General features: G+C 68.0%; 51 protein-coding genes, 1 other RNA gene, 1 pseudogene and 1 riboswitch (1 of these 54 running past the window's edge). Of the genes and pseudogenes, 31 read left to right on the top strand and 22 right to left on the bottom strand.

The annotated features are described in order from the left end of the window. Window positions 1-337: the beginning of a lysylphosphatidylglycerol synthase domain-containing protein gene (locus tag ACERNI_RS11520; RefSeq protein WP_448833434.1), read on the bottom strand. Its footprint begins 755 nt before the window's first position; the window shows 337 of its 1,092 coding nt (coding positions 1-337); it begins with the start codon at window positions 335-337; the stop codon falls past the left edge of the window. A 438-nt stretch (window positions 338-775) separates the two neighbouring features. Here ACERNI_RS11520 and ACERNI_RS11515 point away from each other — a divergent pair, with 438 nt between their 5' ends. The 3 genes from ACERNI_RS11515 (at window position 776) to ACERNI_RS11505 (ending at window position 2,884) form a co-directional block, all read left to right on the top strand. Continuing rightward, window positions 776-1,750 (top strand): NAD-dependent epimerase/dehydratase family protein, encoded by a 975-nt coding sequence (locus ACERNI_RS11515; protein ID WP_448833433.1) that lies wholly within the window; start codon window positions 776-778, stop codon window positions 1,748-1,750. Window positions 1,751-1,969: 219 nt separating this feature from the next. Then, window positions 1,970-2,398 (top strand): Hsp20 family protein, encoded by a 429-nt coding sequence (locus tag ACERNI_RS11510; RefSeq protein WP_448833432.1) that lies wholly within the window; start codon window positions 1,970-1,972, stop codon window positions 2,396-2,398. Between the two features lie 219 nt (window positions 2,399-2,617). Then, complete coding sequence (locus ACERNI_RS11505; protein ID WP_448833431.1) at window positions 2,618-2,884, top strand: BQ00720 family protein; 267 nt, start codon at window positions 2,618-2,620, stop codon at window positions 2,882-2,884. A gap of 110 nt (window positions 2,885-2,994) precedes the next feature. On the opposite strand, the gene ACERNI_RS11500 is transcribed toward ACERNI_RS11505, so the two are convergent. Then, a complete protein-coding gene (locus ACERNI_RS11500) occupies window positions 2,995-3,771 on the bottom strand; it encodes an alpha/beta hydrolase (protein ID WP_448833430.1) in 777 nt (258 codons plus the stop codon). Window positions 3,772-4,198: 427 nt separating this feature from the next. On the opposite strand from ACERNI_RS11500, the gene ACERNI_RS11495 reads away from it, so the two are divergent. From ACERNI_RS11495 to ACERNI_RS11465, 7 genes are all read left to right on the top strand, one after another. Then, window positions 4,199-5,401 carry a glycosyltransferase family 4 protein gene (locus ACERNI_RS11495; RefSeq protein WP_448833429.1) on the top strand — a complete coding sequence of 401 codons (1,203 nt, stop codon included), beginning with the start codon at window positions 4,199-4,201 and terminating at the stop codon, window positions 5,399-5,401. 238 nt (window positions 5,402-5,639) lie between these two features. Continuing rightward, window positions 5,640-6,164, top strand: a complete 525-nt coding sequence (gene infC, locus ACERNI_RS11490) for a translation initiation factor IF-3 (protein WP_448833559.1) — start codon at window positions 5,640-5,642, stop codon at window positions 6,162-6,164. A 341-nt stretch (window positions 6,165-6,505) separates the two neighbouring features. After that, a complete protein-coding gene (gene rpmI / locus ACERNI_RS11485) occupies window positions 6,506-6,706 on the top strand; it encodes a 50S ribosomal protein L35 (RefSeq protein WP_448833428.1) in 201 nt (66 codons plus the stop codon). A gap of 43 nt (window positions 6,707-6,749) precedes the next feature. Next, window positions 6,750-7,112, top strand: coding sequence for a 50S ribosomal protein L20 (gene rplT / locus ACERNI_RS11480; RefSeq protein WP_191319739.1), 363 nt, complete (start codon window positions 6,750-6,752; stop codon window positions 7,110-7,112). Window positions 7,113-7,411: 299 nt separating this feature from the next. Further along, on the top strand, window positions 7,412-8,530 hold the full coding sequence (gene pheS, locus ACERNI_RS11475; protein WP_448833427.1) for a phenylalanine--tRNA ligase subunit alpha: 1,119 nt from the start codon (window positions 7,412-7,414) through the stop codon (window positions 8,528-8,530). Between the two features lie 19 nt (window positions 8,531-8,549). Beyond that, window positions 8,550-10,964, top strand: a complete 2,415-nt coding sequence (pheT, locus tag ACERNI_RS11470) for a phenylalanine--tRNA ligase subunit beta (RefSeq protein WP_448833426.1) — start codon at window positions 8,550-8,552, stop codon at window positions 10,962-10,964. A gap of 319 nt (window positions 10,965-11,283) precedes the next feature. Further along, window positions 11,284-11,715: a hypothetical protein gene (locus ACERNI_RS11465; RefSeq protein ID WP_448833425.1), complete on the top strand. Its 432-nt coding sequence runs from the start codon at window positions 11,284-11,286 to the stop codon at window positions 11,713-11,715. Here ACERNI_RS11465 and ACERNI_RS11460 read toward each other — a convergent pair. Further along, the gene (locus ACERNI_RS11460; RefSeq protein WP_448833424.1) at window positions 11,698-12,483 is read right to left on the bottom strand and encodes a HesA/MoeB/ThiF family protein; all 786 of its coding nucleotides are present in this window, start codon (window positions 12,481-12,483) and stop codon (window positions 11,698-11,700) included. The two genes, ACERNI_RS11465 and ACERNI_RS11460, sit on opposite strands and share 18 nt — an antisense overlap. A 333-nt stretch (window positions 12,484-12,816) precedes the next feature. Between ACERNI_RS11460 and ACERNI_RS11455 the strand changes: the two genes are divergently transcribed. Beyond that, on the top strand, window positions 12,817-13,875 hold the full coding sequence (locus ACERNI_RS11455) for a BMP family lipoprotein (RefSeq protein WP_448833423.1): 1,059 nt from the start codon (window positions 12,817-12,819) through the stop codon (window positions 13,873-13,875). 167 nt (window positions 13,876-14,042) lie between these two features. On the opposite strand, the gene ACERNI_RS11450 is transcribed toward ACERNI_RS11455, so the two are convergent. The 4 genes from ACERNI_RS11450 to ACERNI_RS11435 all read right to left on the bottom strand — a co-directional run bounded on the left by ACERNI_RS11450 (window position 14,043) and on the right by ACERNI_RS11435 (window position 17,488). Further along, the gene (locus ACERNI_RS11450; RefSeq protein ID WP_448833422.1) at window positions 14,043-14,966 is read right to left on the bottom strand and encodes a C40 family peptidase; all 924 of its coding nucleotides are present in this window, start codon (window positions 14,964-14,966) and stop codon (window positions 14,043-14,045) included. 13 nt (window positions 14,967-14,979) lie between these two features. Then, window positions 14,980-16,374: a leucyl aminopeptidase family protein gene (locus ACERNI_RS11445; protein WP_448833421.1), complete on the bottom strand. Its 1,395-nt coding sequence runs from the start codon at window positions 16,372-16,374 to the stop codon at window positions 14,980-14,982. A 262-nt stretch (window positions 16,375-16,636) separates the two neighbouring features. Further along, window positions 16,637-16,816 carry a hypothetical protein gene (locus tag ACERNI_RS11440; RefSeq protein ID WP_448833420.1) on the bottom strand — a complete coding sequence of 60 codons (180 nt, stop codon included), beginning with the start codon at window positions 16,814-16,816 and terminating at the stop codon, window positions 16,637-16,639. A gap of 249 nt (window positions 16,817-17,065) precedes the next feature. Beyond that, window positions 17,066-17,488 carry a MerR family transcriptional regulator gene (locus ACERNI_RS11435; RefSeq protein ID WP_448833419.1) on the bottom strand — a complete coding sequence of 141 codons (423 nt, stop codon included), beginning with the start codon at window positions 17,486-17,488 and terminating at the stop codon, window positions 17,066-17,068. Window positions 17,489-17,565: 77 nt separating this feature from the next. Between ACERNI_RS11435 and ACERNI_RS11430 the strand changes: the two genes are divergently transcribed. Beyond that, window positions 17,566-19,872 (top strand): heavy metal translocating P-type ATPase, encoded by a 2,307-nt coding sequence (locus tag ACERNI_RS11430; RefSeq protein ID WP_448833418.1) that lies wholly within the window; start codon window positions 17,566-17,568, stop codon window positions 19,870-19,872. 44 nt (window positions 19,873-19,916) lie between these two features. Here the strand turns inward: ACERNI_RS11430 and ACERNI_RS11425 are convergent, their stop codons facing one another. The 5 genes from ACERNI_RS11425 to ACERNI_RS11405 all read right to left on the bottom strand — a co-directional run bounded on the left by ACERNI_RS11425 (window position 19,917) and on the right by ACERNI_RS11405 (window position 26,867). Beyond that, window positions 19,917-21,575 carry an ABC transporter ATP-binding protein gene (locus ACERNI_RS11425; protein ID WP_448833417.1) on the bottom strand — a complete coding sequence of 553 codons (1,659 nt, stop codon included), beginning with the start codon at window positions 21,573-21,575 and terminating at the stop codon, window positions 19,917-19,919. Beyond that, a complete protein-coding gene (locus ACERNI_RS11420) occupies window positions 21,572-22,747 on the bottom strand; it encodes an ABC transporter permease (RefSeq protein WP_448833416.1) in 1,176 nt (391 codons plus the stop codon). Before ACERNI_RS11420 ends, ACERNI_RS11425 begins: the two co-directional genes overlap by 4 nt. A gap of 2 nt (window positions 22,748-22,749) precedes the next feature. Next, the gene (locus ACERNI_RS11415) at window positions 22,750-23,838 is read right to left on the bottom strand and encodes a microcin C ABC transporter permease YejB (RefSeq protein ID WP_448833415.1); all 1,089 of its coding nucleotides are present in this window, start codon (window positions 23,836-23,838) and stop codon (window positions 22,750-22,752) included. A 40-nt stretch (window positions 23,839-23,878) separates the two neighbouring features. After that, a complete protein-coding gene (locus ACERNI_RS11410) occupies window positions 23,879-25,831 on the bottom strand; it encodes an extracellular solute-binding protein (RefSeq protein WP_448833558.1) in 1,953 nt (650 codons plus the stop codon). Window positions 25,832-26,243: 412 nt separating this feature from the next. Continuing rightward, entirely contained in the window at window positions 26,244-26,867 is a 624-nt protein-coding gene (locus tag ACERNI_RS11405; RefSeq protein ID WP_448833414.1) for a c-type cytochrome, read from the bottom strand. A 146-nt stretch (window positions 26,868-27,013) separates the two neighbouring features. Between ACERNI_RS11405 and ACERNI_RS11400 the strand changes: the two genes are divergently transcribed. The 3 genes and pseudogenes from ACERNI_RS11400 to ACERNI_RS11390 form a co-directional block, all read left to right on the top strand. Beyond that, window positions 27,014-27,754 carry a 3-deoxy-manno-octulosonate cytidylyltransferase gene (locus tag ACERNI_RS11400; protein WP_448833413.1) on the top strand — a complete coding sequence of 247 codons (741 nt, stop codon included), beginning with the start codon at window positions 27,014-27,016 and terminating at the stop codon, window positions 27,752-27,754. 63 nt (window positions 27,755-27,817) lie between these two features. After that, on the top strand, window positions 27,818-28,744 hold the full coding sequence (locus ACERNI_RS11395) for a prephenate dehydratase (RefSeq protein WP_448833412.1): 927 nt from the start codon (window positions 27,818-27,820) through the stop codon (window positions 28,742-28,744). A 130-nt stretch (window positions 28,745-28,874) separates the two neighbouring features. Next, window positions 28,875-29,684, top strand: a pseudogene (locus ACERNI_RS11390) (N-acetyltransferase family protein); the annotation flags it as partial. Between the two features lie 100 nt (window positions 29,685-29,784). On the opposite strand, the gene nudC reads toward ACERNI_RS11390, so the two are convergent. After that, window positions 29,785-30,756, bottom strand: a complete 972-nt coding sequence (gene nudC, locus ACERNI_RS11385) for an NAD(+) diphosphatase (protein ID WP_448833411.1) — start codon at window positions 30,754-30,756, stop codon at window positions 29,785-29,787. A 280-nt stretch (window positions 30,757-31,036) separates the two neighbouring features. Further along, window positions 31,037-31,489: an HIT domain-containing protein gene (locus tag ACERNI_RS11380; protein WP_448833410.1), complete on the bottom strand. Its 453-nt coding sequence runs from the start codon at window positions 31,487-31,489 to the stop codon at window positions 31,037-31,039. Between the two features lie 293 nt (window positions 31,490-31,782). Between ACERNI_RS11380 and ffs the strand changes: the two genes are divergently transcribed. The 7 genes from ffs to ACERNI_RS11345 all read left to right on the top strand — a co-directional run bounded on the left by ffs (window position 31,783) and on the right by ACERNI_RS11345 (window position 38,574). Beyond that, window positions 31,783-31,880, top strand: an RNA gene (ffs, locus tag ACERNI_RS11375) — signal recognition particle sRNA small type. A 447-nt stretch (window positions 31,881-32,327) separates the two neighbouring features. Then, window positions 32,328-34,298 carry a DNA polymerase III subunit gamma/tau gene (locus ACERNI_RS11370; protein WP_448833557.1) on the top strand — a complete coding sequence of 657 codons (1,971 nt, stop codon included), beginning with the start codon at window positions 32,328-32,330 and terminating at the stop codon, window positions 34,296-34,298. Window positions 34,299-34,337: 39 nt separating this feature from the next. After that, the gene (locus tag ACERNI_RS11365; RefSeq protein ID WP_448833409.1) at window positions 34,338-34,658 is read left to right on the top strand and encodes a YbaB/EbfC family nucleoid-associated protein; all 321 of its coding nucleotides are present in this window, start codon (window positions 34,338-34,340) and stop codon (window positions 34,656-34,658) included. A gap of 11 nt (window positions 34,659-34,669) precedes the next feature. Beyond that, complete coding sequence (locus ACERNI_RS11360) at window positions 34,670-35,323, top strand: hypothetical protein (RefSeq protein ID WP_448833408.1); 654 nt, start codon at window positions 34,670-34,672, stop codon at window positions 35,321-35,323. A gap of 303 nt (window positions 35,324-35,626) precedes the next feature. Continuing rightward, window positions 35,627-36,229: a recombination mediator RecR gene (gene recR, locus ACERNI_RS11355; RefSeq protein ID WP_448833407.1), complete on the top strand. Its 603-nt coding sequence runs from the start codon at window positions 35,627-35,629 to the stop codon at window positions 36,227-36,229. A gap of 246 nt (window positions 36,230-36,475) precedes the next feature. After that, window positions 36,476-37,429: a hypothetical protein gene (locus ACERNI_RS11350; RefSeq protein ID WP_448833406.1), complete on the top strand. Its 954-nt coding sequence runs from the start codon at window positions 36,476-36,478 to the stop codon at window positions 37,427-37,429. 155 nt (window positions 37,430-37,584) lie between these two features. Further along, window positions 37,585-38,574, top strand: coding sequence for a hypothetical protein (locus ACERNI_RS11345; RefSeq protein ID WP_448833405.1), 990 nt, complete (start codon window positions 37,585-37,587; stop codon window positions 38,572-38,574). Between the two features lie 28 nt (window positions 38,575-38,602). Here the strand turns inward: ACERNI_RS11345 and ACERNI_RS11340 are convergent, their stop codons facing one another. Further along, entirely contained in the window at window positions 38,603-39,748 is a 1,146-nt protein-coding gene (locus ACERNI_RS11340) for a DNA recombination protein RmuC (RefSeq protein ID WP_448833404.1), read from the bottom strand. A 90-nt stretch (window positions 39,749-39,838) separates the two neighbouring features. On the opposite strand from ACERNI_RS11340, the gene def reads away from it, so the two are divergent. From def to truA, 3 genes are read left to right on the top strand one after another with little or no spacing between them, the layout of a single operon-like run. Next, window positions 39,839-40,360, top strand: coding sequence for a peptide deformylase (def, locus tag ACERNI_RS11335; RefSeq protein WP_448833403.1), 522 nt, complete (start codon window positions 39,839-39,841; stop codon window positions 40,358-40,360). A gap of 19 nt (window positions 40,361-40,379) precedes the next feature. Continuing rightward, window positions 40,380-41,309, top strand: coding sequence for a methionyl-tRNA formyltransferase (fmt, locus tag ACERNI_RS11330; protein ID WP_448833556.1), 930 nt, complete (start codon window positions 40,380-40,382; stop codon window positions 41,307-41,309). Window positions 41,310-41,365: 56 nt separating this feature from the next. Continuing rightward, window positions 41,366-42,133: a tRNA pseudouridine(38-40) synthase TruA gene (gene truA, locus ACERNI_RS11325; protein WP_448833402.1), complete on the top strand. Its 768-nt coding sequence runs from the start codon at window positions 41,366-41,368 to the stop codon at window positions 42,131-42,133. On the opposite strand, the gene dapE is transcribed toward truA, so the two are convergent. Further along, window positions 42,103-43,317, bottom strand: coding sequence for a succinyl-diaminopimelate desuccinylase (gene dapE, locus ACERNI_RS11320; RefSeq protein ID WP_448833401.1), 1,215 nt, complete (start codon window positions 43,315-43,317; stop codon window positions 42,103-42,105). The two genes, truA and dapE, sit on opposite strands and share 31 nt — an antisense overlap. 86 nt (window positions 43,318-43,403) lie before the next feature. Beyond that, a complete protein-coding gene (gene dapD / locus ACERNI_RS11315; protein WP_448833400.1) occupies window positions 43,404-44,264 on the bottom strand; it encodes a 2,3,4,5-tetrahydropyridine-2,6-dicarboxylate N-succinyltransferase in 861 nt (286 codons plus the stop codon). Window positions 44,265-44,501: 237 nt separating this feature from the next. Between dapD and ACERNI_RS11310 the strand changes: the two genes are divergently transcribed. The 3 genes from ACERNI_RS11310 to ACERNI_RS11300 all read left to right on the top strand — a co-directional run bounded on the left by ACERNI_RS11310 (window position 44,502) and on the right by ACERNI_RS11300 (window position 46,533). Beyond that, window positions 44,502-44,975 (top strand): MliC family protein, encoded by a 474-nt coding sequence (locus tag ACERNI_RS11310; RefSeq protein ID WP_448833399.1) that lies wholly within the window; start codon window positions 44,502-44,504, stop codon window positions 44,973-44,975. Window positions 44,976-45,253: 278 nt separating this feature from the next. Beyond that, complete coding sequence (locus ACERNI_RS11305; protein WP_448833398.1) at window positions 45,254-46,147, top strand: alpha/beta fold hydrolase; 894 nt, start codon at window positions 45,254-45,256, stop codon at window positions 46,145-46,147. 59 nt (window positions 46,148-46,206) lie between these two features. Next, window positions 46,207-46,533 (top strand): twin-arginine translocation signal domain-containing protein, encoded by a 327-nt coding sequence (locus tag ACERNI_RS11300; RefSeq protein WP_448833397.1) that lies wholly within the window; start codon window positions 46,207-46,209, stop codon window positions 46,531-46,533. Between the two features lie 53 nt (window positions 46,534-46,586). Here the strand turns inward: ACERNI_RS11300 and ACERNI_RS11295 are convergent, their stop codons facing one another. Together ACERNI_RS11295 and thiC are read right to left on the bottom strand one after the other, a co-directional pair. After that, window positions 46,587-47,264 (bottom strand): YoaK family protein, encoded by a 678-nt coding sequence (locus ACERNI_RS11295; protein WP_448833396.1) that lies wholly within the window; start codon window positions 47,262-47,264, stop codon window positions 46,587-46,589. Window positions 47,265-47,368: 104 nt separating this feature from the next. Beyond that, window positions 47,369-49,246 carry a phosphomethylpyrimidine synthase ThiC gene (thiC, locus tag ACERNI_RS11290; RefSeq protein WP_448833395.1) on the bottom strand — a complete coding sequence of 626 codons (1,878 nt, stop codon included), beginning with the start codon at window positions 49,244-49,246 and terminating at the stop codon, window positions 47,369-47,371. Window positions 49,247-49,449: 203 nt separating this feature from the next. Beyond that, window positions 49,450-49,602: riboswitch (TPP riboswitch) on the bottom strand. Between the two features lie 161 nt (window positions 49,603-49,763). Between thiC and ACERNI_RS11285 the strand changes: the two genes are divergently transcribed. Beyond that, entirely contained in the window at window positions 49,764-50,540 is a 777-nt protein-coding gene (locus ACERNI_RS11285; protein WP_448833394.1) for an SDR family oxidoreductase, read from the top strand. 86 nt (window positions 50,541-50,626) lie between these two features. Continuing rightward, window positions 50,627-51,691, top strand: coding sequence for a hypothetical protein (locus ACERNI_RS11280; protein ID WP_448833393.1), 1,065 nt, complete (start codon window positions 50,627-50,629; stop codon window positions 51,689-51,691). Window positions 51,692-51,814: 123 nt separating this feature from the next. Here the strand turns inward: ACERNI_RS11280 and ACERNI_RS11275 are convergent, their stop codons facing one another. The 3 genes from ACERNI_RS11275 to ACERNI_RS11265 form a co-directional block, all read right to left on the bottom strand. Beyond that, on the bottom strand, window positions 51,815-52,669 hold the full coding sequence (locus ACERNI_RS11275) for a class I SAM-dependent methyltransferase (protein WP_448833392.1): 855 nt from the start codon (window positions 52,667-52,669) through the stop codon (window positions 51,815-51,817). Between the two features lie 16 nt (window positions 52,670-52,685). Further along, window positions 52,686-53,423: a pyrimidine 5'-nucleotidase gene (locus tag ACERNI_RS11270; RefSeq protein WP_448833555.1), complete on the bottom strand. Its 738-nt coding sequence runs from the start codon at window positions 53,421-53,423 to the stop codon at window positions 52,686-52,688. Window positions 53,424-53,794: 371 nt separating this feature from the next. Continuing rightward, window positions 53,795-54,715, bottom strand: coding sequence for a crotonase/enoyl-CoA hydratase family protein (locus ACERNI_RS11265; protein ID WP_448833391.1), 921 nt, complete (start codon window positions 54,713-54,715; stop codon window positions 53,795-53,797). A gap of 198 nt (window positions 54,716-54,913) precedes the next feature. On the opposite strand from ACERNI_RS11265, the gene ACERNI_RS11260 reads away from it, so the two are divergent. Next, a complete protein-coding gene (locus ACERNI_RS11260) occupies window positions 54,914-55,699 on the top strand; it encodes an SDR family NAD(P)-dependent oxidoreductase (RefSeq protein ID WP_448833390.1) in 786 nt (261 codons plus the stop codon). Window positions 55,700-55,856: the final 157 nt, after the last annotated feature.

The raw sequence follows: 55,856 nt of genomic DNA, 5'->3' as shown, positions 1-55,856 counted from the left end.
GGTAGGGGACCTTGATGCGCATCTGGCGCAGGGCAAGAAAATCATAGCCGGTCAGCAGCAGGTAGCTGACCGCTGTCAGCAGCATGGCCAACCCGAGCTGACCCGCCGAAACGCGGGCCAGGGCGGCAAGCACATCGGCGGCGCTGATGGTGTGCGCCGTCCGCCACAGCACAAAGGCGGAGGCGACGAAAATCGCCACGCTGGCGCCAATGCCGATCCACGACCAGCGACTTTTGCGGGTGGATGGCTCCCCGAAAGCGACGTCAGGCGGCCCGACTTCCGCAACCAGCGCGTCGGCGCCGTCGGCCTCGGAACTGCGCTTCGTGCTGCCTGACATCAGAACCCTTCAATCCCGTTGACCATCGGAAGCGACCACCGGAAGCTCCATCGCCGCGGCCGCAACCGCCAGACCACAGGCCGCATCCGGCGCGAAACCGCCGCTCCATGCAACCAGGCGACAGCCACAGGAGCCGGACGCAGCCCATTCTTTCTGCTCCTGGCATATTTCAGCCCTGCGTCAGAATTTCAACCGCCCCACATGGATGAGGCAAAGCCGGAGCCACAGGATTTCCGCGCCCGCGCCACGCGCCGGGCGGTTGATTTCCGGCGCCACGCGCCCCATGCCTTGATGATGAACGCCGACACCCCCACCCCAGGCCCTGCCCGAAGTCCTGCCCGGAGTCTTGCCCGGAGTCTTGCCCGAAGCCCTGCTCAAGGCTCCGCGCCAGGTCCTGCCGCAAGCCAGGCTGCGACCCGCCCGGCGCGCGTCGTCGCTTTGACTGGCGCCAGCGGCTTTATCGGCCGCTTCTGCGCGCCGGCCCTTGCCGGGGAAGGCCGCGCGCTTGTGCTGTTGCAAAGAACCGCGACGCCCGGCCAGACCGCCGCCATCGCTGGAGCGCGCCTCGTTGAGACCGGAGATCTGTCGCTGATTGCCAGGGAGTCAGGCAAGGAGCCTGGCGAAAACCTGATCGAGGCCCTGCGCGGCTGCGACGCCCTGGTGCATCTGGCCGGCCGGGCCCACCGGGCCATCGGCGATGAAGCGGAGGCGCTGGCCCTGTACCGGGCCCACAACACGGCGCCGACCCTTGCCCTGGCCCAGGCCGCGGCTGCGGCCGGGGTCCGCCACATGGTCTTCGCCAGCACGTCATATGTGCATGGCCATGTGACGCGGCCCGGCCAGCCGTTCAGCAGCGACTCGCCGCTCGCCCCATCCGGCGCCTATGCGCTCAGCAAGGCGGAAGCGGAGACGGGGCTGCGCCGCCTGGCGCCGGAGCTGGGCCTCGCCGTCAGCATCGTGCGGCCAGCGGTGGTGCATGGCCCCCACCCCACGGCCAACATCCGGGCGCTGCTGGGGGCGGTCCGGCGGGGCCTGCCGTTGCCTTTCGCCTCCATCGACAACCGGCGCTCGTTCCTGGGGCTGGAAAACCTGACCGCATTCATCGCCCACGCCCTCGACAATCCGCCGCCGGCGGGCGCCGTCGCGGCCTGGACGCTGGCGGACGCGCAAACCCCGTCCACGCCGGATTTCGTCCGCCTGCTCGGCGCCGCAACGGGCCGGCGGCCGCGCCTCGTCCCCTTTCCGCCCGCACTGCTGCGGCGGGCGTTGACCCTGGCCGGACGCGGCGGCATGGCCGAAAGCCTGATCGATTCCTTCGAGATCGACATGGGGCCAGTGCTGGCGCGCAGCGGCTGGACCCCGCCGCTCACCCTGGCGGAAGGGCTGCGGCGGATGGCGACGGCAGACGCCTGAGCGGCTTTGGCCCCAACCTTCTGGCCAGGGAGCTCCTGCATGAGAGCTCCCGCATGAGCGCTATGATCTCAGCGCTCTGACCCCAGCGCTCCGGTCCCGGCTCCCAGGCGTTGCCCGCAGGGCGCACTGCTTGAAACCGGCGGGGCCACTCCCCAAGTCTGCCCTGACGCCGCAGCAAGCGGGTCGATCCACGAGGCGCCTTCGAAAGGGCTTCGCTACATGACGCGAGCATCACCATTCTCCCATCCGTTCCTGCTGGGGTTCGACGAAATCGAGCAGGCGCTGGACCGGGCCGCCAAGGCTGCGACGGACGGCTATCCGCCGTACAATATTGAGCGCCTCCAGCGCGGCGACGTCGATCCCGAACGTCTGCGCATCACGCTTGCGGTCGCCGGCTTCACCCGCGACCAGCTTGAAATCACCCTGGAAGAGAACCAACTGGTAATCAGGGGGCGGCAGCTTGATGACAAGTCGCGGGTATTCCTGCACCGGGGCATCGCGGCGCGGCAATTCCAGCGGTCGTTCCTGCTGGCTGACGGCATGGAAGTGCTGGGAGCCGATCTTTCCAACGGGCTTCTTTCCGTCGATGTGGCGCGCCCCGACGCCCAGCGCGTTGTCCGCCGGATCGATATAGCGGCGCGGGACTGACACACCGGACGGTTTCCGACGCCGCGCCCCTTCATGCGCTGGGGCGGGCGCTTTGACCCGGGCTCTTTTGCCGAAAGCATCTGACGCCCGGGAAGGCGCCGCGCGCAGCACATGTACAGGCCGGGCCAATTGTGGCCGGCCGACCATGACCACAGCGACAATGGCGCCTGCGGTCATGCACCAGCGTCGCCCAGCACGGGGGCGCACAGGAGGACAGCCATGACCAGACACGAATTTGACAACAGCCCCGAAAACGCCAGCCCGGAAAATCTGGGCCTGGCGGCCGCCAATGGCCTCGCATATGTGCGCGCCATCCGCTCGGAAGACGTGAAGCGCCTGTTTCCGCAGGCCCCGGCCCTGCAGCCCGGCATGGAGCTGTTCGCGCTGCTGGCAGGCGACGGCACGCCGATCCTCGTCACCGATACGCGCGACGCCGCCCTCGCCAACGCCTGGGCCAACGATCTGACGCCGGTGAGCCTGCACTGAAGCGCCGCCCGGCGGAGCGGTCAGCGCTTTGCACGACGCAAACGCATCAGACCTGAATGCGCGCCCGGGCCCACGGCCCGGGCGACGCCTTTTGCAACGGCTGCTCCGCCTCAGGCCCGGGCGCGCATGGCGTCGACCACCCGCGTCAGCAGGGCAATGTCCTCGGGCCGCGACAGGCGGTGATCGCCATCCTTGATGAAGGTCATGTTGACGCTGACGCTGGGCAACGCCTCAAACACATGCCTGGCGTGCCGCCACGGCACGTCGGGGTCCTCCATGCCTTGCAGGATGTGCACGGGGCAGCCTGGATCAATCAGCGCTTCGAGCATGCTGTGCCGGGCGCCATCCTCGATCAGCCTGCGGGTAATCGGATAGGGCGCATCGGAATATTCCGATGGCCGTAGCCAGACGCCGTCGCGCATCACCGCCTGGCGCGCGTCCTCGGGCATCGACGGCCACATGAGCTTCTCGGTGAAATCGACCGCCGGCGCGATCAGCACCATGGCGCCGGGCGCGTTGCCCTGGCGCGCCATTTCGCGAGCGACCAGCAGGGCGATCCAGCCGCCCATGGACGACCCCACCAGCACCGGCCGCTCGCCGCCGAACCGGCTGATGACCGCCTGGGCGTCTTCGAGCCAGGTGGAGATGCACAGATCCTCGAAGCGGCCGCCGGATTCCCCGTGGCCGCCGTAATCAAACCGCAGGAAGGCGCTGCCGGCGGCTTCGGCGGCGGCGTCAAGGGCGCTGGCCTTGGTTGCCAGCATGTCCGAGCGGAATCCGCCAAGCCAGATCACCGTGGGGCCAGAGCCGGCGCGCCGCCGGAAGGCGATGCGGCGGGCGGCGTCGCCCTGGCCTACCTCGAGAAATTCAGGGGCTTCTGCGGTCATTGCCATCCTCTCTTTGCGTGAGCCCAAGGGGTTTGCGGGATTCTGAAGCAAAAGGCGATTGCGTGGAAACCAAACTTTTTCGCCGGCGCCGGATTCGCACGGATGTTCGCGCAGCCATGCGCCTGGAGGCCGCGTTCGCCTTGCCGGAAAGCCGCGAGGCCTCCCGGGGCCGCATGCGCCAGCCTCCATGAGAATATGGCCGGGAGAATATGGCCGGAATTATATCCCCGCGCCGGAACCAGAAGGGGCATTCATTTTCAGAAGGCGAATCGGGAAGAGTCGGAAAGTTGTCCGATTTCCGGATGATAGTCGGACAACTTCCGATCGGTTAACATTTCTGCGGCATCATGGCGCGTGCAATCCGCCTGTCCTGACGCAGGTCCATCGCGCCATATCCGATTTTTCACGTCACGACGCCGGTCCGTTAATGAATCATTTCCCCACCACCGCGCACGCCCTCGCAGGCCGCACCATTCTCCAGATCGTTCCTGAGCTGGATGCTGGCGGAGCCGAGCGCACGGCGGTGGACATCGCCGCCGGTCTGGCGCGCTGCGGCGCCCGCGCTCTGGTGGCGACGGAGGGCGGCCGGCTTGTCGGCGAACTCCAGGCCGAGGGCGGCATCTGGATCCCCTTCCCCGCCCGCACCAAGAACCCGGTGGCCATGGCGCTGAACGCGCGCAAGCTGATGCGCATCTGCCTCGACGAAGGCGTCTCGCTGGTGCACGCCCGCTCCCGGGCCCCGGCCTGGGTGGCGCTGGCGGCGACCCGGGCGCTTGGCCTGCCATTCGTCACCACCTACCACGGCAGCTACTCCGGCAAGTCGCCGGTCAAGGTTCAGTACAATTCCGTGATGGCGCGCGGCGACGTGGTGATCGCCAACTCACATTATACCGCCGATCTGATCTGCTCGGCCTATCCGCAGGCCCGGCCGCGCATCCGCGTCATCCACCGCGGCACCAATCTCAAAGCCTTCTCGGCCCGCTCCGTTCCCTCCGAGCGGGTGGAGGCGCTGCGCAAGGCGTGGAAGCTGCCGCCGCATGAGCGCATTGTGCTGCTGGCCGCCCGGCTGACCAACTGGAAGGGGCAGAAAATCCTCATCGAAGCGGCGAAAAAGCTGGTCGATGGGGGCCTGCGCGACGTCGCCTTCGTGCTGGCTGGCGACCCCCAGGGGCGCGAATCCTACGTGCGCGAGCTGGACGGCATGATCAACAGGCTTGGCCTGCAGGACGTGGTGCATCGCGTTGGCCATTGCACCGACATGCCGGCGGCGCTGCTGGCGGCGGCGGTGGTGACCGTCCCCTCGACCGAGCCGGAGGCCTTCGGCCGCGTCGCCGTCGAGGCGCAGGCCCTCGGGACGCCGGTGATTGTCTCTGATCTCGGCGCCGTGCCGGAAACCGTGCTCTACCCGCCACGGGTGCCGGCGGGCGAGCGCACCGGCTGGGTCACGCCGCCTGGCGACGCCAACGCCCTGGCCGATGCGGTGGGCGCCGCCCTGACCATGGGCGCCAGCGCGCTGGAAGGCATGACCCGCCGCGCCCGCATGCATGTGGAGCAGCATTTTTCACTGGAAGCCATGGTCAACGCCACCCTGGACGCCTATGCGGCCGCCCTGGCGGGCAAGCGGGCCTGAGCTTGCAGGCGATGCTGATCTGTTGAAACGCTGCGCGGCGCGAAACTCTGGCGAACAGCGCCCCGACGCCCCTGGCGGCGGCCGGATCGCGCTGGCGCCTTGACTTGCCGGCGCATTCTGCGAATGTCCCGGCTTCAGGTTATATTTGCGCGCAGGCGAACGCCGCCGTCCGGCGAGGCTCGCACATTCCGGCGCGCAGTTAGAGGAGAAGACCGCCATTCGTCGCCCAATGCGATCCATGCAGGCCCCACAGAAGGAAGGGCCCCGCGCCAACCGCGACATTCGCGGCGTCCGCGAAGTCCAGCTCATTGATGACACCGGGCAGAACCGCGGCGTCGTGTCGTTTTTTGACGCGCTCAATATCGCCGAGGAAGCCGGTCTTGATCTGGTAGAGATCGCGCCCAACTCCGCGCCGCCGGTGTGCAAGATCCTTGATCTCGGCCGCTTCAAGTTCCTCGAGCAGAAGAAGCAGGCCGAGGCGCGCAAGAAGCAGAAGACCGTCGAAGTCAAGGAAGTGAAGCTGCGTCCGGGCATCGACGAACACGACTACGAAACCAAGATGAAGGCGGTGCGCCGCTTCTTCGAGGAAGGCGACAAGGTCAAGGTGACCCTGCGTTTCCGTGGCCGTGAAATGGCCCACCAGGACATCGGCTACCGCCTTCTGGTGCGCGTGAAGACGGAAATGGCTGAACTTGCCAAGGTGGAAAGCGAGCCGATGCTCGAAGGCCGCCAGATGATCATGATTCTGGCGCCGCGCAACTGACGCGCCCGCCAGGCAGGTCCTGCGCATGTTTCCGGCCAGACCACCCGGTCTGGCCGGTTTTCTTTTGCGCGCGGCGTGACGCCGGGTGGGCTGATCCGCGCCTGACGACGAAACTGACCCGGCAACGAAACTGTTTTGGCAACCAGGTTGCCCTGGCGTTGTGGGCAAGGACGTTTCGACGCGCCCCCCGGCCTTGTCGCCGGGCCCCGTTTCTGCCATAAGCCACGCTTCATTCGGACCGACCGGCTTGTAAAGGGCTGCCGTGGCGGTTCGTGAAAGCTCATGAAAATCCCATGAGTTCAGGGGCGGTTCGCCGCCTCTCTCGCGTTGAGGAGAGCCAAATGCCCAAGCTGAAGACCAAGTCGGGCGCAAAAAAGCGCTTCAAGATCACCGGCACCGGCAAGGTGCTGGCCGCCCAGGCCGGCAAGCGCCACGGAATGATCAAGCGGACCAACAAGCAGATCCGCAACCAGCGCGGCACCACCGTGCTGTTCGAGGGCGACGCGAAGAACATCAAGAAGTTCTTCCTCCCCAACCACTGATCCATTCCGCCAGCATCTTTGACAGGTTCCCAGGAGATCCAACATGGCCCGCGTCAAGCGCGGCGTGACAGCCCACGCCAAGCATAAAAAAGTTCTCAAGGCAGCCAAGGGCTTCTACGGCCGCCGCAAAAATACCATTCGCACCGCCAAGGCGGCTGTCGACCGTTCGATGCAGTACGCGTATCGCGACCGCAAGAACAAGAAGCGCACGTTCCGCGCGCTCTGGATCCAGCGCCTGAACGCCGCCGTGCGTGAACATGGCCTGACCTACAGCCGCTTTATCGACGGCCTCGGCAAGGCCGGCGTTGAGATCGACCGCAAGGTGCTGTCCGATCTGGCCATCCGCGAGCCGGCCGCTTTCAAGGCCATCGTGGACCAGGCCAAGGCCGCGCTTCCCGCGGCCTGATCGGCGGAGGCGCTCACAACGGGCGCCCTCTCCCCAGCTTTACCGAGGCAGCAGCGCCGGACGGTCGCAAGACCGTCGCGGCGCTGTCGCATGTCAGGGCCCCGCGCGTCGCCATCCGCGCCGCGCGGCCTGGCTGTTCCGGAGCAAAGCCCGTTCACGCTACAACGGCGCTTTGCCCTGTCTTCCTGGCCCTGTCTTTCTGGTTTGACGCGCTTTCCTGACGCGATAATCCGCTCCGGCAGATCACGGCCCGCCATCGCGATGGGCGGCCTGGCTGGCCCGGAGCCTGCGAGGCCGCAATGACCGATCCCAACGCCAGTTCTCCAACCGATCTTGCTTCCGATCTCGCCGCGCTTGAACAGAGCCTGACGGCGGACGTCGCCGGCGCGGCGGACGAGGCCGCCATCGAGGCCATCCGCGTCGCGGCGCTGGGCAAGAAGGGGCGCATCTCCGAGTTGCTCAAGACCCTCGGCGCCATGTCCGCTGACGAGCGCAAGGAAAAGGGGCCGCTGATCAACGGCCTGCGCGACCGCGTGCAGGGCGCCCTGACCGCCCGCAAGGAAGAACTCGCCGCCGCCGCCCTCACCGCCCGCCTCGAGGCCGAGCGGGTCGACGTCACCCTGCCGCTGCGCGAGACGCCCCAGAGCCGCGGTCGCCTGCACCCGATCAGCCAGGTGGTGGACGAACTGACCGCCATCTTCGCCGACATGGGCTTCGCTGTCGCCGAAGGGCCGGATATCGAAACCGACTTCTACAATTTCACCGCGCTGAACTTCCCGGAAGGTCACCCGGCGCGTGAAATGCACGACACCTTCTTCCTGCCGGAGGGCGCCGACGGCAAGCGCAAGCTGCTGCGCACCCACACCTCGCCGGTGCAGATCCGCACCATGCAGAGCGTGAAGCCGCCGATCCGCGTCATCTGCCCGGGCCGCACCTACCGCACCGATTCCGACCAGACCCACACGCCGATGTTCCACCAGGTGGAAGGCCTGGTCATCGACAAGGTCGCCAACATGGGCCACCTGAAATGGGTGCTGGAGGAGTTCTGCAAGGCGTTCTTTGAGGTGGACAGCGTCAAGATGCGCTTCCGTCCGTCGTTCTTCCCCTTCACTGAACCTTCGGCCGAAGTCGACATCCAGTGCTCGCGCAAGGGCGGCGAAATCCGCTTTGGCGAGGGCGACGACTGGCTGGAGATTCTGGGCTGCGGCATGGTGCATCCCAACGTGCTGCGCAATTGCGGCATCGATCCCGATGAGTACCAGGGGTTCGCCTGGGGCATGGGCATCGATCGCATCGCCATGCTGAAGTACGGCATGCCGGACCTGCGCCCCTTCTTCGAGGCCGACGTGCGCTGGCTGGAGCACTACGGCTTCCGCCCCCTCGATCTGCCGTCGCTGGCCGGCGGCCTGTCCTCCTGAGCGTCACCGGAGACTGACGATGAAATTCCCCCTTTCCTGGCTCAGGGATCACCTCGACACCAACGCCTCCACCGATCGCATCGCGGAAGCGCTCACCCAGGTTGGCCTTGAAGTGGAAGGCGTGCGCGACCGCGCCGCCGAGCTGGCGCCATACAGGATCGCCCACATCATTTCGGCCGAGAAGCACCCCAACGCCGACAAGCTGCGCGTGTGCATGGTCGATGACGGCTCCGGCGCGCCCCTGCAGGTGGTGTGCGGCGCGCCCAACGCCCGCGCCGGCCTGAAGTCGGTGTTCGCCCCGCCCGGCGCCTATGTTCCGGCCAAGGACATCACCCTTGCCGTCGGCGTCATTCGCGGCGTCGAAAGCCGGGGCATGCTGTGCTCGGCTTTCGAGCTGGAACTGTCGGAAGACCATGACGGCATCATGGAATTGCCGGAAGACGCGCCGGTGGGCGAAGCCTTCGCCCCATGGGCGGGCCTCGACGACGCCATCATCGAAGTCTCGGTGACGCCGAACCGCGCCGACGCGCTGGGTCTCGCCGGCATCGCCCGCGATCTCGCCGCCGCCGGCCTTGGCAAGGTGAAGACGCCAGCCGTCGACCCGGTGGCCGGCGCCGGCGCCAATCCGGTTGGCGTGCGCATCGAACTGGACGACCCGGCCCTGTGCCCGGCTTTTGCCCTGCGGCTGGTGCGCGGCGTGAAGAACGGCCCCTCGCCCGCGTGGTTGCAGGCGCGCCTGCGTGAAATCGGCCTGCGTCCCATCAACGCGCTGGTCGATATCACCAATTACATGACCTTCGACCGTAACCGGCCGCTGCACGTGTTCGACGCCGGCAAGGTGAAGGGCGACCTGGTCATCCGCCGCGCCCGGGACGGCGAGGAGTTGCTGGCGCTCGACGGCAAGACCTACAAACTCGACGCCGACATGGTGGTGATCGCCGACGACAACGGCGTTGAGTCGCTGGCCGGCGTCATGGGCGGCGAGCACTCGGGCGTCTCAGACGCCACCACCGACGTGCTGATCGAATCCGCTTTGTGGGACACGCTGAACATCGCCCGCACCGGCCGCAAGCTCGGGCTGATTTCCGACGCCCGCTTCCGTTTTGAGCGCGGCGTCGACCCGGCCTTCACCCTGCCCGGCATGGAGATGGCCACCCGTCTGGTGCAGGAATTGTGCGGCGGCGAGGCCAGCGACGTCACGCTGGCCGGCGCCATTCCGGATACGGCGCGGGTCATCGACTTCCCGTTCAGCGAGGTGGAGCGTCTCACCGGGCTGGCGCTCGATCAGGCCGAGATGCGCGCCATCCTGGTCGCCCTCGGCTTCACCGTCGCCGGCGCGGGCGACGTCATCCAGGTCACGCCGCCGTCATGGCGCGCCGACGTGGAAGGCAAGGCCGACCTGGTGGAGGAGATCGTTCGCATCGCCGGCATCGACCGGGTGGAATCGACGCCGCTGCCGCGCCCCGGCGGGCTGACCATCGGCGTGCTGACGCCGTTGCAGCGCCGCACCCGCACCGCCCGCCGCCTGCTGGCGTCGCGCGGTCTGGTGGAAGCGGTGACCTACTCCTTCATCTCCGAAAAGGAAGCCGTGGCCTTTGGCGGCGGCAAGCCGGAGCTGAAGCTGGCCAACCCGATCGCCGCCGACATGTCCGACATGCGCCCGAGCCTGATTCCAGGCCTGCTGGCGGCGGCGCAGCGCAACGCCGACCGGGGCTTCCCGGATGTGGCGCTGTTCGAAGCCGGCCAGACCTTCGCGTCCGATGCGCCGGAGGGCCAGTCGATGGTCGCCGCCGGCGTGCGGCGCGGAACCGCCGGCATCGCCGGCGCTGGCCGCAGTTGGGAGGGCGATGCGAAGCCGGTGAGCGTGTTCGACGTCAAGGCCGACGTGTTCGCGCTGCTGACGGCGCTCGGCGTTTCCACCGCCGGCGCGCAGATCGTTGCCGGTGGCCCCGCGTGGCTGCACCCGGGCCGCTCCGCCACCTTGCAGTTTGGCCCGAAGGCGGTGATCGGCTGGTTCGGCGAGCTGCACCCGGCGACCCTGAAGGCCCTGGACATCAAGGGGCCGCTGGCGGCGTTCGAGATCAATCTCAGCGCCCTGCCCCCAGCCAAGGCAAAGGCCACCCGCGCCCGGCCGAAGCTGGCGCTGGCCGATCTCCAGCCGCTGAGCCGCGACTTCGCCTTCGTGGTCGACGCGGGCGTCGCCGCCGGCGACCTGGTGAAGGCGGTGGCGGGCGCCGAGCGCAACCTGATCGTCGATGTCAGCGTGTTCGACATCTATGAGGGCGAGCGCGTTGGCCCGGGCAAGAAGTCGGTGGCCCTGTCGGTGACCCTGCAGCCGAAGGACCGGACGCTGACCGACGCGGACATCGAGGACGTGTCGGCAAAGATCGTCGCCGCGGCGGCGAAGCGCGCCGGCGCCATCCTGCGGACATAACTGGCTGGCTCTCTGTCTGCCGGCGTCAGGGCGCTTTCCGGTCAGCCGGCATCGGCTGATCGATCCGGATGCGCTCAAAACAGGGGGCGCTGGAGCAGTTTGCGATCCGGATTGATCGAAAACTGCTCTGGCGGAGTTTCCCGGCGCCGGTGGCCAGAGCCGGCCGTTCCGGCGGGCCGACTTCAGGGACAAGTCGACTTGAGGCCCGGACCTGAGCCGCGGACTTGAAGCACAGACTTGAAGCACAGACTTGAAGCACAGACTTGCCGGACAAGCGGCGGCGGCACAGAATGTCGCCTCATCTGCGGAGATACGGCCCGTGCGGAGAACTGAATTCTGGACGATGGGCATGGCGGCGCTGCTTGCGGCCGCCATGACAGTTTTCCTCACAGGCTTCGCGGGTCAGGCTGCGGCCAGCCCCCGGACAAAACCGGCCAGCGCGCCCAAATCCATTGATGATTGCGAGCGCTTCAAGGAAGCCCTCGCCTACAACGCCTGTCTCGCCAGCTTCGGCCCCGAACGCCGCCACGGCGCGCCCATGGTGTCGCAGGAGGTTTCCAGCGACGGCGACGGGAAAGCGGAAACCGCCGGCAAGGCCGCCGAAAACCGTTACAGCAGGCGCGGCAACCGCTATGGGCGCAGCTATCGCAGCAGTCGCGGCGGATACGGACGCCACAGATACGGCCGCGCCTCCGCGACCTTCTCGGTGCCCGAGTCGATCATCAGCGGCAAATCATTGCGCGGTCGGTGAAACGCTGCCTGACAACGGATTTTCCGGGTCCCAGCCATAAGCCAGATCGCGGAAGCGCATGCGCGCGGCGTCAAAAGTCAGCAGGCGGCCCACGAGGCTGTCGCCGAAGCCGGTGATGGCGCGGATCACTTCCACCGCCATCAGCGAGCCAACCACCCCGGTCACCGCTCCCAGCACCCCGGCCTGGGCGCAGGTGGGAACCAGATCCGACGGCGGCTGTTGCGGAAACAGACAGCGCCAGGTGGGGTTGGGACGACCATCTGCCGTGACCTCATGGGCGCGTATTGTCGTCACCGATCCATCGAACATGCCAAGCGCGCCCATGACCACCGGCTTCTTCTCATGAAAGCAGGCGTCGGAGACGGCGTACCGCGCATCAAAATTGTCAGAGCCTTCCGCCACCACATCCCAGGCGCGCACCATCTCGCGGGCGTTGGCGACGTCGAGGCGCTGCTGCAGGGGGATGACCGTGACATGCGGGTTCAGCCGCCCCGCCGCGTCCACCGCCGCCGCCACCTTGGGGCGGCCCACATCCGCCGTGGCGAACAGCACCTGACGTTGCAGGTTTGACAGCGACACCACGTCGTCATCGACGACGCCGATGGTCCCGACGCCGGAAGCCGCCAGATATTGCACCAGCGGCGCGCCAAGGCCGCCAGCCCCCACCACCAGCACCCGGGCCTGCTTCAGCCGCGCCTGACCTGGGCCACCGATATCGCGCAGCACCAGATGGCGGGCGTAGCGCTCAACCTCGTCGGCGTCGAACATGATCTCTCCTGCTTCCGGCGTGGAACTGGCGGCGCATGCGGCGCATCAAGACGCCCAGGCGCCCACCGCCGGCGATGGCTGATATATCCCCCGACGCTTCCATACAGGAAATGCTGTTGCGCCGCCCGGCGCCCGCGAGCACCTGCGCATCCGCTCCACTGTTCTGGCGACGCGCATCCGTCTGACAACAGTCTGGCGCCCTCCGGCTGGAGCGTTAAGATGCGCACGATGACCAGGCATGACAACAGCGCGTCGAAGGCGCCGCATCACCACTCCATGGCGACATCCGGCGCGCGCCGGCATGCAGAACCGTTCCGCCGTGGAGCGGCGGCCATGCTCCGGACCAGCGCCCTTGCGCTGGCCGCGACCATGGCGCTGGCCCACGCCCAGCCAGCGATGGCCCAGCAGGCCGCCCCACCCGCGGCGCCCCCGCCCTCACCGTCGGCGCCTGTGCCGCCGTCGCCCGCTGGAATTCTGGTGGTCGACGACGGCGTCAATGGCGCGGAGCCGCTGGCTGGCGTACAGGAAGCCATGCGGCTTTACGGGGTCAACGGCCGCAAGGCCGACCTGGCGGCCGCGACGGTCCCGAAGGCCGCCGAGGCGATGCGCAGCCTGGCCCAGGGACACCGGACGGTTGTTGTTCTCGGCGCCAATGTGGGCGCCGCCCTGGAGCAGGTGGCGAAAGAGTTCCCCGACAATCGCTTCACCCTCATCGGCGGCGTAGCCAGCGGCGCCAACATCCGCGCGATTACCTTCCGTGACAATGAAACCGGCTGGCTGGCAGCCTGGCTGGCCGGGCGGCTGGCTGGCGACGGGCATGTGGGCTTTGTCGGCGGCCCCGCCCTCCAGGAGCGCCGGCCCACCCTGTGCGCGACCGCCCAGGGGCTGGTGACCGCCAACCCCAGGGCCCTGCTGTTCCCGGATCTGGAGAGCGCCGATGTGGAGCCAAAGCTGGAGGCGCGGCGCGGCGCGGAGCTGGCGCGTGGGCAGATCGATCGCGGCGCCAGCATCATCATCACCCCCGCAGGCGCGGCTGGCGCCGGCGCCATGGAGGCCGTGCGCGATCTCGGCGCCCTCGGCGTCGTCCGCAACAGCAACGCCCTCAAACTGTTTCCGCGCAATGTCCTGGCCGTGCAGGCCCGGCGCTATGACGCCATTGTGCTGTCAGCCCTGGAAGCCAGCGCCGGCAACGGCTGGACCGCGGGCGCCGTCAGCGTTGGCCTGAAGGAAGGGGGCGTCGCGCTGCGCCTGAACGACGCCGTCACGCCGGCGACCCCGCCGGAGGTGCGCGCGGCCTTGCAGGACAATGTCACCGCCATCATCACCGGCGCGCTGGTGGTTACAGGGCTGACCGCCGAAGGTCGCTGCCCGACGCCTGCGCGCCCGCTGTGAACCGGCCCGTCCGGATTGCGGCAGGCCGGTTCGCATCAAGATAGCGGCGCATCAATTCAGCGACGCATCATTGCGCCATGGAAGGGGGCTGGCCGGTTGATGGCCCATGCGCGCGTCCTGCATGGCCGGCCTGGCGCGGGCGCTGCGTTGCGGCTGCCGCGATCCCGTCACCGGACGGCGCGCAGGGCCGTCACCCCGCCGCCGCCCGCGTCGGCGATGCGGCTCATGGCGGCGGCCAGCGGCTCGACGGCCACCTGCATGTGATGCCCGTTGGCGTGAACCAGCTTGCGCTGGTCCAGCATCATGCCGACATGCCCGCGCCAGAACACCAGGTCGCCACGGGTCAACGCTTCCAGAGCGTCAACTGGCAACGCCGCGCCCACCCCGGTCGCCTGCATGTCGCTGTCGCGCGGGCAGGCGCGCCCCACCGCCAGCAACGAAAGCTGGACGAGCGCCGAACAGTCCAGCCCCAACGAGCTACGCCCGCCCCACAGATAAGGCGCGCCAACCAGTCGCTCCGCCACGGCGGCGTGATCACCGCCGGTTTGCGCGGTCTGGTCCGCCAGATGGGCGGCGAAGACGTAGCCGCCTCCTTGATAGCCGCCCCCCTGGGCAAGCCGCGTGAAGCGCGCCGCTGCCGCCCCGGCGGCGGCGGACTTCGCCGTCGCCTCCGCGCCCGCCGTTGTGGCGGCGGCTGTCACCGACGCCGCCAGCGGCAGGGCGCCAAGCGGCGGCGCCTTGATGTCGGGAACCGGATAAATGAAGGTGCGGGGCGCGATGACGCGGTGGGTCGGCGCCGGCCCCGCGTCCATCAGATCGTCGGCCGGCAGGTAGCCGACATAGCCATCGGCGCGCAATTGCCCCCAGGCCCAGCCCTCGTCGTCCATTTCGTAAATGTCGACGGCCTCGCCGTGCAGCGCTTCGGTATCCAGCGGCGCATCGCGGCGCGGGGCGCGGCGGACGCTGCTCGTATATGCCCGCACCACCATGCGGCGCGGCGCGGCGTATCGCGGCGCGGAAACCTCACCGCGCAGGGATTCCGCCGCCAGATCGGCGCGCGCCGGGGTCAGGCGCGGATCACGCTCGCTCATGCCGTTCTCCCCGTCAGGCGCCGCGCCCGTAGCGGGCGCGCACCAGGGCGTAGGTCAGGCGCGCCGCCTGGGCCTCGCCGCCCTCCGGGCGTCCCGGCCGCGCCGACGGCGTCCAGCCATAAATGTCAAAATGCGCCCACGCGCCGGCCTGCGAGACGAACCGGCCAAGGAACAGCGCCGCCGTGATCGACCCGGCGAACGGTCCGCTGGAGACGTGATTGACGTCGGCGATTTTCGAATCCAGCAACCGCTCATAGGCCCCCCACAACGGCAGGCGCCACACCGGATCGTTCACCGCCTCGCCCGTGCTGGCGATGCTGGCGGCGAGGGTCTCGTCGCGGGTGTAGAACGGCGGCAGATCGGGGCCGGTGGCGACGCGGGCCGCGCCGGTGAGCGTGGCGTAATCGAACAGCAGTTCGGGCGCCTCGTCATCAGCCAGCGCCAGGGCGTCGGCGAGAATCAGCCGCCCCTCCGCGTCCGTATTGCCGATCTCCACGGTGAGGCCCTTGCGGCTGGGCAGAACGTCGCCGGGACGGAAGGCGTCGGCGGAAATGGAATTTTCCACCGCCGGAACGATGACGCGCAGCCGCACGGGCAGATTGGCGGCCATGATCATCTGCGCCGCCGCCAGCGCCGCCGCCGCGCCGCCCATGTCCTTCTTCATCAGCAGCATCGCCGATGAGGGCTTGATGTCGAGACCGCCGGTATCGAAGCTGACGCCCTTGCCGACCAGCGTCACCTTCGGCGCGCCGACCTCGCCCCAGACCATGTCGATGATGCGCGGCGCGGTGGCCGAAGCGCGGCCGACAGCGTGGACCAGCGGATAATTTTCAACGAGCAGATCGTCGCCGGCAACGACGGAAACGCTGGCGCCAAAACGCGCCGCCAGGTTGCGCACGGCCCGCTCCATGTCAGCGGGTGTCAGATCGTTGGCCGGGGTGTTGATGAGGTCGCGCGCCAGGAAGACGCCATCGACGATGCGGCCAATTTCAGCCGCGTCGACGCCGTCGGGAACCACCAGCGCCAGTTCCTTGACCTTCGCCGCAGCCTTGTAGCGATTGAAGGCGTAACCGGCGAGCGCCATGGCCAGCACCGCCAGTTGCGGATCGCGCGGCGCGTTGGCGAACCGCCATGTCCCGCCGGGCAGCAGGCCGAACAGGGAGCCGGCAAGGAAGGGATCGACGTGACGGGCGCCGTCATCCTCCACGCCGAAAACGGCGGCGCAGATCGCCCCGTCCGCTCCCGGCAGCAGCAACCCCTTGCCGGCGGCGCCGGTGAAGTCCTGCGCCGCAGCGAACGTCCGGGCGCTGGCCGGCAGCCCGGCGGCGATGTCCGCCCAGGTGGCGGCGGTGACGAACCAGATGGGAAGCGCCGCGGCTTCCGGCGCAAGCAACAGTTGAAGTGGCACGCAAACGATCCCTGGCTGTCGTGGCCCAAAACCATCCCGGCAAAAGCATCCGGCTTTTGTCAGCGGAATGGCGTCAAATCAGAGGTCTGGGGCGCTGCCGCGACCGGGGTCCAGGAACGCGCCCGTTCCGGCCCATCTTATGCCCCGCGCGCGCGACCGCACAATCGTTCTGCCCCAGGCAATGTCCCAAGAACTTTCACGCGAATTTTCACAAGAATGAATGTGCCAATTCAAAGAGATGCAGCTCCGGTCCCGCGTGGTTTCAGCGGCTGGCGTAGCTCTCGCTGACGCCCTGGATCGACAGGGGCAGGCTGTTGCGGATGGTGCCGACGGCGGTGACGATCGCCACGGCGATCAGGGTGGCGATCAGCAACTGCTCGATGACCGAGGCAGTGAGGCGTGACGGCGGCTGGGAGCTGGAGCGGCTACCGCGCAAAATCATGTGGTTCCCCCGAAAACGCTGGCCATCGCCAGACTTGCGGGAACGCTAGCCACGCCGCATTGCGCGCTGATTAAGGATCGTCCTGAATCAAATCTTACCGCGCGGCGCCCCGAAAAACCCCAGCGGGCGGCGGCGATATTTTGCTTTTCCCATCAGTTGCCTGGCAGAAATGCAACGCCCGCCGGCCGGTTCACAAAACCGCCCGATGCGTTGCGGCGGATGGTAAACGCCGCGTTGCCGCAATCCGGCTCACGCCTCATGCGGCGACAGGGCTTCGATAATCCGGCACTGGGAGATGGCGCCGGCGTGGGCGTGCGACAGCAGGGCGTCCAGCTCGGCGCGCAACGCGGTGAGGTCGGCGATCTTGCGGTCGATCTCGTCACGATGGGCGCGGGCAATGTCATGCACGCCGGCGCAGGGCTGGCTGACCTGGCCAGCCAGCTCCAGCAGCGCCCGCACCTGCTCCAGCGAAAACCCCAGCCGCCGGGCGCGCATCACAAAGCTGAGCCGGCGCAGATGCGCATCGCTGTAGACCCGATAGTTGGCGGCGCTGCGCGCCGGCGGCGGCATCACGCCGATGCGCTCATAATAACGCACCGTCTCCACATTGCTGCCAACGCGCTTCGCCAGTTCGCCGATCGACCACGCCCCGTTTTCAACCTGCGCATGCATTGTCGCCGCCTCTTGACCCTGTAGTGACTACAGACCCTATTTGATGTCGGCAGTGGAAAATTACCAGCTGGTGAAGCATGAACGCGCCCGCCATCACCCAGCGTTATCGCGTTGAAGGCATGGATTGCGCCGCCTGTGCGCTGAAGATCGAGACAGCGGTGCAACGCCTGCCCGGCGTGACCGGCGTCGCCGTCAACGTGACCCTGCGACGCCTGACCATCCAGGCCGCCCCACAGCCAGGCGCCGCCGATGTGACGGCGCTGCTGAAACGGCTGGGTTACGCGGCGCGGCCAGAGCTGGCAGGCGCCGCGGCGGATGCAATGGCGCGCGCACACGCCCCATGCTGTGACGGCGGCGATCATGCCCATGACCACGCGCATGACCATTCTCACGATCACCCGCGCGACGGGCAAAAGCATGGGCATGGGCATGGGCATGATGACCATGACGATGCGGATGGGCATGACCATTTCGGCCACAGCCATGCGCCAGACGCGGCGCCCGCCTGGTTTTCGGCGCGCCTGCCGGCGTGGATGCCGGCTGGAAGCTGGCAAACCCTGCTCGCCGTCGCGATCGTCGCCGTGGCGTTCGTCGTCGCCTGGATCATGCCCGACTGGTCGCGCATCATCTGGAGCGGCGCGACCCTGATTGCCGTGGCCCCCATCGCCCGCCGGGCGTGGGCGGCGGCGCTGACCGGCTCGCCGTTCACCATAGAGACGCTGCTGGTGGTCGCCGCCGTCGGCGCGCTGGCCATTGGCGAATCCGTCGAGGCGGCAGCCGTGGTGGTGCTGTTCAATATCGGCGAGATGCTTGAGGGCATCGCCGCCGGGCGGGCGCGGGCCGGCGTCACCGCGCTGCTGGATGTCGCGCCGCGCACGGCGCTGCGGGACCGCAACGGCGTTCTGGAAACCGTCAGCGTCGATGTTCTGGCTGTCGGCGATACGGTCGTGGTGCGGCCCGGCGACCGGGCGCCGTCGGATGGTGAAATCCTCAGCGGCGCCTCCGACATGAACGAGGCGCCCGTCACCGGCGAGTCGACGCCCGTCGCCCGCAAGACCGGCGACAGGATCTATGCCGGCGCCATCAACCTCACCGGCGAATTGCGGGTGCGCATCACCAGCGCCGCCGCCGACAACACCATCGCCCGCATCATCGCCATGGTGGAGGAGGCGCAGGAGAAGAAGGCGCCGATCGAGCGCTTCATCAACCGCTTCAGCCGCTGGTACACCCCGGCCGCCATGGCCTTCGCCGCGCTGGTCATCATTCTGCCGCCGCTGCTCGCCGGCCAGCCGTGGGAAACCTGGATCTATCGCGGCCTCGCCGTGCTGCTGATCGCCTGCCCCTGCGCCCTGGTGATCTCCACCCCCGCCGCCATCGCCGCCGCCATCGCCAACGGGGCCCGGCGCGGCCTGCTGGCCAAGGGCGGCGCGACGCTGGAGACGCTGGCCCACGTCAAAACCATCGCCTTCGACAAGACCGGCACGCTGACGCGCGGCGAGCCCCGGGTGACCGACATCGTCGCGCTGGCGGGGACGGCCGATGCGGCCCTGGCGAAGGCGGCCGCCGTGGAAATGGGCTCAAGCCACCCGCTTGGCCTCGCCATCATCGCCGATGCGGAAGCGCGCGGCCTCGCCATTCCGCGCACCCTTGACGGCAGCGCGGCGATCGCCGGCAAGGGCGTCGCCGGCCGCCTGGACAGCGGCCTCGTCACCGTGGGCTCGCCCCGCCAGGCGCGCGAGGCCGGCGCCCTGCCCGCCAGCGCCGACGCCGCAGCGACGCAACTGGAGAGCGACGGCAAGACCGTTGTGGTGGTCAGCGAGGACGGCGTGGCGCTGGCGCTGGTCGCCCTGCGGGACGAACCGCGCGAGGATGCCGCCGCCGGCGTGGCGGAACTGAAGGCGCTGGGCGTCACGCCAGTGATGCTGACCGGCGACAACGCCCGCACCGCCGCCGCCATTGGCGCGAAGCTGGGCCTCGCCGTGCAGGCGGAGTTGCTGCCAGGCGACAAGCTCGCCGCCATCGACAAGCTGCAACAGTCCGGCCCGGTGGCGATGGTTGGCGACGGCATCAACGACGCCCCGGCGCTGGCCGCTGCTTCCGTTGGCATTGCCATGGGCGGCGGCACGGACGTGGCGCTGGAAACGGCGGACGCAGCGCTGCTGCGCAACCGCATCGGCGACGTCGCCAGCCTGATCCGCCTCGCCCGCGCCGGCATGGGCAATATCCGCCAGAACCTGGTGATCGCCCTGGGACTGAAGGCGGCGTTTCTGCTCACCACCCTGCTCGGCGAAACCCCGCTGTGGATGGCCATCCTCGCCGACACCGGCGCCACCGTGCTGGTCACCGCCAATGCGCTGCGGCTGTTGCGGCTGCGGCAGGCGTGAGGGGAGCGCGGACCTGACCCCGGCGGATGGGCGCTGCGCTTCCCCTATGCCGCCCCGGCGTCGGCCACATCCGTCGCCGGCGCGGCGTCGATGTTGAACGCCGCCGCGAACAGCGCCCGCGTGTAGTCGGTCTTTGGGGCCGCGAAGATATCGCTTGCCAGCCCCTGCTCCACCACCACGCCGTTCTGCATCACCATGATGGTGTTGGCCAAAGCCTTCACCACCTTCAGGTCGTGGCTGATGAAGATGTAGGACAGGTTCTTGCGCCGTTGCAGATCGCGCAGCAGGTCGACAATCTGCGCCTGCACCGACATGTCGAGGGCTGAGGTCGGCTCGTCGAGAATGACGAAGGACGGCTCCAGCGCCATGGCGCGGGCGATGGCGATGCGCTGGCGCTGGCCGCCGGAGAACTCGTGCGGGTAGCGGTCCATGGTCGCCGGGTCGAGACCGACCTCGTGCAGCGCCTCCGCCACCTTCTGGCGTTGCGCCGCCAGCGGCATGCCCGGCTGCTGCACCAGCAGGCCCTCGGCGATGATTTCCGCCACCGACATGCGCGGCGACAGGGAGCCGTAAGGGTCCTGGAACACCACCTGCATGCGCTGGCGCAGCGGGCGAAGCTGGCGCGCGCCAACGCCGTCGATGCGCTGGCCGAGCACGACAATCGGCCCTTCCGACTGGATGAGACGCAACAGCGCCAGGCCAAGCGTGGTCTTGCCGGACCCGGATTCGCCCACCACGCCGAGGGTCTCGCCCTGGCGCAGGCTGATCGACACCCCGTCCACCGCCTTGATGTGACCGGTGACGCGCCGCAGGAAGCCCTCGCGGATCGGAAACCACACCTTGACCGGCCCCGCCTGCACCACCACCGGCGCATCGGCGGCGACCGGCGCCGCCTCGCCCCTCGGTTCGGCCTGCAGCAGCTTGCGGGTGTAGGGGTGTTGCGGCGCGGCAAACACCTCCGCGACCGGGCCGCGCTCGACGATCTGGCCGCCGGTCATCACGCAGACATTGTCGGCGATGCGCCGGACGATGCCGAGATCATGGGTGATGAACAGCATGGCCATGCCCAGCCGCTGCTTCAGATCGGCGAGCAGCGCCAGGATTTGCGCCTGAACGGTGACGTCGAGGGCGGTCGTCGGCTCGTCGGCGATCAGCAGATCCGGCTCATTGGCCAGGGCCATGGCGATCATGACGCGCTGGCGCTGGCCGCCGGACAACTGGTGCGGATAAGCGGAGAGGCGCTCGGCCGGCTGGCGGATGCCAACCAGCTCCAGCAGTTCAATGATGCGGGCGCGGGCGGCCTTGCCGCGCAGGCCTTTGTGCAGCGCCAGGATTTCACCAACCTGCTTTTCAATCGTATGCAGCGGGTTGAGCGATGTCATCGGCTCCTGAAACACCATGGTGATATCGTTGCCGCGCACGGCGCGCAGCTCCGCGTCGCTGGCCGTCAGCAAATTCCTGCCGCGAAACAGCACCTCGCCGCCCGGGTGGCTGGCCGCCGGATAGGGCAGCAACCGCAGGATCGACATGGCGGTGACGGATTTGCCGGAGCCGGACTCGCCCACCAGCGCCAGGGTTTCGCCCCGCGCCAGATCAAAGGAAACGCCATCGACCGCCATGCTGGTCTGGCCATCCTGCGAGAATGCGGTTTTCAGGCCGCGCACCTGGAGCAGCGGCGCCAGGGATGTGTCAGGCGCGCTCATGCCGGAGCCTTTCGCGGATCGAAAGCGTCGCGCACCGCCTCGCCAACAAAAATCAGCAGCGACAGCATCAGCGCGATGACGAAGAAGCCGGAAAGGCCGAGCCACGGCGCCTCGGGATTGCCCTTGCCCTGGGCCAGCATTTCGCCAAGTGACGGCGAGCCAGGCGGAAGCCCAAAGCCAAGAAAGTCCAGCGATGTCAATGTGGTGATGGCCCCGTTGAGGATGAAGGGCAGGAAGGTCAGCGTCGCCACCATGGCGTTGGGCAGCATGTGGCGGAACATGATGCGACCGTTGCCGAGGCCAAGCGCCTTCGCGGCGCGGACGTATTCCAGGTTGCGGGCGCGCAGGAATTCCGCCCGCACCACGCCCACCAGCGCCACCCAGGAGAACAGCAGCAATATACCTAGCAACACGAAGAAGCTGGGGGTGATGACCGCCGAGAGGATGATCAGCAGATAGAGCGAGGGGATCGCCGTCCAGATCTCGATAAAGCGCTGGAAAATCAGATCGGTCCAGCCGCCAAAGAAGCCCTGCACGGCGCCTGCGGCGACGCCGATCACCGACGACAGAGCCGCCAGCGACAGGCCAAACAGCACCGAGATGCGGAAGCCATAGATCAGCCGCGCCAGCACGTCGCGCCCCTGATCGTCCGTGCCCAGCCAGTTCCATTCAAGGCTGCGGCACGAGGTTCCCCCTACCTTTTCCGCCGCCGCCTTGCACTGCGCCTCACTGAGCAGCCAGGTGGGCGGCGACGGCGCCGGCGTCGGCAAATTGAGGTTCTGGGTGTTGTAGGAAAAGCGGATCGGCGGCCAGACCATCCAGCCATGGGCCCTGATTTCATCGGCGATGGCCGGGTCGCGATAATCAGTGACCGCGAGGAAGCCGCCGAACTTCTCCTCCGGATAATGCACGAAGGCGGGAAACAGCAGCTCGCCCTTGTAGGAGGCGACGATCGGCCGGTCGTTGGCGATCAGTTCGGCGCACAGGGTGAGCACGAACAACGCCAGGAAAATCCACAGCGACCACCAGCCGCGCCGGTTGGCGCGGAAGTTGCGCAGGCGCCGGCGATTGAGCGGCGACAGGCTGACGAAACGGCCGCGCGGCAGCGATGGCGCGACAATGGCGGGAGCGGCGGCGGGCGCGGCGATGACGGCGGTTTCGACGCTGGCCATGCTCAGGCCTCCCGCGCGGCGAAATCGATGCGCGGATCGATCCAGGCGTAGGTCAGATCGGAAATCAGGTTCACCACCAGGCCGAGCAGCGAGAAGATGTAGAGCGAGGCGAACACCGTCGGATAATCGCGGTTGATGATCGATTCAAACGACAGCAGGCCGAGACCATCGAGGGAGAAAATGGTCTCGATAAGCAGCGAGCCAGCGAAGAAGGCGCCAATGAACGCCCCCGGCAGGCCAGCGATGACGATCAGCATGGCGTTGCGAAACACGTGGCCATAGAGCACGCGCCGCTCGGTCAGCCCCTTCATCCGCGCCGTGAGCACGTATTGCTTGCGGATTTCATCAAGGAAGGAATTGCGGGTCAGCAGCGTCGAGGTGGCGAAGGCGCCCAGCGCCATGGAGGTGATCGGCAGCACGAGGTGCCAGAAATAATCGGCGACCTTCCCGGCCAGACTGAGCTGCGCCCAATTGTCGGAGGTGAGGCCGCGCAATGGAAAAATCTGGAAGAATGAACCGCCGGCGAACAGCACGATCAGGAGGATGGCGAACAGGAAGCCGGGAATGGCGTAGCCGACGATGACCACCACCGAGGTCCAGGTGTCGAAACGCGTGCCGTCGCGCACCGCCTTGGCGACGCCGAGCGGGATCGACACGGCGTAGGACAGCAGCAGCATCCACAGGCCGAGCGAGATCGACACCGGCAGCTTCTCGCGGATCAGGTCAACCACCGGCGTATCGCGAAAATAGCTCTTGCCGAAATCGAAGCGGGCGTAGTCCCAGATCATCTTGAGGAAGCGCTCATGCGCCGGCTTGTCGAAGCCGAACTGCGCCTCCAGTTGCTTGATGAATTCCGGATCGAGCCCCTGGGCGCCGCGATAGCTGCTGTCCGCCGACGCCGACGACGCGAAATCGCCGCCCCCGCCGCCGGAGATGCGCGAGGTGGCGCCCGCGTCGGTGCCCTGCAATTGCGCGATCACCCGCTCCACCGGCCCGCCCGGCGCGAACTGCACCAGCACGAATGAAATCAGCATGATGCCCAGAATGGTGGGGATCATCAGCAGCAGACGCCGCAGGATATAGCCGATCATCGTCGCCCTCCCGCGCGCCTGTCAGCGGCCCCGGCCACCATCAGCGCCGCCCGCCGGTCTGCGCCGCCAGCGCCGCGTCCCACCACCAGATGGTCGGGAAGGCCGCCGCGCCATATTCCGGCATGGTCTGCGGGCGGCCAAAGCGGTTCCAGCGCGCCGTGCGCTGGAAATTGTAGGTCCACTGCGGCACGACGTAGTTGTGGTGCAGCAACGTCCGGTCGAGCGCCCGGGTCGCGGCGACCAGCTCCTCGCGGGTGCGGGCGTAGACCACCTTGCCAATCAGCGCGTCGACGCCCGGATCGCTGATGCCGGCGACGTTCATGGAGCCGGGACGCTTCGCCGCCTCCGAGCCCCAGAAATTCCACTGCTCATTGCCCGGCGACAGGGATTCCGGCCACAGGAAGGTGACGGCGTCATAGTCGAAGGCGCGCAGGCGGTTCTGATATTGGGTGGCGTCGACAACCCGGAGATTGATGTTCATGCCCAGGCGCTTCAGGGCGTTCTGATATGGCAGGACGTAGCGCTCGAACGACGGGTCGAAGCTGAGGAACTCGATGACGAAGGCCGCGCCGGTCTTGCTGTTGACCAGATTGCGCCCCTTCAGCTCCCAGCCCGCTTCGCCGAGCAGCCGGTGCGCCTCGCGCAGATTGGCGCGGAACGCCTCCTGCGATCCGGCGACGGGGTTTTTGTAAACCTCGGTGAAGACGCTGGCCGGAACCTTGTCGCGCACGCTCTCCAGAATCTCCTTCTCCAGGCCCTGCGGCAGGCCGGACGAGGCCAGCTCGGTGCCGGAGAAATAGGAATCAATCCGCTTGTACTGGCCAAAGAACAGGGTGCGGTTCACTTCCTCGAAGTCAAAGGCGTAGTTCAGGGCGCGGCGCACGCGCTCATCCTGGAACTGCGGCCGGCGCATGTTGAAAACGAACGCCTGCATGACGCCGCTGCTGCGCTGCTGGAACTCCTCCAGGATAACCCGCTTCTCGCGCACCGCCGGAAAGTCGTAGCCCGTGGCCCAGTTCTTGGCGACATTCTCGGTGCGGAAATCGAACTGGTCGGCCTTGAACGCCTCGAACAGTACGGTGATGTCGCGGTAATAATCGACGCGCACCACATCGAAATTATGCATGCCGACGCGCACGGGCAGTTTCTCGCCCCAATAATCCTTCACCCGCTCATATTCGCACCAGCGGCCGGCATCGAAAGCCTTGATGCGATAGGGCCCGGAGCCCAGCGGCGGCTCCAGGGTGGTGGCGGCGATGTCGCGTTTGCGGCCGCTGGCGTCAGTCCCTTCCCACCAGTGCTTCGGCAACACCGGAAGCTGGCCGACGATCTGCGGCAGCTCGCGGTTGCCCTTCGTGGCAAAACGGAAGGTTGCCTCGCGCGCGCCGGTTTTTTCAACGGCGGCGACATCGCGCCAGTAAGCGGCGTATTGCGGGCTCAGCTTCTTGAGATTCTCGAAGCTGAAAATCACATCCTCGACAGTGACCGGCCGCCCGTCATGCCAGCGCGCCTCGGGGCGCAGACGATAGCTCGCCCAGGAATAGTCCTCCGGGTAACGCGCGGCGGCGGCGATCAGGCCGTATTCGGTGTTCACCTCGTCCAGCGAGGCTTCCATGAGCTGGTCATAGATCAGCGAGAGCCGGCTCTCGACCTCGCCCTTCACGCCGGCGACCGCCAGGTTGAAGCTGTCAAAACCGCCCTGGGAGCCGAAGCGGACGACGCCGGCTTTCGGCGCCGCCGGATTGACGTAATCAAAATGCCGGAAGTCCACGCCATATCTGGGCTGCCCCATCATGGAGAGCGCGTGGCGCCACTGTGGCCCGGCGGATGCGGAAGACTGCGCCTCTCCTGCAGCCGACTTGCCCGCAGCCTCGCCCACGGCCTCCCCCGCAGCGTGCGCCGCGCCGGCGCGCCAGAACCCGCCAGCCAGGGCTGCCGAAGCCACCCCGAGCAGGGCGGCGCGCCGGGTAACCCGCCCCGGGCCTGACGCCATCTCCGGCGTAACGGGCGGCGCGGACGGCGGAGCTTCTGGCTTCCTGGCGGGCTTGGTTTCAGGCACTGGGCTCTCCGGCGTTGGCGGCGTGCGCTGGCTGCGGACGTTGACTGCGGACGTTAACTGCGGACGTTAACTGCGGACCTGGCGGCGACAGCTGGGCCCTGCCCAAAGGGCGGCGTCAGACAACGCTTCAGGCGCGCTGCCTGCAGAATCGGCGCAACTGCCCGGGAGAGATTCTAATACCCTGGCAACCGATCCGACAAACAGGCCCACAGAATTTGGCCGGAAAGCGGCCCGTGGCGTTGCACACATGAACCTGCCGCGTTGCGCACATGAAAAAGCCGGGCGTAAAGCCCGGCTTGATCGTTTCTGGCTGGCGTTGGCCTGCGATGGCTGCAACCGCGACGGCTCAGTGCTTCGCAGGTTCCTTGGCGGGAGCAGCCGGAGCAGCCGGAGCAGCCGCAGGAGCAGCGCCGCCGGCGGGCGCCGCATCGGCCTTCGGCAGCGGCAGCGGGCTGTCAGAGAGCGTATTCAGGAACGCCATAATGTCGGCGCGCTCTTCTTCCTTGGTGACGCCGGCGAAGTTCATCAGCGTGCCAGGCACGGCCTTCTTCGGGTTGGCCAGGAATTCGTTGAGGTTCTCGAAGTTCCACGAACCGCCGTGATCCTTCATGCCCTTCGAATAGGCGAAGCCTTCGTGATGCGCCACCTGGCGGCCGAGCACGCCGAACAGATCGGGGCCGATCTTGTTGGGGCCGCCCTTCTCGAAGCTGTGGCAGGTCTTGCACTTGGCGATGGCCTTCTCGCCCTTGGCGGCGTCGGCCTTGGCCAGCAGCACCGGCAGCGGCGTCGCGGCCTTTGCCTCGGGGGCTGCGGCGCCGGCCGAAGCCTCGGCGGCCTGCGGCAGGTCATACCCCGGAACCTTCGGCGCATGGTTCTCAAACAGTCTCTCGGCGACGATATTCAGCCCAAGCACGAACATGAGAGTGCCCAGAACCGCGCCGGCAATCTTGTTAAGCTCGAAGGAATCCATAAACGGCGACTCCGCATGGCGTGATCTGGATTAAGGACGGCGCCCCGCAGGCGGAGCTTTGGGGCGATGATTAACCGCTTTGACGCGGCGAACGCAACTCGTATAGGTGAAACGCACTTTGCTACTTTTTGACGCCGTTCCAAACTATGATCCAGCCCATTGTCCTCATTCCCGCGCGAATGGCCTCGACGCGCCTTCCCGGAAAGCCGCTCGCCGACGTCGCCGGCGCGCCGATGATCGTCCAGGTCATGCGCCGGGCGCAGGAGGCGAACGTCGGCCCTGTGGTTGTCGCAACGGACACCCCGGAGATCGCTGAAGCCGTTGCAAAGGCTGGCGGAACGGCGGTGATGACCCGCGCCGACCATCCCTCCGGCTCGGACCGGATCCACGAGGCGCTGCGGACGATCGACCCGGACGGGCGCCACGACGTGATCGTGAACGTGCAGGGCGATCTGCCCACCATCAATCCGGCGATCATCGCCGCGGCCCTGACGCCGCTGGGCGATCAGGCTGTGGATATCGCCACGCTCGCCGCCGTCATCACCCGCCCGGAAGAGCGAACCGAGCCGTCCGTCGTGAAGGCGGTGGGCGCCGAAGTGGCCCCCGGGCGGCTGCGGGCGCTGTACTTCACCCGGGCGACCGCGCCCTGGGGCGAGGGGCCCCTGTTGCACCACATCGGCCTCTACGCCTGGCGGCGCAGCGCGCTGCAACGCTTCGTCGCCCTGCCGCCCTCGCCGCTGGAGCGGCGCGAGAACCTGGAGCAGCTGCGCGCGCTCGAGGCGGGCATGCGGATCGACGTGGTCGTGGTCGATGACGTGCCCCTGGGGGTCGACACCCCCCACGACCTGGAACGCGCGCGCGCCGCGCTGGAAGCCGCCCGCAAATAGCCAATTTCAACCGGACACATCTGGCGCGGCTGTCGCGGACCTTATTTACTGACTGGAGAAATCATGACCGGCGCCACGCCCGGAGCACATAACGCCCCGGCTTCAGACATCAACGCAACCAGCCCTGCTGGCGGCTCGCGGCTGATTTCCTTCCAGGGTGAGCACGGCGCCAATTCGCAGATCGCCAGCCGGGAAGTGTTTCCCGATCGCGACACCCTGCCCTGCCCAACCTTCGACGACGCCCTGAACGCGGTAAAGGACGGCGCGGCGGAATTCGGCATGATCCCGATCGAGAATTCGATCGCCGGGCGCGTCGCCGACATCCATCATCTGCTGCCGCTCTCGGGCCTGCACATCATCGGCGAGCACTTCCTGCCGATCCGCTTCCAGCTGATGGGGCTGCCTGGGGCGAAGATTGAACAGCTCACCAGCGTCTACACCCACGTCCACGCCATCGGGCAGTGCCGCCGCATCATCCGCCAGCTGGGGCTGAAAGCGGTGATCACCGGCGACACCGCCGGCGCGGCGCGCGAAGTGGCGGAATGGAAGGATCCCACGCGCGGCGCCCTCGCCCCGCGACTGGCCGCGGAGGTCTATGGCCTGAACATCCTGGCCGAGGACGTGGAGGACGAGGCGCACAACACCACGCGCTTCATCATCCTGTCGCGCGAGCCGAGCTGGCCAAAGGCCGGCGAAGGCCAGACCGTCACCAGCTTCGTCTTCCGCGTGCGCAACCTGCCGGCGGCGCTCTACAAGGCGCTGGGCGGCTTCGCCACCAATGGCGTCAACATGACCAAGCTGGAGAGCTACCAGCTCGAAGGCCAGTTCGCCGCCACCCAGTTCTACGCCGAAGTCGAGGGGCACCCGGAGGACCAGGGCCTGAAAAACGCCCTGGAGGAGCTGGAGTTCTTCTCGCGCGAGCTGCGCATTCTCGGCGTGTATCCGGCCGCGCCCTACCGCGACGAGTTGCGGGCCATCGCCGCCGAATAGAGCGCTTTCCGATCAGCTGGCATCAGCTGATCGATCAGAATTCGCTCAAAACAAAGAAATTGGAGCAGTTTGCGATCTGGATTGATCGAAAACTGCTCCAGACCGCCTGGCGAAAAACCGGCCCGGCGTCATGCCGCTGACATGCAAATGGCGCAGACAGCCCGCGAACCACAGAGGTTCGCGGGTTTCTTTTTGGGTGCGCGGGTTTTTGTGCGTTTTGCCCCAGTCGCGGAGCTTCCGGCCACGCGGCGCCCAGCGAACCCCTGACCCCGTCCCGCCCAGGCCCGAAAACGGCGGGGCCGCCGGATTAACGGGTTGGGTGCGCAGAACACGCAATCGCCCTGTTTCCGCCCAGGACCGTCGTTTTGTCGCCGTTGTCGGCGGGCAGGTTGCTGCAATCGAAAGACGCGGTCCGGCAACGCCTGGGCCGGTTCTTTCAACCACATCGCCGATGTCCGCCACGCCAGGCCCGCGCCAGGCTGGAAGACCGCCACGACAACACACGCATCAGGGAAAGGAGCACGCCATGCGCGTTCATTACCGGCCCGCCATCGCGACCGACATTTCCGGCATCGCAGCGGCGCACGCCGCCGCGCATCGCGAAACCTGGCGCGGTCTTGTCGAAAACCGCGACCTGCGCCCCGGTCTGCCCGAGGACTATCTCGCGCGCTGGACCCAGCGGCTGTCGGACATGACCGTCAGCGTGTTCGTGGCGGAAGCTGAAGGCCAGATCATCGGAGCAGGCGCCTGCGCCGCCGTTGACGGCGAGGGCGTCATCCTCGACATCCTGGTGCTGAAGCCCATGCAATGCCGCGGCGTCGGGACCCGGTTGATGGGGCTGATGGCCTGCGACCTGAAGGCCCGTGGCCACGACAGCGTCAGCCTGTGGGCGCCGGAGCGCAATGTGGTGGCCATCGTGTTCTTCCGCGCCATCGGTGGCGACATCATCGACGCCGCGCCAGTCCGGGGCTGCAAGGGCCTCCCGGCGCTGCGCCTGCGCTGGGAGAGCCTGGACGACCTGGCCTTCTGGAACGGCAGCGTCAGCCCGTCTCACCGCGCACAAACGCGGCGAGCACGTGGTGAGCGATCGCCATCGGCGGCGGGGCGAACAGCCGGCCCGGATGCCGTCCCGCCAGCATCAGTCGCGCTTCGTCGCGACTGAACCAGCGGGCGTCGTCCAGTTCGGTCCTGTCGATGACAATATCGGCGGACAGGGCCTCGCCGACGCAGCCGATCATCAGCGAGCCAGGGAACGGCCATGGCTGCGAGGCGAGATAGCGCACCGCGCCCAGCGGCACGCCAGCCTCTTCCATGATTTCGCGGCGCACCGCGTCCTCAATGGTTTCGCCCGGCTCCACGAAGCCGGCGAGACATGAGTACATACCGCGCGGGAACTGCGGCTGCCGGCCCATCAGACATTCGTCGCCGCGCACGGCGAGCATGATGACCACCGGATCGGTGCGCGGGAAATGCTGCGCCTTACAGGCGTCGCAATCACGGCGCCAGCCGCTCGACACCATGCGGCTCGGCGCGCCGCAATTGGAGCAGAAGCGGTGCCGCTGGTGCCAGTAAGCCAGCCCCTTGGCCTCGCCCAGCACGCCCATTTCCTCCGGCGGCAGGGCGCCCTGCATGGCCATGGCGCGCAGATCGGCCACCACCAGATCGCTGTAGCCCTGCAGCTTCTCGCCGAATTCCTGGGGATAGATGGCGAGGAACACCGGCCGCTCGTTCAGCGTGCCGAGGAACGGCAATTCGCGCGGCTCGCCGAGCCGGAACACCTCATCCAGCGAAAACCACGGATCGGGCCGGCCGCCAGGGCCGCTCTTGATTACCGGCCGGTCGCCAACAATCATGCAGGCGATGGCGTCCTGGGCGGCGCGGAAGCTGGCCATGCGCGCGTCGTCGTCGCGCCGCTCGGAGTGGCGCACCAGCGGATTGGTCGCATAGCCCACCTGGGCGGACAGTTCTGGCCGCAACGCGCCTTCACGCCGGTTGTCTATATCGGTCGCCATGGAGTCTCCCGGACATTTTCATTCAGTTTTGTCGGCTTCAGGAAAAACCCTGTTCAGGCTGGCCGGACTCTTGCCCGGCAGGGCCGCCGCTGGAGCGTTTTCCAGCGAAGTGGCCGCCGCTTCGCCAGGAAACGCGCCAGTCCAGACAGGCAAGGCCAGGTCCGATTCAGCACGAACAGGTTTTGCCCCAGCCTATGGCGCCCGCGCCGCGCCGCAAGGGGCCGGAGCGCGGAGCGTCGATGAGGGGCCGGGGCGCGGAGCGCCGATGAGAGGCCATGCATCAGTCTGGCATGCCCAGCGCCATGCGCCAGCGGGCGCAGGCCTGTTCCAGCGCGTCGTTTCCATAGGGTTCGATCAGACCGGCGCCCCACACCGGGCCCGGCCATGCGGCGTCGCCCTCCTGGCGGGCGATGACATGGACGTGCAATTGCCGCACCATGTTGCCCAGCGCCGCCACATTGAGTTTGAACGGCGCCGCATGGCGACGGACCTGCTCGCAAACAAAGCGCATTTCAGCGGCGAGGGCGGCGTAGGCGTCCGGATCAAGGTCAATCAGCTCCGCAATTCCCGCCCGGCGCGGAACCAGGATCAGCCAGTCATAGCGGCTGTCGTTCATCAGCAGCACGCGTGACAGGGGCAGATCGCCAACGACCCCGCAATCGGCGGCGAGGCGGGGATCGAGCTGGAAGCCGGCTTCAATCGCGCTGGCGAAACCTGTCGCGTCGTCATGCATGGGGCGTCCTCCCTGACTGACTGTCTACCTGTGGAATAACATCCGCTTACGCCGAACCGGATTTTCGCTCTCTTTCTGGATGGGCGCGCTTTTTTCATGCGAAGCGTCGCCACTTCGCGGGAAAGCGCGCCAATTGTTATCCGGCGTCCGGGCTGGCGATGCAAATGGACCGGCGATGCAAACAGCGATCGCCGCCAGCGCCAGCGGACGCCAGGCGCGCGAACCGGGGATGATTGACGCATCCTGGCTGGGAAGCCCTTGCATGTGATGCGGCTTTGCACGATATACGCGGCGGGAGGTTGGCGTTGGACGTTCCACTCGCCAACCGGGTCAGGTCCGGAAGGAAGCAGCCCTAACGAGCATCGGGCGGGTCTCCGTTCAGCCTCCCACCCTGCCATCCAGGCAGGCGGCGCCAGCATGTTGCGGGTCAACAGCGCGCCGATTGCCCCGGTCCCACCGGGGCCGCCCGCCCTCCCCGGGCCGGGCCGGCGAATCCGGCTTCCCGCATAATCTGTCGATCCCCAGCCTGAGCGGCGCCCGCTGGCGCGACGGGTGCTGGTCGTGCGCGGGCACGCCGTGCAGGTCTGCTGGCGACGGCCACGGGCGACGACGGTTCGCATCGGACAGGCCTTTCGTGGTAGCAAAGACCTGATAGCAAGAGCCGATGACAGGAACTGCGCGGCGACATCCGCCCTGTGCCGGCCCGTGGCTTGCCACAGGCCAGCCGGGCAACGCCGGACAGCCACGCAGTTGAGGACAACCACAGGCGCCCATGACCGATTCGCCAGACATCGCTCCCCAGGACATCGCTCCGAAAGACCTGGCGCACGAGGACCAGATGAACCAGGGCCAACCGGGCCAGGATCTCGCAAGCGAGGCAGCCGGGGCGCCGGGCCTGCCGGGTTTCGCCGCCGCTCCCGCGCAGCCTGCCCAGCCCGCCGCCGGCGCGGCCGGATACCGGGTGCTGGCGCGCAAATACCGTCCGCGCAATTTTGACGACCTGATCGGCCAGGAAGCCATGGTGCGCACCCTGTCCAACGCCTTCGAGACCGGGCGCATCCCACAGGCATGGATGCTGACCGGCGTGCGCGGCGTCGGCAAGACCACCACGGCCCGCATCCTGGCGCGCGGCCTCAATTACGAAACGCCTGACGGCGGCGGCGCCCCGACCATCCATCTGACCCAGCCTGGGGTGCATTGCCAGCAGATCATCGATGGCTCCCATATCGACGTCATGGAGATCGACGCCGCCTCCAACAATGGCGTCGACAATATCCGCCAGCTCAATGATTCCGTACGCTACGCGCCGGTGTCGGCCCGCTACAAGGTCTATATCGTCGACGAGGTGCACATGCTGTCGACGGGGGCGTTCAACGCCTTCCTGAAGACGCTGGAGGAGCCGCCGCCCCACGCCAAATTCATTTTCGCCACCACGGAAATCCGCAAGGTGCCGGTGACGATCCTCTCCCGCTGCCAGCGCTTCGACCTGCGGCGGGTGCAGGCGCCGGTGCTGGCGGCGCATCTCGCCCGCATCTGCGATGCGGAAAAGGTGACGGCCGAGAATGAGGCGCTGGCCCAGATCGCCCGGGCGGCGGAAGGCTCGGTGCGCGATTCCCTGTCGCTGCTTGACCAGGCCATCGCCCACGGCGCCGGCCATGTCAGCGGCGAAACCGTGCGCGCCATGCTGGGCCTCGCCGATCGCGGCCGCATCATCGACCTGTTCGAGGCTGTGATGCGCGGCGACCTGCCGGCCAGCCTCGGCCAGTTGCAGGAACAGTATGACGCCGGCGCCGACCCGGCGGTGGTGATGTCGGAACTGGCCAGCTTCACCCACCTGGTCACGCGCCTGAAGCTGGTTGCCGACGCCGCGAAGGACCCATCGCTGACCGAAGCCGAGCGGACCCGCGGCGCCGATCTGGCCGGGAAACTCTCCCTGCGGGCCCTGTCGCGGGCCTGGCAGATGCTGCTGAAGGCGCTGCCCGAGGTGCAGGACAGCTTCCGCCCGCTCGCCGCCGCCGAGATGGCTCTGGTGCGCCTCGCCTACGCCTCCGACCTGCCAACGCCAGACGAGGCGCTGCGCATGCTGCGCGACAGCGCCCCATCTGGCGGGTCTGGCCCCGCACTGGGCGGCGGCCAGAGCGGTGGTCCCGGCCTCACGCCGGGCGGCGGAGCGCCCCAGGCCATGGCCCATGCGGTTGGCCAGACGGCCAGCTTCGCAGGCGGCGACCGGGAGGGCGGTTTTGGCGGCGGCGCCCCGCGCGCCATGTCCACCGCATTGGCCAGCGGCGCCATGCAGTTGGTGTCCAGCCAGCCGGCGCCTGCCGTGGCGGCGCAGGCTGGGCCGGCGCCAAAAGCCGCGCCGGCGGTGCGCATCGCCCGGTTCGAGGATCTGGTGGCGCTGGCCGGCGACAAACGCGACATTGGCCTGAAGGTGGCGCTGGAGCGCGACGTGCGCCTGGTGCGGTTCGAGGACGGCGTCATCGAATTCGCTCTGGCGGAGAACGGCGGGCGCCATCTCGCCTCCGAGCTTTCCGGGCGCCTGCAGGAATGGACCGGACGACGCTGGGTCGTGGCCATCTCGTCGCAACCCGGCGAGGATACCATCCAGCAGCGGCGCGCCACGGCAAAAGCCGAGCGTCATTCCGACGCCGCCGCGCATCCGCTGGTGCGGGCGGTGCTCGACCGTTTTCCCGGCGCGCAAATCGTCGACGTGATTGACGTGCGCCCCACGGGCGAGGAAGAGGACGGCGGCGCCGCGGAGGCGCCATACGCTGACGATGGCGACAGCGCCGGCGAATTTGAGGATTGACGCGGTCCGCGGGACAGCGCCGTTTCAGGGGGAGATGACATGCGCGATCTGATGGGGCTGATGAAGCAGGCCCAGGCGATGCAGCAAAAGCTGGCCGACGCCCAGTCGGAACTGGAGAACCTTGAGGTTGAGGGCGCCGCTGGCGGCGGGGCCGTGACCGTGCGGATGACCGCGAAGGGCGCCATGCGCGCCGTTCATATCGACGCGTCGCTGCTGGCGCCCGACGAGAAGGAAATCGTCGAGGATCTGGTGGTGGCCGCCGTCAACGACGCCCGGGCCAAGGGCGAGAAGCTGGTGCAGGACCGCATGCAGGAACTGACCAAGGGGCTGCCGATCCCTCCAGGCATGAACCTGTTCTGAGCAGGACGCCCGTGGCGCGGCCTGATCCGGCTCCCAAACGCGTCTTGCGCCGCCTGTCGGCAGCCGCGCGTCCGGGCGTCGGGACAGGACAGCGCCCGGCGGGCGCGGGGCGCATCGCCAGGCTGGGGCGGCGCGCGCTCGCAAGGCCGGCGCGCTGGCTCGCCGCCATCCGCGGCTGGCTGGCGCCGTTCAATCCCCGCGCACGCCGGCGATTGCGCCGCGCGACGGCGGCGATGATGGCGGTCGCGCGCGAATTGCACGAGACACACGCGGCCAGCGGCGTGCTGGACGTGGCGCTGGTCTACCGGCTGGAAGCGGCCCACACGGCGCTGGGCCACGCCCTCGCCGCTGTGACCCGGCCCGGCCCGCCGCCAGACACCGATCGCACGCGCATGGCGACGGCCCTGACCCAGGCCGTCTGGCTGGCCCAGGTGGCGCGCGAGTGGCAACAGGATATCATCAACCTGCGCCACGCCCTCGCGGAAGAAACCATGCCGGAGGCGCAACAGGCGGCGCTGGAGGGCGGCGTGCGCCACCTCCAGGGCTATGTGCAGCAGAACATGTACGACTTCGGCCGCTGGCTGGAAGCCGCCGCCCGGCTTGGCGGCGACGGCAAAAGAGCGGGCGGGGAAACAGGCCGGGAAACAGGCAGCGCGAAGGGGTGACGAACCGGGGAATGCCCGGAGCACGGTTCGCTTCCACGCCATGCCGGCGGCTCCAGACCGGGGTTTTGCGGGCTGCGGACTTGCCGCCAGGCGCCCTGGCTGCGGCGCGCGCTTTTCGTGGATGGCCGAAGCAGGTCCAGCCATGACGGGCGGGCGGCGTGAGCGACGCGGGCGCTTCCGCACGGCTGGCGCAAGGGCGGCAGGGCGGCAGGGCGCACGCCAACAGTTCAGGCCGGCTGGAGATTGCCTTCCGCCGGCGGTTATCAGTCTCACACGGCGCTTCAGCGCAACTCCTGGATCACCATGGCTTCGTCAACCGGCCCCGAACTTGAACGACTCATCCAGTTGCTGGCGCGCCTGCCCGGGCTGGGACCGCGCTCGGCGCGACGGGCGGCGCTACACCTGATCCGCAAGCGCGAGGCGCTGCTGGGGCCGCTGGCCGACGCGGTGCGCGTGGTCGCCGACCGGGTGGTGACCTGCACGGCCTGCGGCAATGTCGACACCAGCGTTCCGTGCGCCATCTGCCAGGATCCGCGCCGCGACCCCGCCGTGCTGATCGTGGTGGAAAGCGTCTCCGACCTGTGGGCGCTGGAACGCGCGGCGGCGCTGAACGCCCGCTATCATGTGCTCGGCGGCGTGCTGTCGCCGCTCGACGGCGTCGGGCCGGGCGACCTCAATCTGGCGTCGCTGGCGGAGCGGGCGGCGGATCCGGCGGTCACGGAAATCATCATCGCCCTCAACGCCACGGTGGACGGCCAGACCACGGCCCATTTCATCACCGACATGCTGCAGCATCTGCCCGTGAAGGTGACGCGCCTCGCCCATGGCGTGCCGGTGGGCGGCGAGCTGGACTATCTCGACGAAGGCACGCTCGTCGCGGCCATCCGCCAGCGCACCGCGCTGTAGGCGCCGGACCGGCGCACGCCAGCCATGTGGCGTGACGGTATTGCCGCCGCCGCGCCGGCGCAATCCGGCGGCGCGGCGCCCGTCCCGCCCCTCGCCCCTCGCCCCTCGCCCCTCGCCCCTCGCCCCTCGCCCCATGTCTCACGACCGGCAACGGCAGGTATAGATCATACAACCTCAGGCAATGTCTGACGTTTCTCCCAATGCGCTCTAGAGTTTTACTTCCACAGCGCATGATCCGAGGACATCATGACATCAACCAGGGTACATTACTTTCTGGCGGCGGCCGGCATGGCCCTCGCCACGCTGGCGCCGACGGCCGGCCTGGCCAGCGACGCCCGCAGCGGCGACGTTTTGGCCGGCGACCGCCCTTCCGGCGTTCCGGCCAGCTATCTGCAAACGCCTTATGGCTATGTGGCGCCGCAAACCGTCGTACGGCTGCGGAAAGGTGAAAGCGTCGCCGCGCGGCAGGCAGGACGCCGCGCCAGCCGGGATGCCAATCCCGGTGAATGCCAAAGCGCCCGCTTCAGCGCCGCCGGGGCAAAGCTTGATCCCGCCGGCGCCCCGCGCGGCAAGCTGGCGGCCAAGAACCAGTACCTTGCCGACGCCGCCGTCAATTTCCCCAGGGACTATCAAACCATCCAGATGACGACGGATATTGTCGTGCCGCCGGCCCCGACCCAGAAGGGCAAGCAGATTCTCTATCTGCTTTCTGGCCTGCACGACACCGAGGATCTGTCGGGCCCCATGGTCCAGACCGTCCTGAGCTGGAACATGATGGGCATTACCCCCGGCTGGACCGTGACAACCTGGTTCGCGTCGGAGGACGACGACTGCCTGTATGTGTCCGATCCGGTTCCCACGAGCCCTGGCGAGAAACTGCGGCAGATCATCGAAGCCCGGCAGGACAACGGGCAGCACGTGATCCAAGCCTCGGTCATTGACGGGGAAGCGGGCAACCCGCTTGTACAGACCACCTTCACGCCGCCCGCGTTCAACCCGGACCAGGTCGTCAACGTCGGACTCGAGGGCTACAACGTCAAAACCTGCAACCTGATGCCCGCCGGGGGCGAGGTTCTCTACCCCTACGTCTCCACGGATCTGACGACATCCGCCGGGACGCGGAATATCAGCGACCAGATTGTTGTGGCCCCGTCGTCGAGCCACAAATGCGCCATCACATTGACGCTCGACGCCCAGTAATCCCGCCAGATACGTAAAACAATACTCAATTTATATTGCGGAGCCACAGATCCCCGGTTCGTCAGGCCAGCGACGCGACCCCGGTTTACCGGCTGTCGCCAGCGCCAGGCGCGCCGCGTCCCGGGATCGCCGGAGTTCCGCACCGGAGCCACGGAATGAAAACCTGTTTTCTGACTTCACTGATGTTCGCGACCGGCCTCGCCCTCGCGACGTCCCCCGCCAGCGCCGCCACGCGGCCTGCGAATGTGCCCGCCGGCTATCTCGCCACGCCCTTTGGCTACATGGCCCCGGAGTGCGTCACCTTTCTGAAGCCGCATGAAACCGTCAGGGACAAGAAAATCCTTTCCCGGCGCATGGCAGCGGCCCGCGCGCTTCCCGACTGCTCAAAACCACGTTTTGACCGGCGCGGTCGCGCGCTGAAGAACCAGATGCTCCCTGGCGAGCACGACCTCGTCGCCAGCCTCGACGTCCAGAACGGGCGCGGCGTCAGCGCAGCCAGCGCCAACTTTGGCCAGCTCGGGGCGCCCGCGACCCAGACCGGCCAGAGCATCATTTTCTTCAACGCCCTGCGCAACAGCGCCAGCACCGATACAAACGCGCTGGTCACCGCCGTCGGCTGGAACATGTTCGGCAAGGGGCCGGCATGGACGCTCTCGGCGATGCGGCTGCATGCAAACGGCCAGCTCACGGCCACGGAGCCGGAGCCCTATCAGAGCCCATACTACCCCGACCTCACGCCACTGCTCCTGATCACCTCCAGCTGGTCGGGCAATGCCGTCACCCACGGCCCCTTCGACCTGTTCGCGACAACCCAGGCATTCTCGGGCAACGCCTATATCTTCGACGCCGTCTCCGCCACGCCGGTCGATACGGTCGATGCGCTGGTCATGACGACCTACGGGGTCGAGAGTTGCGAGCAGCTGCCCGCCCCCGGCCAGATGTCCGTCAGATATTATGTCACCCAGAAGCCCCTCCCGAACCTCACGGACCAGGTCAGGGTTTCCCAGGCCGGGCAGACATTCTGCAACATGAAGATGACCAGCGGCCCGAGGGACGGCGACAACGGAACCCTCGACATCAGCTATGATACATCCACCCAGGCGGCAAAGGGGCGCACGGCCAGGATAACCTTCACGGCGCAATAATCAGTCCTGGAAGCCCTTTGGCGACGCATCATCCGTCCGCCCCGTCGAACTCCAGGGCCGCGATGCGGCCGCCCCGGCGGGCGATTTTCTCCACCGACACGTTCAGCGCCGCCAGGTCCTCCCGGGCCTGGCGGAAATGCGCGTCCAGCTTGCCGGCGCGATCCTGCAGGCGACCGAGATCGTCGAGCAGCCGCCCCACCTCGGTCTGGATGGCCTGCGCTTCATCGCGGATGCGCGCGTCGCGGGCCAGCGCCCGCACCAGCTGGATGGCCAGCGCCAGCAGCGACGGCGAGACGATGATGACCCGCGCCCGCGTCGCCATCTGCGCCACGTCCTCGAAATGTTCGAGCAGGTCGGCGTAGAGCGATTCCGACGGCACGAACATCAACGCCATGTCCTGGGTCTCGCCCGGCAGCAGATATTTGCCGGCGATATCGCGGATATGGGTCGCCACGTCCTGACGCAGGCGGGCGGCTGCGGCGCGGCGCGCCTCCTCGCCCGGGGCGGCGCGGAACGCCTGAAACCCCTCCAGCGGAAATTTGGCGTCAATGGCCAGCGGCCGGTCGCCGGGCAGTTGCACCAGGCAGTCAGGCCGGCGGCCGCTGGACAACGTGGCCTGAAAGCTGAAGGAGCCCGGCGGCAGGCCATCGCGAACGATCGCCTCCATGCGCCCCTGCCCCCAGGCGCCGCGCGTCTGCTTGTTGGCGAGAATGTCCTTCAGCCCCACCACCTGGCCGGTGAGCGCGTTGAGATTCTGCTGCGCGGCGTCGATCAGCGCCAGGCGCTCGGACAGGTGCGCCAGGCCGCCGCCCGTGCGCTCCATCATGTCGGCGAGCCCCCGGCCGACCCGGTGCTGCAGCACCTCCATTTGCCCGGCGACGGCGCGCTGGATTTCCGCCTGGTGCGCGCCCAGCCCCTGAACCCCGGCATGCAGGCCGCCATGCATTTCCGCCTGGGCGCGGGCCAGATGCGCCAGTCGCGCTTCCATGTCGCGGGCGTGGGCGTCAAGGGCCGCCAGCACCTCCTCCGCCTCCCAGCCTGGCGCGACGCGGCGCCGGCCGCCAGCCCGCCACACCAGCGCCGCCAGCAGCAGGACGCCGGCGACCGCCAGCGCCAGCAGCGCTTCGTTCTGGCTGAATCCATGCCCGGCGACCGTCACCCACGCGTCTTTCATGCGCCCGCCATTTCGTCGCTGCTTTCATTGCAAGAACAAAACAGGTACAACATTGACCAGGCGTCTGGAAAGCCCTATCTGGCGGGGATCATGACAATTCGCCCTCTCGTAATCCTTCCCGACGCCATGCTGCGTCAGGCCTCAGCGCCGGTCGGCGCGGTCACGCCGGAGATCCGCCGGCTGGCCGACGACATGCTGGAAACCATGTATGACGCGCCTGGAATCGGCCTCGCCGCCGTGCAGATTGGCGAGCTGAAGCGCCTGCTGGTGCTCGACGTGGTGCGCGACGAGGGCGTCGACGGCAATCCGATGATCTTCATTGACCCGGAGATCACCTGGAAGTCGGAAGAGACCAACGTCTACCGCGAAGGCTGCCTGTCGATCCCGGAGTATTATGAGGAGGTCGAGCGGCCGGCGCAGGTGCGGGTGCGCTATCGCGACATTCACGACAAGATGCAGGAGATCGAGGCTGACGGTCTGCTCGCCACCTGCCTGCAACATGAAATCGACCATCTGAACGGCGTGCTGTTCATCGACTATCTGTCGAAGCTGAAGCGCGACCGGGTGAACGCCAAATTCGCCAAGCTGGCGCGACAGATGGCGCGGGGTTAACGCGGTGCGCGTCATTTTCATGGGAACGCCGGATTTCTCCGCCCCGACCCTGGCGGAGCTTGTCGGCCACGGCCATGAGGTTGTCGCCGTCTACACCCGCGCGCCCAGGCCCGCCGGACGCGGCATGCAGGAGCGCAAAAGCCCGGTTCATGAAATGGCGGAGAGGTTCGGCATTCCGGTCCTCACCCCATCCTCCCTGCGCACGGCGGAAGCGGCGGACGCGTTTCGCGCCTTCGACGCCGACGTGGCCGTTGTGGTGGCCTATGGCATGATCCTGCCGCCGGATATTCTGGAGGCGCCGCGTTTTGGCTGCATCAACCTGCACGCCTCGCTGCTGCCGCGCTGGCGCGGCGCGGCCCCGATCCAGCGGGCGATCATGGCTGGCGACGCCGAGAGCGGCGTCTGCGTGATGCAGATGGAGGCAGGGCTCGACACCGGCCCGGTGGCCATGTGTGAGCGGCTCGTCATCGGCCCGGAAATGACGGCGGGGGAATTGCACGACGCCCTCTCCGCCCTTGGCGCCGATCTCGCCGCCCGCGCGCTGGCGGCGCTGGAGCGCGATTCCCTCAGTTTCACGCCGCAGCCGGAAGCTGGCGTCACCTACGCCCACAAGATCAGCAACGCCGACAGCCGCATCGACTGGTCACAGGACGCCCAGACGGTGCATGACCAGATTCGCGGCCTGTCGCCGTTTCCCGGCGCGTTTTTCGAGGCGGACCTTGGCAAGGGCAAGCCGGAGCGGGTCAAGGTGCTGCACGCGACCGTGGCGCACGAGATCCCTGGCGCGCACGTCCATGGCGCGCCAGGCGCGCTGGTGGGCCCGGACATGACCATCGCCTGCGGCAGGGGCGCCATCCGCGTACTGCGGGCGCAGCGGGCCGGCAAAAGCGCGGTGACGGCGGAAGAGTTCATGCGCGGGGCGCGGCTGGAGCGCATCCTGACGCAATGAACCAGGATGCGCTCAGGCCTGCCCTGTCCTGCCAGGCCGGATAACGGAGATGCAACGTGCCGCGCTACCGGCTGGTGATTGAATATGACGGCGGCGCCTATGTGGGCTGGCAATGGCAGGACAATGGCCGCTCGGTGCAGCAGGCCATCGAGGAAGCCATCATCAAATTCGCCGGCGAGCATCCGCGCGTCCAGTGCTCCGGCCGCACCGACGCCGGCGTGCACGCCGTTGGCCAGATCGCCCATGTGGACCTGACGCGCGACTGGCGCACGGACACGGTGCGCGACGCCATCAACGCCCATCTCAAGCTCGGCGGCGACCGCGTCGCCGTGGTCTCGGCCCATCGCGCGCCAGCGGAATTCGACGCCCGGCACAGCGCGCTGAAGCGCCATTACATCTACCGGATACTCAACCGCCGCTCGCCGGCGGCGCTGGATTTCGGCCGCGCCTGGCATGTGCCGCGACCGCTCGACGCCGCCGCCATGCATGAAGCGGCGCAGACCATCCTCGGCAATCACGATTTCAGCACCTTCCGCGCCGCGGAATGTCAGGCGGCGAGCCCGGTGCGCACGCTCGACCGGCTGGACGTGGAGCGCATCGGCGACGAAATCCGCATCCACGCCTCGGCGCGTTCATTCCTGCACCATCAGGTGCGCTCACTGGCGGGCTCGCTGGAGCAGGTCGGCTGCGGCCGCTGGCAGGCCGGCGACCTGCGCGCGGCGCTGGACGCGCGCGACCGCCGCCGCTGCGGCCCCATGGCGCCGGCGCACGGGCTGTATTTCGTCAGCGTCGATTATCCGGCCGAACTCATGCTGGCGAAATAGGCTTCAATCATCCGCCGGTAGATGCGGGCCAGGGCCTCCAGATCGGCGACCGGCGTGCGCTCGTCCACCTGATGCATGGTGTCGCCCACCAGGCCAAATTCGATGACCGGGCAATAGTCCTTGATGAAGCGCGCATCCGAGGTGCCGCCGCTGGTCGACAGCTCAGGCCGGCGGCCAGTCTCGGCTTCGATGGCGTCGCACATCAGCTCGACGAACGGGCCGGGCTGCGTCAGGAATGATACGGAATTGCTGGGGTCGAAGCGGACGGTTGCCTCAGGGAGGCTTTGCGCCGCCGAAGCCAGGCGGCGGCGCACCTCGGCCTGCAACGTCTCCAGCGTCCAGATGTCGTTGAAGCGGATATTGAACACCGCGTGGGCTTCAGCCGGAATGACGTTGGTCGCCCGGTTGCCCACATCCACGCTGATCACTTCCAGATTGGAGGCGTCGAAGCGCGCGTTGCCGGCGTCGAGCGGCGTCGCCAGCAAGGCGTCGAGATAGCGCACCAGCGCCGGGATCGGGTTGCGCGCCCGGTGCGGGTACGCCACATGGCCCTGGACGCCATGCACGGTCAGCCGGCCGGTGAGCGAACCGCGCCGCCCCACCTTGATCATGTCGCCCAGCGCCTGCGGATTGGTCGGCTCGCCAAGAATGCAGTGGTCGAATGCCTCGCCCTGCTCCCGCGCCCATTGCAGCAGCTTCACCGAACCGTTGACCGCCGGGCCTTCCTCGTCGCCAGTGATCAGGAAGGCGATGGAGCCGGGAAAATCCGGATTGTCGCGGATGTAATCCAGCGCCGCGGCGGTGAAAGCGCCGACGCCGCCCTTCATGTCGACCACGCCGCGCCCATACAGCACGCCATTATCCGTCACCGCATCAAACGGCCCATGGGTCCAGGCGGCTTCATCGCCCACCGGCACCACGTCGGTGTGGCCAGCGAACAGCAGCACCGGCGACGCATCGCCGTAGCGGGCGTACAGGTTCTCCACATCCGGCGTATCCGGCGCGCTGAAGGTCAGGCGTTCGGTCTCGAAGCCTTCGGCGCCCAGCACGCCCTCCAGAAACGACAGCGCCCCGCCTTCCTCCGGCGTCACCGAAGCGCAACGCACCAGCGCCCGCGTCAGTTCCACCGCATCGTGGCCAACGTCCGCGTGGTCCGTAGCGCTGGCGGCGGTCGCGTCGGTCATGATGAACTCCAGAATACAGCGGCGGAATCAAACGGGGCGGGATCAGGGATCCCGCCCTTCATAGCATATCCTGCGGCGCTTCCGGGTCAGTCCCGCAGCAGCTCGTTAATCGAGGTCTTGGAGCGGGTCTGGGCGTCGACCTTCTTGACGATGACAGCGCAATACAGCGACGGGCCAGGCGTTCCGTCCGGCAGCGGCTTGCCCGGCAGGCTGCCGGCCACCACCACCGAATACGGCGGCACGCGGCCCACATGCACCTCGCCAGTGGCGCGGTCGATGATCTTGGTGGAAGCGCCGAGATAGACGCCCATGGAGAGCACGGCGCCCTCGCCCACGATCACACCCTCGGCGACTTCCGAGCGGGCGCCGATGAAGCAGTTGTCCTCGATGATCACCGGGCCGGCCTGCAGCGGCTCCAGCACGCCGCCAATGCCGACGCCGCCGGACAGGTGCACGTTCTTGCCGATCTGGGCGCAGGAGCCGACCGTCGTCCAGGTGTCGACCATCGTGCCCTCGTCCACATAGGCGCCGAGATTGACGAACGACGGCATCAGCACCACGCCGGGGGCGATGAAAGCGCTGCGGCGGGCGATGGCGCCTGGCACGGCGCGGAAGCCGGCGGCGCGGAACTGGTTGTCGCCCCAGCCATCGAACTTCGACGGCACCTTGTCCCACCAGGTGGCGCCGCCAGGCGCGCCGGCGATCGGCGCCATGTCATTGAGGCGGAAGGACAGCAGCACCGCCTTCTTCAGCCACTGGTTGACCGTCCATTCGCCGTCGGCGCCCTTCTGGGCGACGCGGACCTTGCCGCTGTCGAGCAGGTTCAGCGCCGTGTCGACGGCGTCGCGAATCTCGCCCTTCGTCGAGAACCCAACCTCGGCGCGCTGCTCAAACGCGTTTTCGATAGTGGTTTCGAGTTGCGCGTAATCGCCCGTTTGCGTGGCCATGATCATCCCAATGCTGGCTGCCAGTCTCGCGCTCGGTCTCGCGCTGGCGGGAAAGCCCGGTTGTCCCCGCAACCGGCGCGTGGAGTCAAGCGTCGCGCGCCGAACGGGACAGGGCTTGCCGGCGTTTACCCGCGTTTGCCTCCAGGGCCATTTGCGGCGAGGCTGGGCAATGCGACAACCCCGGCGGCCCCGCTCCACGGGGCCAGCCGCCAATCGCCCGCACGGGAAAGGAAGAGAATGCCAGACGATGCCTTCGCCACCGCGCGTCCCCAGATCATGTCCTGGTTCAGGTCGTGGTTCAGGTCCTGGGGCATGAACCGCCGGCGGGCGCTGCTGCCGGCGGCGCTGGCCTGCTGCGCCGCGGCGGCCCATGCGGCCCCCGGCAACGCGGCGGCCGTGGACGGCAAGGCCGGGGCGCAACCGCAGGAAGCGCCCTTCAGCCGCCAGCCGGAGCGGCCGCCGCCGCCGCCGCCGCCGGTCAACTATGTTTGCGATGACGGAACGAAAATCGTCGCCCGCTTTCCCGATTCCGTGCTCGCCATGCTGACCATTGGCGACGACCGCTATGAATTGCGCGCCGCCATCGCCGCCTCTGGCGTGCGCTACGTCGGTGGGAGCGTCACCTTCTGGACGCACCAGGGAACCGCGCGCTTCACGCGCGGCGACGTGACCACCGAATGTCGCGAGATGCCCGCGAGCCCGGGGAAATAGGCCGGCGGGTCCCGGCGCCACGGCAGCCAGGCGACGCCAGCCATGCACTGCACAATTGTCGCGTCTGCCCCCGGTTGGTGATGACACGGAGACCGTCAGGCGGAATAGTAGGGACAGCATCCGCCAGGAGCCGATCCGGCCCAGCCCAGGCCGGCGCCGGCTCCATTAACGACTGTCTTCGCATCCCCCAGCGCCGGGTGAACCTCCCGCTCTGGATGGGTGCGCCATGCTCCAGCCCGTCGTCCGCTCCCGGCGCCGGCGGCTGACACAGGTTACTGATGAAACGTGAAACCATCCGCCTCGCTGACGGCGACATGTCCGTGCTTCGCTGGAACGAGGCCGGTCCGGGCGCGCCGCTGATGCACCTGGCGCACGCCACCGGCATGAACGCGCAGAATTACCGTCGCATCGGCGAATTGCTCAAGCACCGCTTCCGCATCGTCATGAGCGATGCGCGCGGCCACGGTTTCAGCACCATGCCGGCGGACCCGGCGACGGTGCATGACTGGTCCGGTTTTGAAAACGACCTGCACGGGCTGCTGGAGCATCTGGGGGAGCCGGCCCTGCTGGTGGGCCATTCCATGGGCGCGGCGGTCACGTTGATGTATGCGGCGGCGCGGCCGCAACTGGCGCGCGGCCTGGTGCTGATCGACCCCGCCGTTATCGGCCCTGACGCGGCCCAGGCCCTGCTGGAAGGACGCCGCAACGGAACCATCACCGATAACGAACTGGCCGCCGGCGCGCGCAAGCGCCGCCGCGACTGGTCCTCGCGCGCCGAAATTCGCGCGAAATACGACGGCCGCGGCATGTTCGCCTATTGGGCCGACGGCATCCTCGACGATTACCTGGACGGCGGCCTGATCACCCACGCCGACGGCAGCGTCTCGCTGGCCTGCGAGCCGGAGTGGGAGGCCAATATCTTCAACTCCATCGACATCCTGCGCGTCTGGGAGCGGGCCGCCCAGGTCAAATTGCCCGCCGCGCTGATGCGCGCCGACGCCCGCAGCACGGTGTCCGACGTCTCGGCGGCGGAATTCCAGCGGCTGATGCCCCAGCTTCATGTTCACCACGCGAAAGGGCGCAGCCATTTCGTCCCCATGGAAGACCCGGAGCTGACTGCGAACTTTATCCTGGCCCAGGCGGACAGGATGCTGGCGCGGGCAGCCGCCTGAGCCACTGACGAGGCCGCCCGCAGCCAGGCGGACGGCAAACGAACAGGGAGATTGGCAACATGTTTTCGAGACGCTCCTTCCTCGGCGCGCTTGTCGCGGCGGCGGCGGCAACGCCCCTGATCGCCCTGACGCCCGACGAAGCCGAGGCCAGGTCGTGGCCGCCATCCAACCGGCCGCCGCCGCCACCGCGCCGCGAACGCCTGCCTCCCGGGCGCCCCGGGCATGTCTGGGCCGCCGGCCATTGGGCCTGGGATTCCCGCCGGCACACCTATGTCTGGGTTCCCGGGCGCTGGATTCCCCACCGTCGCGGCCACCACTGGCGGCAGCCGCGCTGGGTCCGCCGTCACGGGCAGTGGGTGTTCATTCCCGGCGCGTGGGTGCGATAGACCAGATTGGGCGGGGATAGAGGCGATTGGCGAACATGCTTCGCCTGGCCCCGTCACGCGGCGCCGCGTTGCGCCGCCAGCCAATGGGCGAGGGCCAGCGCCGTGGCCCAGCCCACCGGAGCGAGCAGCGCCATCGCATTGCCGAGGCGCAGCACCAGAACGGCGCCGATGAGCGCGCCCGCCACCAGCGCCAGCCACGACAGGGCGTAAGGCGCGAACGCCGCCGGTGTCGCCCGGCCCAGCAGCCATTGCGCCAGCCCTTGGGCGGCGGCCACGAAGGCGCCAGTGACAAAGGTGCCGCCCACCGGCGCGCCAGCGACCTGGCGGCGGGCGTTGTTCAACAGGCCCATGGCGAAGGCCAGCGGCAGCAGATGCAGCGCTTCCAGCCCATCGAACCACACCAGCAGGAACGAGAGCCCCAGCGCCAGCGCCACGAGCGCGAACAGGCCGACCTGCGCGCTGTGGCGCGACAGTTCGCGCCACAGCGCGCCGATGAAAACACCCATGAAGAAGCTGGCGAGAACGGCGGCGCTGCGCCCGGCGAGCAACCATTTGCCGTCGGCAAGGGCGACCGCGAGCTGGGTGCTGTTGCCGCTCATGAAGGACACGAACAGGCCGCCAAGCAGCAGCCAGCCAATCGCGTCAACACAACCGGCCAACGCAACCTGCCCCAGCAATAGCGCGATCTGCCCCACAACCGGCAGCCTGTCCGTCGGCGATGCCTTGTCCACGCCCGCCCACCTTTTCCAGACCCGGCCGCGTTCAGCCCGGCGGGAGCATATACCGGATTGCGCCCGGGTGAAGCGGCGCGCCTCACCCGGAAAGGCAGGGCCGCTTATTCGCCCGCCGCGACGCCCCTCTCCACATAGATCTGGCCGCCGCCGGCCGTGAACTCGGCGCTCTTGGCCTTCATGCCGCTCGCCGCCTGCTCCAGCGCCAGGCGCTCGTTGTCGCCCATGGCGGCGACTTCGGCGCGCAGGTCCTGGGTGATCTTCATGGAGCAGAATTTCGGCCCGCACATGGAGCAGAAATGCGCCACCTTGTGCGCGTCCTTTGGCATGGTTTCGTCATGGAAGGCGCAGGCGGTGTCCGGGTCGAGGGACAGGTTGAACTGGTCCTCCCAGCGGAAGTCGAAACGCGCCCGCGACAGGGCGTCGTCGCGCAATTGCGCCGCCGGATGCCCCTTGGCGAGATCCGCCGCGTGGGCGGCCAGCTTGTAGGTGATGACGCCGGTCTTGACGTCGTCGCGGTTGGGCAGGCCGAGATGTTCCTTGGGCGTGACGTAACAGAGCATCGCCGTGCCGAACCAGCCGATCATCGCCGCGCCGATGGCCGAGGTGATGTGATCGTAGCCAGGGGCAATGTCGGTGGTCAGCGGGCCAAGCGTATAGAACGGCGCCTCGCCGCAGGTCTTCAGCTGCTTGTCCATGTTGGCCTTGATCTTGTGCATCGGCACGTGGCCGGGGCCCTCGATCATCACCTGGCAGCCCTTGTCCCAGGCGATCTTTGTCAGCTCCCCCAGGGTTTCCAATTCGGCGAACTGGGCGGCGTCATTGGCGTCGGCAATCGAGCCAGGGCGCAGGCCATCGCCCAGCGAGAAGCTGACGTCATAGCGGCGCATGATGTCGCAGATTTCGTCGAAGCGCTCATACAGGAAGCTCTCGCGGTGATGCGACAGGCACCAGCGCGCCATGATCGAGCCGCCGCGCGAGACAATGCCGGTGACGCGATTGGCGGTGAGCGGCACGTAAGGCAGGCGCACGCCGGCGTGGATGGTAAAATAGTCGACCCCCTGCTCGGCCTGCTCGATCAGCGTGTCGGCGAACACCTCGAAATCGAGTTTGGCCGGGTCGCCGCCGACCTTTTCCAGCGCCTGGTAGATCGGCACGGTGCCGATCGGCACCGGCGAATTGCGCATGATCCAGCTGCGGATGTTGTGGATGTTGCGGCCGGTGGAGAGGTCCATCACCGTGTCCGCGCCCCAGCGCACGGCCCACACCAGCTTCTCGACTTCTTCCGCCGCTGTCGACACCACCGCCGAATTGCCGATGTTGGCGTTGATCTTCACCAGGAAGTTGCGGCCGATGATCGTCGGCTCCAGCTCCGGGTGATTGATATTGGCCGGGATCACGGCGCGGCCGCGCGCCACTTCATCGCGCACGAACTCCGGCGTGATGAAGGTGGGGATCTCGGCGCCGAAATCCTCTCCGTCGGCGCGGCGGGCGGCGGCGCCCTCCGCCATCGCCTGGCGACCGGCGTTCTCGCGGTGGGCGATGTAGATCATTTCCTCGGTAATGATGCCCGCGCGCGCGAACTCCAGCTGGGTCACCATCTGGCCGTCGCGGGCGCGCAGCACCGGCCGCTGCGCCGGACAGGCCGGCACCAGGCGCGCGCCGGTGGCCCCGCCATTGTCCTCCGGCTTCACGACGCGCGGGGCGACGCTTTCAAACCCGCGCCCGGCGATCCAGCCGGCGCGCGCCAGCGGCAGGCCGGCCGTCAGGTCAATGCTGACGCCCGGATCTGTGAACGGGCCGGAGGTGTCCTGCACCAGCAGCGGCGGCTCGCCGGCCGCCTCCGTCAGGGTGATCTCGCGGAATGGAACGCGGATGTCAGGGTGCGCGGCGGGGGCGGTGTACACCTTGCGTGAGCCGCGAATCGGGCTGGTGGTGACGGCGGCGGGCGCGCTGGCGCCGTTCAGGATGGCGTCGGTCATGATGGTCTCTGCCCTGAATTGTTGCCTGGCTGGGATGACGATCCGGCCAGGCGAAGGCAGAGGCGGAATGGACGGCTGCGCCATGGGCGACGCCCCTGTCCAGCGCGCGCGGCCGCGCCGCCGGATATCCGGCGGTGATGCTGCCGCTGGCGTCACGAACCGTCATCAGACGGCCGGCCGCCGCGAACACATGCGATGGCTGTGTGGCGCGCAAGTTCCTGTCCCTCCGCCGGCATGACCCGGATCAGGTTCAGCGGGTCACCACGGCGTCGCACAGGGTCAGTCCGGACAAGCCGGACCGGAGCCCCCGACAGGTGGAATCTCAGCCCCCTCACAGGGCCCCCCTCGGAATGCTTCCAAAGTGAGTCAGGATGCGGCGGGAGTCAATCCATCCTGGCCACCGCCGCGCCCACCAGCGGCGCAGCCCTTGTCCCACGCGCGCGCTCTTGTCTCCGGCGCGCGCGGGCGGCACAACGGACGCCAGCACGCGCCACCGGATGCGCAAGAGGAGCCTGGCATGAGCAACGCGGTCGCCGCGCCATTTCGTCTGGACGGGCAGATCGCGCTCGTCACCGGGGCCGGGCGCGGGCTTGGTCTGGAAATGGCGCGTGGCCTTGCCCGGGCTGGCGCGACGGTGCTCATCAACGGCCGCGACGCCGGGCGGCTGGCGGCGGCGCGGGCAACCCTGGCACAGGACGGGCTCGACGCGCTGGCGCTGGCCTTCGACCTGACCGACGATGCGGCGGTGACAGCGGCGCTGTCCGACGTCATGGCCCGTTTCGGTCGCCTCGACATTCTGGTGAACAACGCCGCGGCGCGCGACCGGCGCACGCTGGAGCAGTTCGGCCCCGGCGACATGCAGGCGCTGCTGGCCGCCAATATCGCCGCGCCATTCGAAATCAGCCGCAAGGCGGCCGCTCTCATGAAGGCGGCGGGTTACGGGCGCATCATCAACATCACCTCCATCGCCGCCAGCATCTCCCGCGCCGGCGATGCGCTCTACACCACCTCGAAGGGTGGCCTCGACGCCATGACCCGGGCGCTGGCGGCGGAACTGGGGCCGCACGGCGTCACGGTGAATGCCGTGTCCCCCGGTTATTTCGCCACCGAGGCCAACGCCGGCATGGTTGCCGACGCGGGCGTCGCGACCTGGCTGGGCCAGCGCACCTCTCTGGGGCGCTGGGGCCGGCCGGAGGAAATCGCCGGCGCCGTGGTGTTCCTCGCCTCGCGCGAAGCTTCCTACATAACCGGCCACTCCCTGGCGGTGGACGGCGGCTTCCTGGCGCATTTCTGAGGCCGCCTGGCCTGCGAGCGGACGCGGCGGACGCCGGCAGGCATGCCAGGCTCTGCGCAGTGACCCCTCATTCAGGCGCATCCATCATGGCGACGGCATCCAGCATCACCACCATTCCTCTGCAAACCGGCGATCTTGATCCGGCGTACTTCACGCTGGCGGCGCATGAACGGGACGGCCAGCGCCAGATCTGGTCCACCTGCTCAAATCCCGGGCAGCTTCGGAACCAGACCTTTCTCACGACGCTCCAGGGCGACGTCATCCGCGCCATGCCAACGCCAGTCGAACGCCGCGACGGCGTCATCATCACCAGCCTTTGCGTCAATCCCGGCGCGGCGCGCAATGAAATCTGGCGCATGACCCGGGACAGCGTCGCGCCTTTCGCCACCTGCGGTCTCGAAGTCTGTGATCTGGCGACGCGATCGGTGACCCAGCTAGGCTCCCGAAGCCCCGCCTCGGATTTCGCCAGCTTCGCCTTCACCCAAAACCGGGCCTACGCCCTCGCCACGTTCGACGGCCTGAAAATCTCCTGTTTCGAAGCGGCAAGCCTGCGGGAGGTTGACGACCCGGCGCCGGTCGCGGGGGGGCAGGAGCCGGCGCTGATCTGGGCCCCGGCCCATTATCGCGGCGCGGATCCCGATGTCTGGCAGGCCAACCGGAAGCAGGCCGTGGGTCTGTTTCAGGGCATCGCCGCCCGGCAGCCGTTGACCGGCGCGCTACAGAAGCAGGTGGAAAACTTCATGCCGCCGCCCGCGGCGCAGCCCGCCGTGATCTGGGTGGGGCAGGATCCCCGGGCGTCGGCGCTGTGGGCCCTCAGCGGTCCGTCGCCGCAACCGGATGGGGCGATCCAGATTATCCGCGTCGTGACGCAGGGCGCGGTTGGCTGGCGGCTCGTCCAGGTTCCGTTCGCCAATTATGGCGGCGCCATATCGCCCTGCGCCAATCCGGTCACCGGCGCCCTGCAATTCATCGATCCGGCGACGGGCGACGTCATTGCCGTGGACGTTAACGCTGCGACAGCGACCAGGCTGGCCCAGTCGCCCATTGATCCCTATGGCGCGGCGATGTGCTGCGACAACGCCGGCGCAACCTGGGTGCTGGGCAACCACCCGCAACGCGGACCCATGCTGTGGGGCCACGCCCGGGGGTGATGGCCGCAATGATGCGCCCATGTCGTACGGCGTCGTGATGCGTGGAAGTCGTGCGTGGAAGTCTTGCGCAGATGTAATGCGCAGATGTAATGCGCAAGAGCGATGTGAAGCAGCGTCTCGCGTTCAGGGCGCCCTGGCGCTGACCACCCAGACGGCGGCGTCGAGCCAGACGCCGTCGGCCGTCTCATGCCGGCGCAACGCCTCCGCCACGCGCTGGCGCGCCGCATCGGCGACCTCCGGCTGCTCGCGCAACAGGCCGGCGAGCGGACCGATGCGCAGCGCCTGGTCCAGCGCCCGTTCAAACGGCAGGCCGCCGACTTTCTGGTCATGCGGGCGGATGGCGATGGCGCTGAAGCCGGCGTCGGCAAGAATACCCTCAATGCGCCTGGCGTCGGAGAAGGCAAAGGGTCCCGGCGCCAGCGGATCAGCCTTCGGCGGCTTCACCGGGAACACATCGAGCGCCGCCCGGTAGGGAGCGATCAGCACCGGGTTTTCGTCCGGCCGGCGCCAGCAGACGAAGGCAAGGGCCGCGCCCGGCCGCATGTGACGGCGGATGTTGGCGAATGCGGCGACAGGATCGGCGAAAAACATGACGCCAAAACGCGAGAATACCCCGTCGAACGGCGCGCCGCCCGCCGACAGGTCGGCAATCTGGGCGTCAGCCTCAACGAATGACGCATTGGCGACGCCCTGGGCGGCGGCCATCTCGCGCGCCTGCGCCAGCATCGGCGCGGAAATGTCGACGCCAACCGCCGCGCCCTGGGGGCCGACGCGCGCCGCCAGCTCCAGGGTGTTGGCGCCGCAGCCGCAGCCGACATCAAGCTGGCGCTGCCCCGGCGCCGGCTGCAGCGCCGCCAGCGCCTGATCGGACAGGGGCGCGAACTGCCGGTCCAGATCCGCGTGCAGATCGACCCAGGAGCGCACGGCTCCCGTGTTCCAGAACTCGGCCTGGGCCGCGTTGGGCGCGCTGTCCGCCATGTATCGTTTCCCCGTTTCAGTTGTTGTTGTCGGCCATGACGCCTTCAAGAAAGCCTGTCAGATCATCCGTGATGTGATCGACATGCGCCAGCTCCTCGCGCGCCTGTTCGAACGGCTCGCGATAGGGGTCGGGCGTCGCCGGCAGCACCAGCGCCGTGGTCATGCCCAGCGCATGGGCCGGGGCCAGATTGCGCGCCATGTCCTCGAAGAAAGCGGCGCGGGTCGGGTCCACATCGTGTTGCGCCAGCAGCATGTCGTAGGCGCCCTGCTCCGGCTTGGGGATGTAGTCCGCCGCGACGATGTCGAAATAGCCGCTGAAATGGCTCTCCAGCCCCAATTTGCGGCAGATATTCACGGCGTGGCGGGCTGAGCCGTTGGTGAAGATCAGTTTGCGGCCAGGCAGCGCGCCAATGGCGGCGGCAAGGCGCTCGTTCGCCGGCAGCAGGCTGAGATCGACGTCGTGAACAAAGGCAAGGAAATCCGCGGGGTCCATGCCGTGTTCTTCCATCAACCCGCGCAGGGTCGTGCCGTGGCGATGGTAATAATATTTCTGCAGGGCGCGGGCGGAGATCCCGTCCAGATCAAAGGTTTCGGCCAGAAAACGCGTGATGCGCTGACCAACCTGGGGCCAGACCTGGGCCTCATGGGAATACAGCGTGTTGTCGAGATCAAAGATCCAGGCGTCGACGTGCGCGAAGCTGCGCGGCGCCGGCGCGTCTGCGGCGGTTCCGGAGACGGGGGACATGCGGTTCATGCGCTTCATATACATGAAGTTTGTGAACGATTGCAGCCGCCGCGTGCGCAGCCCACCCCGCGCTTCCGCCTCCGTCATGACCAGCCCCGACCATCTGCCGCCGGCTACCGGGGCGCCGGACAGGGCCCACCCTCCACCGCGTCATTGCCCAAGTCGCCAGCCGCGCAGGCCGCCGCCCCCCTCGCGACCGCGCTTCCCTCTCCATCGTCATGGCCGGGACAGGCCCGGCATGACGCCTGGGGGACGTCCTGCCTGAGGCGCTTCCCCGCGCGACGCGAATACAAAAAACCCCGGAGCGGGCTCCGGGGCTTTCCATGCCTGGCGCGCCGTTCGCGCGCCGGCCAGTCAGGCGGCCGTCTGGCCGGCCAGCATCACTTGTATTCCGGCTCGTCGTACCAGGGGAAGAACGACGGCATGTCGGTCGACACCTTGTCCGGGAAGTTCGGCAGGCGCTTTTCGAGGAAGGAGGTCACGCCCTCCTGCACGTCGCGCTGCTTGCCGCGCCAGAAAATGCCGCGGCTGTCAACGCGGTGCGCCTCCATCGGATGCTCGGCGCCCAGCATGCGCCACATCATCTGGCGCATCAGCGAGACGGACACCGGAGCGGTGCGCTCGGTCCAGCTGCGGGCAATGGCGCGGGCGCGCGGCAGCAGCTCGTCGGCCGGCACCACTTCCTTGACCAGGCCGCCGGCCAGCGCTTCCTGCGCGTCGAACACGCGGCCCGAATAGGCCCAGTCCGCCGCCTGCTGGATGCCGACCAGACGCGGCAGGAACCAGCTGGAGCAGGCCTCCATGACGATGCCGCGCTGGGAGAACACGAAGCCGAAACGGGCGTTCTCGGAGGCGATGCGCACGTCCATCGGCAGCTGCATGGTGGCGCCGATGCCCACGGCCGGGCCGTTGATGGCGCCGATCACCGGCTTCAGGCTGTTGAAGATGCGCAGGGTCAGGCGACCGCCGCCATCGCGCATCGCCGGATCGGCGGCGAGGTCAGGCTTGCCATCGCGGCCCAGCGGCAGCTCGGCGCCACTGCCGCGGTTGTCGTAGTTGAAGGTGTCGCCGCCAGAGGCAAGGTCGGCGCCGGCGCAGAAGCCGCGGCCCTCGCCGGTGATGATGATGGCGCGGACCGCGTCGTCTGCGTCCGCCTTGTCGAACACCGCGATCATCTCCTGCATCATCTGGCCGGTGAAGGCGTTCAGACGATCGGGACGGTTCAGGGTGATGGTCAGGATGCCGTCGGCGAGATCGGTCTTGATGGTGGCGCCTTCGGTCTTGATCGAATCGTATGACATGCTGCTTCCCGCGTTTGCTCCCGTTCCACCGCCCGGTGCGATCGCCAGGCTGACCCTGGGTCAGCCAACAACCTGCCCACCAGACAGCGGCCTGCGCTGTTGTGACAGATCAAACGCTAGATAGGAAGCCGCTTCCGCTCCGCGCCCTGGCCGTGGTAGGCAATCCGGGCTCAAGGAAGAACTGTGTGGAGGTTACGCATGAACAAGGATTTTGACCTGTCGAACCGCGTTGCGGTGATCACCGGCGGCAATGGCGGCATTGGCCTCGGCATGGCCGACGCCCTCGTCCGCGCCGGATGCGCGGTGTCGATCTGGGGCCGCAACCCTCAGAAAAACGAGCAGGCGCTGGCGCAGTTGAAGGCCCATAACGCCGGCAAGGTCGAAGCCCGCATCTGCGACGTCTCCGACCGCAGCTCCATCGAGGAAACCTGGCGCGCCACCCTCGGCGCCCTTGGCCGCGTTGACGGCTGCTTCGCCAACGCCGGCATCGGCGGCGGCGGCCGCAAGGCCTTCATCGACCGCACGCCGGAAGAATGGCGCCAGATGTTCGCCACCAATCTGGACGGCGTTGTGCAGGTGTTCCAGCTGGCCGCCCGCCACATGATCGAGCGGGCGGAAAAGGGCGACGCCTTTGGCCGCCTCGTTCCCACCTCCAGCCTCGCCTCCATCTCGGGCACGGCGCGCAACGAGCACTACGCCGCCACCAAATCGTCGCTCAATGCCCTCGTCCGGGCGCTGGGCGTGGAGCTGGCCCGCTACGGCATCACCGCCAACGCCATCCTGCCAGGCTGGATCAAGAGCGAGATGACCGAGGGCATCATGGGCAACGACAAGTTCGTCGCCAACGTGCTGCCGCGGATTCCCATGCGCCGCTTCGGCGAACCGTCCGACTTCGGCGGCATCGCCGTGTATCTGATGAGCAAGGCTTCGTCCTACCACACCACCGACACGCTGCTGATCGACGGCGGCTACGCGGTGTATTGAGCCGCGCGCCGCGCAACGCCAGACAGGAAGGGCCGGGATCAGACGATCCGGCCCTTTTTTCATGCCCGGGCCTTTCCCTGGCTCCGCGCCGGCAGCGCCGTTCTGGAGCCTTTGCCAGCCCGTATGGACCGGAAAGCGCTCTAGGACGGATCGACAT

Source organism: Camelimonas sp. ID_303_24, assembly GCF_053543495.1.
The sequence above is the reverse complement of the archived record's forward strand: the minus strand, read 5'-3'. Positions and strand labels throughout refer to the sequence as shown.

What these genes read in the sequence shown, in the direction of transcription:
- ACERNI_RS11510 (WP_448833432.1), top strand. Translation starts at nt 1,970, where the DNA reads ATGACGCGAGCATCACCATTCTCCCATCCGTTCCTGCTGGGGTTCGAC.
- ACERNI_RS11505 (WP_448833431.1), top strand. Translation starts at nt 2,618, where the DNA reads ATGACCAGACACGAATTTGACAACAGCCCCGAAAACGCCAGCCCGGAA.
- ACERNI_RS11500 (WP_448833430.1), bottom strand. Translation starts at nt 3,771, where the DNA reads ATGACCGCAGAAGCCCCTGAATTTCTCGAGGTAGGCCAGGGCGACGCC.
- ACERNI_RS11495 (WP_448833429.1), top strand. Translation starts at nt 4,199, where the DNA reads ATGAATCATTTCCCCACCACCGCGCACGCCCTCGCAGGCCGCACCATT.
- infC (WP_448833559.1), top strand. Translation starts at nt 5,640, where the DNA reads ATGCAGGCCCCACAGAAGGAAGGGCCCCGCGCCAACCGCGACATTCGC.
- rpmI (WP_448833428.1), top strand. Translation starts at nt 6,506, where the DNA reads ATGCCCAAGCTGAAGACCAAGTCGGGCGCAAAAAAGCGCTTCAAGATC.
- rplT (WP_191319739.1), top strand. Translation starts at nt 6,750, where the DNA reads ATGGCCCGCGTCAAGCGCGGCGTGACAGCCCACGCCAAGCATAAAAAA.
- pheS (WP_448833427.1), top strand. Translation starts at nt 7,412, where the DNA reads ATGACCGATCCCAACGCCAGTTCTCCAACCGATCTTGCTTCCGATCTC.
- pheT (WP_448833426.1), top strand. Translation starts at nt 8,550, where the DNA reads ATGAAATTCCCCCTTTCCTGGCTCAGGGATCACCTCGACACCAACGCC.
- ACERNI_RS11460 (WP_448833424.1), bottom strand. Translation starts at nt 12,483, where the DNA reads ATGTTCGACGCCGACGAGGTTGAGCGCTACGCCCGCCATCTGGTGCTG.
- ACERNI_RS11455 (WP_448833423.1), top strand. Translation starts at nt 12,817, where the DNA reads ATGCTCCGGACCAGCGCCCTTGCGCTGGCCGCGACCATGGCGCTGGCC.
- ACERNI_RS11450 (WP_448833422.1), bottom strand. Translation starts at nt 14,966, where the DNA reads ATGAGCGAGCGTGATCCGCGCCTGACCCCGGCGCGCGCCGATCTGGCG.
- ACERNI_RS11440 (WP_448833420.1), bottom strand. Translation starts at nt 16,816, where the DNA reads ATGATTTTGCGCGGTAGCCGCTCCAGCTCCCAGCCGCCGTCACGCCTC.
- ACERNI_RS11435 (WP_448833419.1), bottom strand. Translation starts at nt 17,488, where the DNA reads ATGCATGCGCAGGTTGAAAACGGGGCGTGGTCGATCGGCGAACTGGCG.
- ACERNI_RS11430 (WP_448833418.1), top strand. Translation starts at nt 17,566, where the DNA reads ATGAACGCGCCCGCCATCACCCAGCGTTATCGCGTTGAAGGCATGGAT.
- ACERNI_RS11425 (WP_448833417.1), bottom strand. Translation starts at nt 21,575, where the DNA reads ATGAGCGCGCCTGACACATCCCTGGCGCCGCTGCTCCAGGTGCGCGGC.
- ACERNI_RS11420 (WP_448833416.1), bottom strand. Translation starts at nt 22,747, where the DNA reads ATGGCCAGCGTCGAAACCGCCGTCATCGCCGCGCCCGCCGCCGCTCCC.
- ACERNI_RS11415 (WP_448833415.1), bottom strand. Translation starts at nt 23,838, where the DNA reads ATGATCGGCTATATCCTGCGGCGTCTGCTGCTGATGATCCCCACCATT.
- ACERNI_RS11410 (WP_448833558.1), bottom strand. Translation starts at nt 25,831, where the DNA reads ATGGCGTCAGGCCCGGGGCGGGTTACCCGGCGCGCCGCCCTGCTCGGG.
- ACERNI_RS11405 (WP_448833414.1), bottom strand. Translation starts at nt 26,867, where the DNA reads ATGGATTCCTTCGAGCTTAACAAGATTGCCGGCGCGGTTCTGGGCACT.
- ACERNI_RS11400 (WP_448833413.1), top strand. Translation starts at nt 27,014, where the DNA reads ATGATCCAGCCCATTGTCCTCATTCCCGCGCGAATGGCCTCGACGCGC.
- ACERNI_RS11395 (WP_448833412.1), top strand. Translation starts at nt 27,818, where the DNA reads ATGACCGGCGCCACGCCCGGAGCACATAACGCCCCGGCTTCAGACATC.
- nudC (WP_448833411.1), bottom strand. Translation starts at nt 30,756, where the DNA reads ATGGCGACCGATATAGACAACCGGCGTGAAGGCGCGTTGCGGCCAGAA.
- ACERNI_RS11380 (WP_448833410.1), bottom strand. Translation starts at nt 31,489, where the DNA reads ATGCATGACGACGCGACAGGTTTCGCCAGCGCGATTGAAGCCGGCTTC.
- ACERNI_RS11370 (WP_448833557.1), top strand. Translation starts at nt 32,328, where the DNA reads ATGAACCAGGGCCAACCGGGCCAGGATCTCGCAAGCGAGGCAGCCGGG.
- ACERNI_RS11365 (WP_448833409.1), top strand. Translation starts at nt 34,338, where the DNA reads ATGCGCGATCTGATGGGGCTGATGAAGCAGGCCCAGGCGATGCAGCAA.
- recR (WP_448833407.1), top strand. Translation starts at nt 35,627, where the DNA reads ATGGCTTCGTCAACCGGCCCCGAACTTGAACGACTCATCCAGTTGCTG.
- ACERNI_RS11350 (WP_448833406.1), top strand. Translation starts at nt 36,476, where the DNA reads ATGACATCAACCAGGGTACATTACTTTCTGGCGGCGGCCGGCATGGCC.
- ACERNI_RS11345 (WP_448833405.1), top strand. Translation starts at nt 37,585, where the DNA reads ATGAAAACCTGTTTTCTGACTTCACTGATGTTCGCGACCGGCCTCGCC.
- ACERNI_RS11340 (WP_448833404.1), bottom strand. Translation starts at nt 39,748, where the DNA reads ATGAAAGACGCGTGGGTGACGGTCGCCGGGCATGGATTCAGCCAGAAC.
- def (WP_448833403.1), top strand. Translation starts at nt 39,839, where the DNA reads ATGACAATTCGCCCTCTCGTAATCCTTCCCGACGCCATGCTGCGTCAG.
- fmt (WP_448833556.1), top strand. Translation starts at nt 40,380, where the DNA reads ATGGGAACGCCGGATTTCTCCGCCCCGACCCTGGCGGAGCTTGTCGGC.
- dapE (WP_448833401.1), bottom strand. Translation starts at nt 43,317, where the DNA reads ATGACCGACGCGACCGCCGCCAGCGCTACGGACCACGCGGACGTTGGC.
- dapD (WP_448833400.1), bottom strand. Translation starts at nt 44,264, where the DNA reads ATGGCCACGCAAACGGGCGATTACGCGCAACTCGAAACCACTATCGAA.
- ACERNI_RS11310 (WP_448833399.1), top strand. Translation starts at nt 44,502, where the DNA reads ATGCCAGACGATGCCTTCGCCACCGCGCGTCCCCAGATCATGTCCTGG.
- ACERNI_RS11305 (WP_448833398.1), top strand. Translation starts at nt 45,254, where the DNA reads ATGAAACGTGAAACCATCCGCCTCGCTGACGGCGACATGTCCGTGCTT.
- ACERNI_RS11300 (WP_448833397.1), top strand. Translation starts at nt 46,207, where the DNA reads ATGTTTTCGAGACGCTCCTTCCTCGGCGCGCTTGTCGCGGCGGCGGCG.
- thiC (WP_448833395.1), bottom strand. Translation starts at nt 49,246, where the DNA reads ATGACCGACGCCATCCTGAACGGCGCCAGCGCGCCCGCCGCCGTCACC.
- ACERNI_RS11285 (WP_448833394.1), top strand. Translation starts at nt 49,764, where the DNA reads ATGAGCAACGCGGTCGCCGCGCCATTTCGTCTGGACGGGCAGATCGCG.
- ACERNI_RS11280 (WP_448833393.1), top strand. Translation starts at nt 50,627, where the DNA reads ATGGCGACGGCATCCAGCATCACCACCATTCCTCTGCAAACCGGCGAT.
- ACERNI_RS11275 (WP_448833392.1), bottom strand. Translation starts at nt 52,669, where the DNA reads ATGGCGGACAGCGCGCCCAACGCGGCCCAGGCCGAGTTCTGGAACACG.
- ACERNI_RS11270 (WP_448833555.1), bottom strand. Translation starts at nt 53,423, where the DNA reads ATGAACCGCATGTCCCCCGTCTCCGGAACCGCCGCAGACGCGCCGGCG.
- ACERNI_RS11265 (WP_448833391.1), bottom strand. Translation starts at nt 54,715, where the DNA reads ATGTCATACGATTCGATCAAGACCGAAGGCGCCACCATCAAGACCGAT.
- ACERNI_RS11260 (WP_448833390.1), top strand. Translation starts at nt 54,914, where the DNA reads ATGAACAAGGATTTTGACCTGTCGAACCGCGTTGCGGTGATCACCGGC.